Origin of the sequence: Sphingomonas sp. NFR04 (assembly GCF_900114095.1) — a bacterium.
Lineage (GTDB): Bacteria > Pseudomonadota > Alphaproteobacteria > Sphingomonadales > Sphingomonadaceae > Sphingomonas.
Genome location: NZ_FORV01000006.1, coordinates 224,413 through 273,287, shown reverse-complemented (window position 1 = coordinate 273,287; position 48,875 = coordinate 224,413). Strand labels below are relative to the sequence as shown.

The 48,875-nt window shown below is 66.3% G+C and carries 43 protein-coding genes, 1 tRNA gene and 3 pseudogenes (1 of these 47 running past the window's edge); 21 read left to right on the top strand and 26 right to left on the bottom strand.

Annotated features, from left to right (window positions below; all coding sequences use genetic code 11):
* Nucleotides 1-285: pseudogene (locus tag BM009_RS17690) on the bottom strand (transposase); the annotation flags it as partial.
* Nucleotides 286-345: 60 nt separating this feature from the next.
* Between BM009_RS17690 and BM009_RS17685 the strand changes: the two are divergent.
* On the top strand, nucleotides 346-1,926 hold the full coding sequence (locus BM009_RS17685) for a putative bifunctional diguanylate cyclase/phosphodiesterase (protein ID WP_093298184.1): 1,581 nt from the start codon (nucleotides 346-348) through the stop codon (nucleotides 1,924-1,926).
* A 538-nt stretch (nucleotides 1,927-2,464) separates the two neighbouring features.
* Entirely contained in the window at nucleotides 2,465-2,716 is a 252-nt protein-coding gene (locus tag BM009_RS22355; protein WP_139216671.1) for a hypothetical protein, read from the top strand.
* A gap of 288 nt (nucleotides 2,717-3,004) precedes the next feature.
* Here BM009_RS22355 and BM009_RS17680 read toward each other — a convergent pair whose 3' ends face one another.
* Nucleotides 3,005-3,259, bottom strand: a complete 255-nt coding sequence (locus BM009_RS17680) for a DUF6894 family protein (protein ID WP_093298183.1) — start codon at nucleotides 3,257-3,259, stop codon at nucleotides 3,005-3,007.
* A gap of 33 nt (nucleotides 3,260-3,292) precedes the next feature.
* A complete protein-coding gene (locus tag BM009_RS17675) occupies nucleotides 3,293-4,021 on the bottom strand; it encodes a Crp/Fnr family transcriptional regulator (RefSeq protein WP_093298181.1) in 729 nt (242 codons plus the stop codon).
* Between the two features lie 552 nt (nucleotides 4,022-4,573).
* Between BM009_RS17675 and BM009_RS17670 the strand changes: the two genes are divergently transcribed.
* The 7 genes from BM009_RS17670 to BM009_RS17640 all read left to right on the top strand — a co-directional run bounded on the left by BM009_RS17670 (nucleotide 4,574) and on the right by BM009_RS17640 (nucleotide 11,165).
* A complete protein-coding gene (locus BM009_RS17670) occupies nucleotides 4,574-5,206 on the top strand; it encodes a tyrosine-type recombinase/integrase (RefSeq protein ID WP_093298232.1) in 633 nt (210 codons plus the stop codon).
* Nucleotides 5,207-5,482: 276 nt separating this feature from the next.
* On the top strand, nucleotides 5,483-5,821 hold the full coding sequence (locus tag BM009_RS17665) for a hypothetical protein (protein ID WP_093298180.1): 339 nt from the start codon (nucleotides 5,483-5,485) through the stop codon (nucleotides 5,819-5,821).
* Nucleotides 5,822-5,963: 142 nt separating this feature from the next.
* Entirely contained in the window at nucleotides 5,964-7,109 is a 1,146-nt protein-coding gene (locus BM009_RS17660) for a zinc-dependent alcohol dehydrogenase (RefSeq protein WP_093298230.1), read from the top strand.
* Nucleotides 7,110-7,122: 13 nt separating this feature from the next.
* On the top strand, nucleotides 7,123-7,656 hold the full coding sequence (locus BM009_RS17655) for a hypothetical protein (RefSeq protein ID WP_093298229.1): 534 nt from the start codon (nucleotides 7,123-7,125) through the stop codon (nucleotides 7,654-7,656).
* A gap of 173 nt (nucleotides 7,657-7,829) precedes the next feature.
* Complete coding sequence (locus tag BM009_RS17650) at nucleotides 7,830-8,975, top strand: alpha/beta fold hydrolase (protein WP_093298178.1); 1,146 nt, start codon at nucleotides 7,830-7,832, stop codon at nucleotides 8,973-8,975.
* Between the two features lie 85 nt (nucleotides 8,976-9,060).
* Entirely contained in the window at nucleotides 9,061-9,300 is a 240-nt protein-coding gene (locus BM009_RS17645) for a DUF6894 family protein (RefSeq protein WP_093298177.1), read from the top strand.
* Nucleotides 9,301-9,350: 50 nt separating this feature from the next.
* Nucleotides 9,351-11,165: a M61 family metallopeptidase gene (locus BM009_RS17640; RefSeq protein WP_175488098.1), complete on the top strand. Its 1,815-nt coding sequence runs from the start codon at nucleotides 9,351-9,353 to the stop codon at nucleotides 11,163-11,165.
* Between the two features lie 15 nt (nucleotides 11,166-11,180).
* On the opposite strand, the gene BM009_RS17635 is transcribed toward BM009_RS17640, so the two are convergent.
* Entirely contained in the window at nucleotides 11,181-13,277 is a 2,097-nt protein-coding gene (locus BM009_RS17635) for a hybrid sensor histidine kinase/response regulator (RefSeq protein ID WP_254772343.1), read from the bottom strand.
* 169 nt (nucleotides 13,278-13,446) lie between these two features.
* Between BM009_RS17635 and BM009_RS17630 the strand changes: the two genes are divergently transcribed.
* The gene (locus BM009_RS17630; protein ID WP_139216669.1) at nucleotides 13,447-13,866 is read left to right on the top strand and encodes a hypothetical protein; all 420 of its coding nucleotides are present in this window, start codon (nucleotides 13,447-13,449) and stop codon (nucleotides 13,864-13,866) included.
* 424 nt (nucleotides 13,867-14,290) lie between these two features.
* Here the strand turns inward: BM009_RS17630 and BM009_RS17625 are convergent.
* Nucleotides 14,291-15,507, bottom strand: a pseudogene (locus tag BM009_RS17625) (tyrosine-type recombinase/integrase).
* A gap of 151 nt (nucleotides 15,508-15,658) precedes the next feature.
* A tRNA-Thr gene (locus BM009_RS17620) sits at nucleotides 15,659-15,734 on the bottom strand.
* 203 nt (nucleotides 15,735-15,937) lie between these two features.
* On the opposite strand from BM009_RS17620, the gene BM009_RS17615 reads away from it, so the two are divergent.
* Entirely contained in the window at nucleotides 15,938-17,206 is a 1,269-nt protein-coding gene (locus BM009_RS17615) for a PAS domain-containing protein (RefSeq protein WP_093298171.1), read from the top strand.
* Nucleotides 17,207-17,309: 103 nt separating this feature from the next.
* Nucleotides 17,310-21,932 carry an NAD-glutamate dehydrogenase gene (locus BM009_RS17610; RefSeq protein ID WP_093298170.1) on the top strand — a complete coding sequence of 1,541 codons (4,623 nt, stop codon included), beginning with the start codon at nucleotides 17,310-17,312 and terminating at the stop codon, nucleotides 21,930-21,932.
* A 202-nt stretch (nucleotides 21,933-22,134) separates the two neighbouring features.
* On the opposite strand, the gene BM009_RS17605 is transcribed toward BM009_RS17610, so the two are convergent.
* The gene (locus tag BM009_RS17605; RefSeq protein WP_093298169.1) at nucleotides 22,135-22,575 is read right to left on the bottom strand and encodes an NUDIX hydrolase; all 441 of its coding nucleotides are present in this window, start codon (nucleotides 22,573-22,575) and stop codon (nucleotides 22,135-22,137) included.
* Nucleotides 22,572-22,856 carry a BolA family protein gene (locus BM009_RS17600; protein WP_093298168.1) on the bottom strand — a complete coding sequence of 95 codons (285 nt, stop codon included), beginning with the start codon at nucleotides 22,854-22,856 and terminating at the stop codon, nucleotides 22,572-22,574. The genes BM009_RS17605 and BM009_RS17600 overlap by 4 nt, the downstream gene beginning before the upstream one ends.
* 89 nt (nucleotides 22,857-22,945) lie before the next feature.
* Here BM009_RS17600 and BM009_RS17595 point away from each other — a divergent pair, with 89 nt between their 5' ends.
* Both BM009_RS17595 and BM009_RS17590 read left to right on the top strand, forming a co-directional pair.
* Nucleotides 22,946-23,503 (top strand): J domain-containing protein, encoded by a 558-nt coding sequence (locus BM009_RS17595; protein ID WP_093298166.1) that lies wholly within the window; start codon nucleotides 22,946-22,948, stop codon nucleotides 23,501-23,503.
* 239 nt (nucleotides 23,504-23,742) lie between these two features.
* Nucleotides 23,743-24,024: pseudogene (locus tag BM009_RS17590) on the top strand (endonuclease domain-containing protein); the annotation flags it as partial.
* A gap of 71 nt (nucleotides 24,025-24,095) precedes the next feature.
* Here the strand turns inward: BM009_RS17590 and BM009_RS17585 are convergent.
* The 6 genes from BM009_RS17585 to BM009_RS17560 are packed head-to-tail and all read right to left on the bottom strand — an operon-like array spanning nucleotide 24,096 to nucleotide 27,119.
* Nucleotides 24,096-24,875, bottom strand: coding sequence for a VOC family protein (locus BM009_RS17585; protein WP_093298165.1), 780 nt, complete (start codon nucleotides 24,873-24,875; stop codon nucleotides 24,096-24,098).
* Between the two features lie 17 nt (nucleotides 24,876-24,892).
* The gene (locus tag BM009_RS17580) at nucleotides 24,893-25,249 is read right to left on the bottom strand and encodes a DUF1428 domain-containing protein (protein WP_093298163.1); all 357 of its coding nucleotides are present in this window, start codon (nucleotides 25,247-25,249) and stop codon (nucleotides 24,893-24,895) included.
* A gap of 12 nt (nucleotides 25,250-25,261) precedes the next feature.
* Nucleotides 25,262-25,933 (bottom strand): glutathione S-transferase family protein, encoded by a 672-nt coding sequence (locus BM009_RS17575; RefSeq protein WP_093298162.1) that lies wholly within the window; start codon nucleotides 25,931-25,933, stop codon nucleotides 25,262-25,264.
* Between the two features lie 18 nt (nucleotides 25,934-25,951).
* Complete coding sequence (locus tag BM009_RS17570) at nucleotides 25,952-26,182, bottom strand: DUF4287 domain-containing protein (RefSeq protein WP_093298160.1); 231 nt, start codon at nucleotides 26,180-26,182, stop codon at nucleotides 25,952-25,954.
* 19 nt (nucleotides 26,183-26,201) lie between these two features.
* Nucleotides 26,202-26,684, bottom strand: a complete 483-nt coding sequence (locus tag BM009_RS17565; protein ID WP_093298159.1) for a VOC family protein — start codon at nucleotides 26,682-26,684, stop codon at nucleotides 26,202-26,204.
* A gap of 3 nt (nucleotides 26,685-26,687) precedes the next feature.
* The gene (locus tag BM009_RS17560) at nucleotides 26,688-27,119 is read right to left on the bottom strand and encodes a VOC family protein (protein ID WP_093298157.1); all 432 of its coding nucleotides are present in this window, start codon (nucleotides 27,117-27,119) and stop codon (nucleotides 26,688-26,690) included.
* A gap of 79 nt (nucleotides 27,120-27,198) precedes the next feature.
* Between BM009_RS17560 and BM009_RS17555 the strand changes: the two genes are divergently transcribed.
* Nucleotides 27,199-27,879, top strand: coding sequence for a winged helix-turn-helix transcriptional regulator (locus BM009_RS17555; RefSeq protein ID WP_093298156.1), 681 nt, complete (start codon nucleotides 27,199-27,201; stop codon nucleotides 27,877-27,879).
* Nucleotides 27,880-27,952: 73 nt separating this feature from the next.
* Nucleotides 27,953-28,957 (top strand): cobaltochelatase subunit CobS, encoded by a 1,005-nt coding sequence (gene cobS, locus BM009_RS17550; protein WP_093298154.1) that lies wholly within the window; start codon nucleotides 27,953-27,955, stop codon nucleotides 28,955-28,957.
* Nucleotides 28,958-29,165: 208 nt separating this feature from the next.
* Here the strand turns inward: cobS and BM009_RS17545 are convergent, their stop codons facing one another.
* The 3 genes from BM009_RS17545 to BM009_RS17535 form a co-directional block, all read right to left on the bottom strand.
* Entirely contained in the window at nucleotides 29,166-29,717 is a 552-nt protein-coding gene (locus tag BM009_RS17545; protein WP_093298153.1) for a putative antibiotic biosynthesis monooxygenase, read from the bottom strand.
* Nucleotides 29,718-29,772: 55 nt separating this feature from the next.
* A complete protein-coding gene (locus tag BM009_RS17540; protein WP_093298151.1) occupies nucleotides 29,773-30,456 on the bottom strand; it encodes a Fe2+-dependent dioxygenase in 684 nt (227 codons plus the stop codon).
* Nucleotides 30,457-30,598: 142 nt separating this feature from the next.
* Nucleotides 30,599-32,995, bottom strand: coding sequence for a TonB-dependent receptor (locus tag BM009_RS17535; protein WP_093298150.1), 2,397 nt, complete (start codon nucleotides 32,993-32,995; stop codon nucleotides 30,599-30,601).
* A 339-nt stretch (nucleotides 32,996-33,334) separates the two neighbouring features.
* Between BM009_RS17535 and BM009_RS17530 the strand changes: the two genes are divergently transcribed.
* Nucleotides 33,335-34,291, top strand: coding sequence for an alpha/beta hydrolase (locus BM009_RS17530; protein ID WP_093298148.1), 957 nt, complete (start codon nucleotides 33,335-33,337; stop codon nucleotides 34,289-34,291).
* Between the two features lie 143 nt (nucleotides 34,292-34,434).
* Here BM009_RS17530 and BM009_RS17525 read toward each other — a convergent pair whose 3' ends face one another.
* The 7 genes from BM009_RS17525 to BM009_RS17495 form a co-directional block, all read right to left on the bottom strand.
* Complete coding sequence (locus BM009_RS17525; RefSeq protein WP_175488097.1) at nucleotides 34,435-34,689, bottom strand: ribbon-helix-helix domain-containing protein; 255 nt, start codon at nucleotides 34,687-34,689, stop codon at nucleotides 34,435-34,437.
* Nucleotides 34,690-34,693: 4 nt separating this feature from the next.
* Nucleotides 34,694-36,523, bottom strand: coding sequence for a cobaltochelatase subunit CobT (gene cobT, locus BM009_RS17520; RefSeq protein WP_093298147.1), 1,830 nt, complete (start codon nucleotides 36,521-36,523; stop codon nucleotides 34,694-34,696).
* Between the two features lie 249 nt (nucleotides 36,524-36,772).
* Nucleotides 36,773-37,651, bottom strand: a complete 879-nt coding sequence (locus BM009_RS17515) for a prohibitin family protein (RefSeq protein ID WP_175488096.1) — start codon at nucleotides 37,649-37,651, stop codon at nucleotides 36,773-36,775.
* A gap of 368 nt (nucleotides 37,652-38,019) precedes the next feature.
* Nucleotides 38,020-38,913 (bottom strand): FAD:protein FMN transferase, encoded by an 894-nt coding sequence (locus tag BM009_RS17510; protein WP_093298146.1) that lies wholly within the window; start codon nucleotides 38,911-38,913, stop codon nucleotides 38,020-38,022.
* Nucleotides 38,914-39,011: 98 nt separating this feature from the next.
* The gene (locus tag BM009_RS17505; protein ID WP_093298144.1) at nucleotides 39,012-39,905 is read right to left on the bottom strand and encodes a DUF4198 domain-containing protein; all 894 of its coding nucleotides are present in this window, start codon (nucleotides 39,903-39,905) and stop codon (nucleotides 39,012-39,014) included.
* A 19-nt stretch (nucleotides 39,906-39,924) separates the two neighbouring features.
* Nucleotides 39,925-40,449 (bottom strand): DUF2271 domain-containing protein, encoded by a 525-nt coding sequence (locus BM009_RS17500; RefSeq protein WP_093298143.1) that lies wholly within the window; start codon nucleotides 40,447-40,449, stop codon nucleotides 39,925-39,927.
* A gap of 10 nt (nucleotides 40,450-40,459) precedes the next feature.
* Nucleotides 40,460-41,104, bottom strand: a complete 645-nt coding sequence (locus BM009_RS17495; RefSeq protein WP_093298141.1) for a PepSY-associated TM helix domain-containing protein — start codon at nucleotides 41,102-41,104, stop codon at nucleotides 40,460-40,462.
* A gap of 192 nt (nucleotides 41,105-41,296) precedes the next feature.
* Here BM009_RS17495 and BM009_RS17490 point away from each other — a divergent pair, with 192 nt between their 5' ends.
* Together BM009_RS17490 and BM009_RS17485 are read left to right on the top strand one after the other, a co-directional pair.
* Entirely contained in the window at nucleotides 41,297-42,196 is a 900-nt protein-coding gene (locus tag BM009_RS17490) for a pirin family protein (RefSeq protein ID WP_093298140.1), read from the top strand.
* Nucleotides 42,197-42,296: 100 nt separating this feature from the next.
* Nucleotides 42,297-43,196, top strand: coding sequence for an alpha/beta fold hydrolase (locus BM009_RS17485; RefSeq protein ID WP_093298139.1), 900 nt, complete (start codon nucleotides 42,297-42,299; stop codon nucleotides 43,194-43,196).
* A gap of 54 nt (nucleotides 43,197-43,250) precedes the next feature.
* Here the strand turns inward: BM009_RS17485 and BM009_RS17480 are convergent, their stop codons facing one another.
* Nucleotides 43,251-46,055, bottom strand: a complete 2,805-nt coding sequence (locus tag BM009_RS17480; protein WP_254772342.1) for a TonB-dependent receptor — start codon at nucleotides 46,053-46,055, stop codon at nucleotides 43,251-43,253.
* 237 nt (nucleotides 46,056-46,292) lie between these two features.
* The gene (locus BM009_RS17475; protein WP_093298224.1) at nucleotides 46,293-47,375 is read right to left on the bottom strand and encodes a DUF2332 domain-containing protein; all 1,083 of its coding nucleotides are present in this window, start codon (nucleotides 47,373-47,375) and stop codon (nucleotides 46,293-46,295) included.
* A 61-nt stretch (nucleotides 47,376-47,436) separates the two neighbouring features.
* On the opposite strand from BM009_RS17475, the gene hisG reads away from it, so the two are divergent.
* Both hisG and hisD read left to right on the top strand, forming a co-directional pair.
* Entirely contained in the window at nucleotides 47,437-48,198 is a 762-nt protein-coding gene (gene hisG / locus BM009_RS17470; protein ID WP_254772341.1) for an ATP phosphoribosyltransferase, read from the top strand.
* A protein-coding gene (gene hisD, locus BM009_RS17465; RefSeq protein ID WP_093298135.1) for a histidinol dehydrogenase crosses the window boundary here: on the top strand, nucleotides 48,195-48,875 show its 5' portion. 606 nt of this gene lie beyond the right edge of the window; only the first 681 of its 1,287 coding nucleotides appear in the window; its start codon is at nucleotides 48,195-48,197; its stop codon lies off the right edge, out of view. The genes hisG and hisD overlap by 4 nt, the downstream gene beginning before the upstream one ends.

Here is a 48,875-nt window from a genome sequence, read left to right as displayed (position 1 = left end):
TTCGGCGAGCGGCAGGCTTCACCAGTTTTTTGCGGCAACTTCCTTCAGCACCGCATTGTCGAGCATCGCATCGGCCAGCAGCCGTTTCAGCCGCGCGTTCTCGTCCTCGAGTACCTTCAACTTGCGCGCCTGCGACACATCCATGCCCCCGTACGTCGCCTTCCACTTGTAGAACGTCGCGCTGCTTACACCGTGCTTCCGGCACACGTCTGCCGTCGACGAACCGGCCTCCTGCTCGCGCAGGATCCCGATGATCTGCTCTTCTGAAAACCTGCTGCGCTTCATCTTCGTCCTCCTTGATCGAGGACTCTACCTCAAACTGGAGGAGTTTCAGGGGAGCACGTCATGCCCACACCGGCTTTGCCGAAAACCGGGATGTACAGCGTGCCCTTGCGCTCCTCGCGGGGCGTCCTGCTCGGTCATCTCAGCTGGCGGCCGGACATGCCCGGCCGCGACATCCTCAGGTCGGTAGCCAAGCGTGGCGGCGCGGCGGCAGCGGCGCTGATCACGTTATTGGCGGCGCTCGTCTTAGTCGTTGGTCGATTGATGTTCAGGGATGCGAGGTCGATCGACACTTTGGAGGCGGCGCGCGTTGAGCTTCAGGCGAAGGAGGCGCGCGCCCAGTATCTTGCCAATCACGACGTGCTTACCTCGCTGCCGAACCGGGCTGCGTTCAATCGCTTCGTCGATGGTGCCGCCGGCAATATTGCTCAGCAGGCGCTCGGTGTGCTGCTCATCGACTTGGATAAGTTTAAGCACGTCAACGACACGCTCGGTCATCTCGCCGGAGACCAGCTGATCCAGAGCGTTGCCGGCCGCCTCTCCGCTCGGCTGCCCACGGGGGGGCTGCTGGCGCGGTTGGGCGGCGACGAATTTGCCGTCTGCCTGACCGAAGACCTCGAAGCGGATTCGCTTCGCGCTCTTGCCGAAACTTGCCTAGCCGAGCTGCGCAAGCCCTTCCCGATCCTCGGATCTGAAGTGCAGATTGGCGGTAGCATCGGCATCGCTGTTGGCACCCCGCGTACCTCCAATCTTACTGAGCTGCTGCGCAAGGCCGACATTGCCATGTACAGCGTAAAGGGCAGCGGTCGCGACGGCTATCGCTTCTTCACCGCGGAGATGGACGAGAGCCTCGCCAATCGGCGCGAGCTTGAAGAGGATTTGCGGAAGGCGCTTAGCGTCCAGCAGCAGCTGTTCGTCGCTTATCAGCCGAAAATGGATGCCAGCGGTGCAATTGTAGTCGGGCTAGAGGCGCTCGTCCGTTGGGATCACCCGGCAAAAGGGCTGCTGACGCCCGATCTCTTCATCCCGATTGCGGAGGAAGCAGGCCTGATCCACGCGCTGGGCAGCTGGGTGCTCGCGGAAGCGTGTCGCGTAGCGAAGATGTGGCCCGGCCTTAAGATGGCCGTCAACGTATCTCCCGTCCAGTTCAAGGCGGAAGGCTTCGCCGCAACCATTCGATCCATCGTCCAGACCTGCGACGTGGATCCGCGGTCTATCGAGCTCGAGGTGACGGAGGGGATCCTTATCGATGATACGGAAGAGGTGCGCGACGCACTGCATGACCTGCGCGACGCGGGCTTCCGGATCGCGCTGGACGATTTCGGCACCGGCTATTCCAGTCTGAGCTACCTAAAACAATTCAAGGTCGACCGGATCAAGATCGACAAGAGCTTCGTCAAGCGCTTAGGACGGGACCAGGAGGCGATTGCAATCGTCCAAGCGGTTATCGCTCTGGGCCACGCGATGAGCCTGTCTGTCACAGCCGAGGGCGTAGAGACCATGGAGCAGGGCTCCCTGCTCCGAACGATAGGCTGCAACGAACTCCAGGGGTATCTCTTCTCTGAAGCTCTCCGCGAAGAGGAGCTATCCATCCAACTCGACCGGATATCAAACGCTGCTGTCAGAGGCCGAAGGGTAGGCTGAGTTGTCGTTTGGCGAGCAGGCGTCATCTGTCTGCGTCCGCTTGTGGGAACAGCGATCGGCCCGCTGAATGTCTGAAACTTTGGCGGGAGCTGCCAGAGCGGGATCACGATTTCAGGGCGCTGCCGCCGACCGAGCGATCAGGCTGCCTATGGCCGCTTTCGGCTCGAGCCGTCATTCCCAGCCGCTGAGCGGAACGGCTTGAGTTGGTCGATGTTCGCCACTTGCGCAGGGATTACCCCGCCGACGGCTTGGCCCTGTTCGGCGGGCGGCGATCGGCCAGTGCAACCCGCCCCGCCAGGGGGCGAGGATACGGCGTCTCTTGGAGAGTTCGCCAGATCTCGCGCTGGCCGTCTCGCCCTAGGAAGCCAATCTATCCCGCTGACAAATAGCCACTTTCGAGCTGATTTGTGTGCGCCTTGATGTCCATCAAGCCCCCCGTCTTAGAAGCAGCGTATACGATCGGTGCCGGCGCTACAATGTGAGCGCGGCGATGGCTGTCGGTCCCAATTAGGCTGTCGCTTGAGCAAGGAGGCAGTGAATGCGAGAACCGCAGTTGAAGTCGGTAGCCGATAGCCGGCGATTGATGCTGACTGGCCTGAGCGAACGCGGGCCTTTACTCCTTTTGCTTCATAGCAGCGCGCGAATGAAGCTTCTGGGCAACCGCATTGCCGAATTCGATCCACTCGCTCCCGAGGTGTTTTCGCGCATCGTTTGTGCCGCTCAGCGGCTCATCGACGCCGAAGGATCGCACCCGTCCGAACTCATCATCACGGCTCTCGATCTCGATTGAGCATCGAGGGGGGTGGCTTGCTGTCTCGCCAGGCAGCATCCGCTATATCTATCTTCCTCAATAAGTCGTCGAAAGCTGCAGTGTCATCGAGTGGGCAAAAGCGCGTGAACGTCTTGCCTAGTCGGTCAAGCTCCGTTGCGGTCAGCAGCCCAACTGCGACGATAGGTTCTTCCGTGGCCATTCTGATCCTGCCTGCGGGCTGCTCCGGTCTGGATCAACCGCCGTAGATCCACTTATCTCCCGTATCGGCAGCGTGAGCGTACTGATTTGATACATTTTTTTTGGAGTCTAAGTGCGGCGATCAGGAACCCGAACGACGACTGCGTCTGCGAAGCTTATCTGGTCGACGACATCGTCGGAATGCTCGGTTATGAGAATGTACCATGTGAGATCCAAATGGCCTCGGCGGATTTCACCGCTCATGACATCCCGCGCGTTGACGATGGCATAGGCCGCAGCCTCCTCCGAGGATCTGAACTCGCGGCCCTCGTAATCCTCGAGAAGACGGCGCCCGTCGTGAAGATGGAAGAAATAGCGACCCATCCGGTCCGATATCCGTTCTGGTGCTGCGTCGGCCTAGGCGGCCGCGTGCAGGTAGGCTGCGTTGAAGGTTGCTGCGCGCTTGAAGCCCGGCCAGTCCAGGACTCGCAGGACGCCAGGTGTTCGCTCAATCAGGCCTTCGTCCGTGAGCTCCCGAAGCATCCGGTTGACGTGTACCGCGGTAAGGCCCGTCGCGTCGCCGATCTGCTCCTGCGTGAAGGGAAGACGCATACTCTCGACAGTACCCAGGCCAGCCGCTTCACTCCGAACGATGAACTCACAAAGCATATGCGCCACCCGGGTCTTGGCGTCGCGCCGACCGACATTGAGGACCCATTCCCGGAAGATTGATGCATCCACAAGGGCGTCTCGCCAAAAAGCCGTTCCAATTGCCGGATGTTCTGAGGCCAAATCGCGGAGCGCCACCATCGGCAACCACACGAGCTTAGCGTCGGTCATCGATTGTACGGAATGGTCCGCGCGCTCGAGGAACAGGTGCTGTAAGTCCAGTATGTCCCCAGCGATGTGGAAAGAGACGATCTGCCGACCCCCGTCCGTTGCGAGTTTGCTGCGTGCGGCATAGCCTTCCACCAGAAGACAGCATTCGCGCGGAACGTCCCCCTCACGAATGATGTAGCGGTTCGCATCTATACGGCCGACTCTGTGCGGAACGGCGAGAAGTGCCCTCTCGTCGGCTTCGCTTAATCGCGCGATCCTTCTTACCTTAGAGAGCAGAGGCTGCAGCGGATGGGTTATAGAATGCATACTCCACTCGCGAGTTGGTGAGCAGGACAATAATTCCTTACATCAAGGTGCGTTCCCTCTGGATATCTGCCAAGTCGTGAACAAGCCTCGATCCGTCGCCAGCTTCTGCCGAAGGGGGGAGGAGTTCGGGGCGGCAGACGGAGTCGCAAGGTAACTTGCGCGACGCGCGGGGACGGCGAGAAAGGTCTATGGAAGCCAGCAGCCGATCAGGATGAGCAAGCCAGCAGAGACTAGCCCACAATTCCAGCTTCACCGCCGTCGTGTAGCCGCCACGATGGTCACGCTGGTGGGTTCACCTCTGAAATCAACCAGCGCTGCGCATCAATATCGGCGTTGAACTCTTGGGCGGAGGCGGGCTGCTCGTGGCGCCAAGTCGGCGAGGGTGAGATCCCGCCGCTTCGAGCGACTGGCCGGTAGCTTTCGGCGTAAGCCGACATGACGGGCGCTAGATCGGGACGGCGTATTGTGGTCGGCAGGTGCCTCGGGGCATGCCTGCTTACAAGGCGCAAAAAGCGTTCTTCCGACGGCCACTCTGGCCATCGGAGAATGATCATGGAGATGCCTGAGACGGAACCCACCGATACAAAGCGCCCAGTCTGGAATGCTGGACGGACCGTCGGCGCGAAGCGCGCGCTGAAACCGAAGCAAATATGGGAGATCCGATTTTATCTCAATCAGCGCCGCCGCTTGCGAGATCGTGCGCTGTTCGACCTGGCGATCGACAGCAAACTCCGGGGCTGCGACCTTGTGCAGATGAGGATTCGCGACCTTGTCAGCGGCGGGCAGATCCGAACGCGTGCGATCGTGGTGCAACAGAAAACCAGTCGGCCGGTCCAATTCAAATTGCTTCCAGACGCCCGGGCGAGCTTGCTGGCATGGCTTGAACGGCGGGGCGGTGCAGTGGACGACTATGTCTTTCCCAGCAGGATTGATCATAATGGCCATCTCAGCACCCGCCAGTATGCGCGGCTTGTCGATGAATGGGTGACCGGCGTCGGGCTGATGCGAAGCGAGTATGGAACGCACTCGCTTCGCCGAACGAAGGCTTCGATCATCTACCGAGCTACCGGCAACCTGCGCGCTGTTCAGATCCTCCTCGGTCATAGCAAGATCGAGAACACAGTGCGCTATCTCGGCATCGACGTGGAAGATGCGCTTGCCCTTGCTGAAAACACTGAGATCTAACCGGAAGGCTCCTCGCCTCCAGCGAGGGGCCTTTTCACCGTCATGTGGGACTTAGTGGGCATTCCAAATTTCCGTGCTTAACAACGGGTTTTGCCAAGAGCCGACGTTCAACGTTCGCCCGATCACGCGCGTTCCTGAATCAGGCGAAGATCTCTGTCAGTAGGGCCGAAGGTTGGGGGGACCATATCGCCATCGCGAGCTTTTCTGGAGCACTGAGCCACGTTTTCCTCGGCTCCTCTTTCGAACTTGTGCGTTCCATTGCCGAGAGGAAACCCCATGACCGATCGTTCTGGCACGCCTGCAGCTACTCCGTTCAACGATCTGGAGGGCTATTCCGGGCAGGATTACAACAGGGACAAAGAAGCGGAGCTCGCCCGTGTCGATCCCGCCGGCCGTGTCCATTCCGACGGCGAGAGCTTGCTCCCCGCCGATCTGGGCGATCGCGACATCGGGCCGGAGAACGGTCGCAGGGCATCGTTCGACCCGGCAACTGGCGCGCTCCATGGTTCCGGTTCGCGCGAAGGCGAGGAGTTCGATGAAGGCCCGAAGGGCGGCTCCGGGTACAAGAAGACCGGCGCAGACGGCGAGAATCTCGGCCACGACGTAAAACCCTGAGGAAGGCTGCAGGGGCAGGCGCTCATGCTTAGTGGTGTAGTTGCCTGAAACAACAACGTTCGCGGCAATAAGACTACACATAGATCAATGTTCGGAACAACCCGCCAATGCTGCTGTTGGCTTGCGCAATGGAGGAATGCGCATGCTGGCAATGGACTATCGCGGACCCTATCGCGTCCGCCTTTCCGAGAAACCGATGCCTCGCATCCAGCATCCGCGCGATGCTGTTGTTAAGGTGACTCGCTCCTGCATCTGCGGATCAGATCTTCACCTGTACCACGGCATGGTGCCCGACACCCGTGTCGGCATGACGTTTGGCCACGAATTCTGTGGCATCGTCGAGGAAGTCGGGCCGGAGGTGACAAACCTGAAGCCGGGCGATCACGTGCTCGTGCCGTTCAATATCGCCTGCGGCCACTGCCATTTCTGCAAGCAGGTCCTGTTCGGCAACTGCCACGAATCCAATGCGCAGGCCACTGCAGTTGGCGGCATCTTCGGCTATTCGCACACCGCCGGCGGTTATGATGGCGGCCAGGCGGAATATGTCCGCGTGCCCTATGCCGATATCGGCCCGATGATCCTGCCCGACTGGATGGATCCGGACGACGCGGTGCTGCTCACGGACGTGGTCCCGACCGGCTATCAGGCCGCCGAGATGGGCGGCATTCAGAAGGGGGACACGGTGGCGATCTTCGGCGCCGGGCCGGTTGGGCTGATGGCCGCGCGCGCCGCCTGGCTGTTCGGTGCCGGCCGGGTGATCGTATTCGATCATATCGATTACCGCCTCGAATTCGCCCGCAGCTTCGGCCCGGCGGAGGTCTACAACTTCAAGGAAGTCGACGACGTCGTTGTCTTCCTCAAGAAGACCACCGACGGGCTCGGCGTCGATGTCGCGATCGACGCGGTCGGCGGCGATGCGAAGGGCAATTTTCTGCAGACGCTATTCGGCACCAAGCTGAAACTGGAGGCGGGATCGGCCATTGCGCTCCACTGGGCGATCAATTCGGTGAAGAAGGGCGGCGTGGTGTCCGTTGTCGGCGTCTATGGGCCGACCGGCAACATGGTGCCGATGGGTAATGTCGTAAACAAGGGCATCACGATCCGCGCCAACCAGGCTTCGGTCAAGCGGCTGCTGCCGCGGTTGATCGAGCATATCCGCGCCGGCCATATCAACCCCAAGGCGATGATCACCCACAAGGTGCCGCTGGCCGACGTGGCCGACGCCTATCATCTTTTCGCCGCCAAGCTGGATGGCTGCATCAAGCCGGTGCTGGTGCCCCATGGCTGAGCAGGAGACCCGCATGAACCTCGTCCGCAAGACTGAGAGCCCGGCGCTGTTCGACACCTCGACGATCCCCGGCTGGGGGGTGGATGCCGATCCGCGCAACGACCCCACCTATCCGATGCGCGACCAGACGCAGGATCATGGGCTTACCCGCCAATGGGACCGCCCGCCGATCCAGCGAACCGACGTGGAGATCCTCCAGTCGATCGAGCATGTCCGTCGGCCTGCGGTAGTCGGCACCTCAACCCCGCCGAGCGGGTTGAGCGGCGTGCTGCGCCGCCTCGCCTTCCGCTGGAGCGAATCCAACTGGCTGCACTGGCTGCTGCTGTTGGGTGCCGACCGCATCAACGTGGTCGAGGGCGTGGTCGACGACCTGGCGCATGCCAAGCTGCCGAACATCCCCGGCGAGATGGGCATCCGCGCCGAGCTTGCGCACAACAAGCGGGGTTTCGCCACCAAGGTCGCCGTCGTCGCCGGTCTGACCCTTACCGTCGCCTTGCTTGCCCGCCGGGGTTCCGCGCAGCGGATCGAGGATGCAGGCGAGCGCTGACGCGGTGGAAGTGTGGCAGTACTGGCCATCCTGAGATTGGGCGGGGCCGAACGCCCCCGCCCAGTCGCGCGGTCGGGGCGACACCAAGCTGCACTATCCCAAGTTACTGTTATCGCTGGGAACGGGCAACGGTCGCGATCCGTTCGCGACCGTCAGACTCCCCGGGAGAGATCATGGGCTCGCTATCCGTTCTACGCGCATTCTTCGCCATTCTGTCGCTCTGCCTCCTGGCCGCTTCCGCCTATCTGCTCTGGAGCTGGTATGACGGCGAATGGGTGCGCGATGCAGAGGGCGTGCTCCGCCGCGTTCGCGAGGATTGGCGCCTCTGGACCGGGGGCAGCTTGCTCGCCTGGTCTTTCCTGGGCCGGTCGGTGGTGCTGTTGCTCGTGGCGCGCGGGGACACGGACCCCATGCGCCTGGAACGCGGAAACGGCACCTTTGTCGATAGCCCGACCGGTGCGCGCCTGTACGTTGAGATCCACGGGTCGGACGATCTCCCGCCGCTTATCCTCACCCATGGCTGGTCGCTCGACAGCCGCATCTGGCATTATGCCAAGCGGGAGCTGGCGCGTCATTTCCAGCTGATCGTCTGGGATTTGCCCGGCTTGGGCCAGTCGAAACGCGCCCGCGCCAAGGTCGACATGCGCGGCTTTGCGCAGGATCTCGCCGCAATCCTGCAGCTTGCCGGCGGACGCCCCGCATTGCTCGCAGGGCACAGCATCGGCGGGATGATCCTTCAGACGCTGGTCCGGGATCAGCCAGAACTGTTCGGCCGAGAGGTGCGCGGTGTCGTCCTTCTCGACACCACCTACACGAATCCGCTCAAGACCATGATCCTGAGCGGCCTAGCGCAGGCACTGCGCTGGCCGGTGATCGAGCCGCTGATGCGCCTGACCATCCTACTGCAACCGCTGGCCTGGCTCGCCGCATGGCAGAGCTACCTCAGCGGCACCTCGCACCTCTCGACGCGGCTCGGCTTCGGCCGGTCGGTCACGCGAACCCAGCTGGACCGCACCGCGCGCCTGATGACGATGCAGAATCCCGCGGTGACCGCGCACGGCGATCTGGCGATGTTCCGATGGAGCGCCGAAGAGGCGCTGCGCGCGTGCCCGGTTCCGATCCTGGTGCTTGGCGGCAGCAAGGATATCGTGACGAAGGCCGAAGCCTCCGAACACCTCGCCCATATCGCACCACGCGCCCAACTGCAGATCATGGAGGGCGCCAATCACATGGGGCCGATCGAGCAGGCTGCGGCCTATCACAGCGCGATCATCGACTTCGCACAGGCGGTGCAGTTTCGCAGGCCAACGCCGCTGTGATGGCGCTTGCCGTCTTGAGATGCGCGAATTCGCTAAATCAGATCAATTGGGCGCAACGACATGAAATGTTTAGCATTTCATCCTCATGCCCAGCTATCATTTCTGCTTCCGAACCCCCAACAACATCGCGCATCTGAGCGAGCAGCGTGACCTGCCGGATCTGCGTCAGGCGCTCATCGCGGCGCACCAGGTGGGGCGCATGCTGCTGCACAAGCATGTCCGCCGCGCCCCCAGTGCCCTGCACGGTAGCCTGGACATCGAGGATGAGGACCGCCAGCCCGTGGCCCGCATCCTGCTCGCCGATCTCGCCCGGCAAATCTCGTAAACCCGATGTGCGGCCTGCCACAGCCGGTGCCGGAACCGGCGCCCGTCGCCATGCCGGAAGACGTGCCCTACCCAGGCACCATCATCCTCGATGTCGACGCGCGCGATGTCGAGCGACGGATCTTCCGGGTGCGCGAGACGATCCCGGTGGCGCAGGCCGGCGAACTGACCTTGCTCTTTCCGCAATGGCTGCCCGGCTATCACGCGCCCCAGGCGCCGATCGAACTCTTCGCCGGACTGGTCCTCGAAGCGGGCGGCCAGGATCTGCGCTGGAGGCGCCATCCGGTGAACGTGCAGGCCTTCCTTGTCGACGTGCCGGATGGCGTTGACGCCATCGAGGCACGCTTCCAGTTCCTGTCGCCGACCGATCCCGCGCAAGGGCGCGTGGTGGTCGGCCCCGACCTGCTGATGCTGCAGTGGAACACGGTGCTGCTCTATCCGGCCGGGTATTTCGCACGACGGATCGAAGTGGACGCTGCCCTGCGCCTGCCCGAAGGCTGGCAGCACGGCTGCGCGATGGAGGCCGCGAACGACGGCGACCGCCTCCGCTTCCCGCCCGTGCCGCTGGATGTATTGGTCGATTCGCCGGTGATCGCCGGCCGTAACTTCCGCCGGATAGCGCTGGACGATCAGGCGCAAGTGCATCTGGCGATGGCCGCCGACGCGCCAGACCAGCTCGATGCCACACCGGAGCAGATCGCTCTCCACCGCGCGCTCATCGAGGAAGCGGACCTGCTGTTCGGCACCCGCCCCTTCGATCGTTACGAGGTGCTGTTCGCGCTGAGCGACACGATCGACAGCATCGGCGTCGAGCATCACCGCTCGTGCGAAGCCGCGACACTGCCGGGCTATTTCACGGATTGGGACGAAAGCTTCTCGCGCCGCGACACGATTCCGCACGAATTCGTCCATAGCTGGAACGGCAAGCACCGTCGCGGCGCGGATTCGTGGACGCCCAGCTTCGACCGGCCAATCGGCAACAGCCTGATGTGGGTCTATGAGGGGCAGACGCAATATTGGGATCGGGTGCTGTGCGCGCGCTCGGGCCTCTGGGCGCCGGAACATGCGCTGGGCGCGCTGGCGCTCACAGCCGCCACCCACGAAGTGCGCGCCGGCAGCCGCTGGCGGCCGATGAGCGACACTACCCGCGATCCCATCATCGCCGCGCGGGCGCCGCTTCCCTGGCCCAGCTGGCAGCGCAGCGAGGATTACTATTCCGAAGGCGCGCTGGTCTGGCTGGACGTCGACACCCGGATCCGGGAGCTGAGCGGCGAGGCGCGCTCGCTTGACGATTTCGCCCGCGCTTTCTTCGGCGCCGAGGCGGCAGGCGATTGGGGCACGCGCACCTATGTGTTCGAGGACGTCGTCGCTGCGCTGGAGCAACTCGCGCCGTTCGACTGGCACGGCTTCTTCGCCGCCCGCATCGAGGGCAAGCATGAAGGCGCGCCGCTGGCAGGGATCGAGCGTGGCGGGTACCGGCTTGTCTACCGCGACGAACCCACCACCTATTGGGCCAATACCGAGAAGGTTGCGGGCAATCTCAACCTCACCTTCTCGCTGGGGCTGACGGTGGCGGCGGACGGCGCCGTGGGTGAAGTGCTGTGGGAAGGGCCTGCCTTCACGGCGGGGCTCACCGCAGGCTCGACGCTGCTGGCAGTCCAGGGAAAGCCCTTTTCGCTCGAGGTGCTGCGCGATGCCGTGCGTGCGTGCCGTGGCCCGCTCCAGGTGCAGCTGCGCACCGGCAAGCGCGAGCGGTCCCTCGTCATCGCGAACTGCTCCGGGCACCGCTACCCGCACCTGGAACGGGTGGCCGGAGCAACCCGCCGGCTGGACGACATCCTGCGGCCCCGGCGCGCTACCGCGTAATCGCTGCCGCGAGCGTCAATCCTGCCGCAACAGGCGGGAGAGCGTCGCCGACAGCGCATCGATCGAATAGGGCTTGTGCACCAGCGGAAAGCCGTGCGTACCCTCGGCGGCGAGCACATCGCTATAACCGCTCGCCAGCACGATCGGCAGCTCGGGATGGGCGTCCCGAAGCCGGTGCGCCAAATCGATGCCGTTCATGCCGGGCATCACCACGTCCGAAAATACGAGGTCGAACTTGCCGGGTTCCTCCGCGAACAGGTCCAGCGCCGTCTGGCCGTTGGTTGCCCAGATCGTGGAGAAGCCGAGATCTTCCAGCAGCGTACGGGCAAACTGGCCGACCGATTCATTGTCTTCCACCAGCAGGATGCAACCATGCCCCCTGGGGATCGGTGCCGGCGGCTCGGGCACCTGCCTGGCCAATGTTTCGGTCGAAGCCGCGCGCGGCAGGAACAAAGTGAACGTCGTGCCGCGACCGTGCTCGGACGTGAGCCCGACGTCGCCGCCGGACTGTTTGGCAAAGCCAATCACCTGGCTGAGGCCCAGACCGGTCCCCTTGCCGACGGCCTTGGTCGTGAAGAAGGGCTCGAAGATGCGGTCGCGCTGCTCCGGAGGAATTCCGGCGCCGGTGTCGGTCACCGAAACGGCGACATAGGCACCGGCGGCGGCTACATGGCCCCGCCGCGCCGGCAGCTCATCGACGCCGTCGACGACCAGTGTTAGCGCGCCCTCGCCGTCCATCGCGTCGCGCGCATTCACCACCAGGTTGAGGATCGCGGTGTCGAACTGGTTCGGATCCACCTCGACCGGCGCGGGCATGCTCCGGATCTCCACAATCACCTTTATGCGCGATCCGAGCGTCGACTTGAGGATGGCCATGGTTTCGTTCAGCCGTACGCCGGCGTCGAACAGTTCCGGCTGCAGCGGCTGGCGCCGGGCGAAGGCCAGCAGCTGGCGCGTCAGCCCGGCCGCACGGTCCACGGTGTCGGAGATCGCATCCATGTAGCGGGCGCGCTGCGCAGGCGAGATGTTGGGGCGGCGCAACAGATCGATGGACGAGCGGATAATCGTCAGCAGGTTGTTGAAGTCGTGCGCGATTCCGCCGGTGAGCTGGCCGACCGCCTCCATCTTCTGCGCCTGGCGCAGCGCCTCTTCGGTCTTCTGGCGCTCGATTACCTCGCGCTGCAGCCGTTCGATCGCGGTCGCAAGATCGGCGTGCGACTGGGTGGCGCGATGTTCCAGCGTCTGGTTCAGACCCTCCAGTGCCGTCCGTGCGCGCGCCTCATTATCAACATCGAGGCAGGTCCCAAGCCAGCGGAGGATCCGTCCTTCCGAGTCCCGCTCGGGTACGGCCCGGCAGGCAAAGGCGCGATATTCCCCGTCGTGCCGACGAAAGCGATAGCGGGCCTCGTAGCCGTCCCCGTTACGCACCGCTTGCTCCCATATCTCCGCCGCGCGCTCGCGATCCTCGGGATGGAGCGCCTCCAGCCACCGATCGCCGGCGAGCTCGGGGCCAGCACGGCCGGTGAAGTGCTGGAACTGCTCGTTGGTCTCGACATTGCTGCCGTCGGCATCGGTGACGAAGACGAAGCCCGGCAAGGCGGCCGTCATGGCGCTGAACCGGCGATCTGCCTGTCGCTCCACCGTACGATCCCGCAACATCTTCACGAAGCCTTGTACCTGCTGAGGACCGCCCAGCAGCGGCATCAGCAATCCCGAAGCCCAGAAGCGCGTTCCATCCTTGCGCAAATGCCAGCGCTCGTTGATCGACCTGCCCTCAGCAAGGGCGCGCCGCATCTCGTTCTCCGGCACCTGCGCCGCGCGATCCTCGGCGGTAAACACCAGCCGCGAGTTCATGCCGAGCGCTTCTGCCGGCGTCCAGCCCATCAGCTTTTCAGCGCCAGGGTTCCAGCTGGTCAACATGCCGGCCGGATCCGTGGTGTAGATTGCGAAGTCCGTCGCGCTCTCGAGAATAAGCTCGGCGAAGGCGGGATCCAGCGGAGCAATGCGAGCGTCGTTCATGGCGGCCTGTAGAAAGTTTGGACGAAGAACGACCGACCGAGCAAACTGTTCTGTCGCTTCGCTTGACGTCAGGTGCGCGGCCGGATGCGGCATCGCCCGGAGTGCAGCCGCCAGGAGGCGGGCGTCATCTCCGGGCATCTAACGGAGGAAGATCGGGAGCGTTGCAAAAACTCCAGCACGTTCGTTTAGATGCAGATCAATCCTTTTCCTGGGAGCTTGCGACTGCCGGGAAGGTTCTGGTTGCAACATGAAGGAAGCTAGCATGTGGGCGCCCGAGCCATTCTTTCAACACGCCACGATCTTGCTCGCTAGCCAGCACAGCTTTTGCTCCGCATATCTTGCCCAGGCGCTTTCGATGTTCGGCCTGCGGACGATAGGCCCGTTCGATTCCGAGACAGAATTGCAGGCGCTGCTTGATGCTGCGCCGCCTGCACCTGCGGCGATCATTGTCGCCGCTGACTGGCTCCGGGACGGAGCGGGCACGCTTCATGCATCGCTGGAGCAGTTCAACGTACCCTTTATCCTGGTAGAGAACGCGCCTTGGCGAAGCGTGAGTTCCCCTCTGCAGCCGGCGTTCATCTGGCCTTACGCGGCGTTCCAGATCGTTGAAGCTCTACAGGAAGCCGTCGCGAGATCGATGGGCTTGATCAGCCCAGCGCAGATCGAGCGACAGGGCAGCTGACGGTTCGATAGGCAAGGTTGATTAACTTCAACCACGCAAAACCGGGCGTAGCACATCAGCGAATTTTACCTTTAGCCGAACGGCAGCTTGCAAGTGCTACGCGGGTAAGTTGAACGATCAGAACACGGACGCATAGCTGATCGTCCACTCGACCGCCTAATCGGCAGCTTCCGTCCACGGCGGACCTTCAAGGTGGCAGATGGGAACGTCCGATTGTGGTCGACTACTGCCGATCGATCGTGGGACATCTCCGGCGTTCGTAGTTGCCAAACCCGATCGCGTTTGTGCTTCGAACCCGATTTACGAAAAGGGGATGGGGCCTGACCCCTGGGTCTCCATTTTTGCGGCAGTGCGGTAAGTAATTATTTTGACAAACGTATTTCGGTCGGTTGGTTTACCTTCACCGCAGGCGATTGGGGCAACTCTACCCGCGCTTTCGGAATTTCGCCTTGATCACCGCACCGCCAACGCGAAGCTGGTCAAGGTAGTCAGACCACCACTGCGCCATGCGGACCCGCTCATCCCAGTGAGCGCCTCGGTGATAGGCTGCCCGGACCCGATCCCGTTCGCCATGGGCCAACGCACGCTCGATCGCATCGGGGTGCCAAAGGCCGGATTCATTGAGCAGCGTGCTCGCCATGGCCCGGAAGCCGTGGCTGGTCATTTCGTCATGTTCAAAGCCCAGGCGCCGAAGTGCGACATTCAATGTGTTGTCGGAGATCGGACGCAACGTCGTATGCAGTGCGGGGAACAGGAACTCACTCGACCGCGCCAGCGATCGCAGATCCTGAAGCAGATACAGCACCTGCCGGGACAGTGGCACAGCGTGCGGCTGCTTCATCTTCATGCGCTCTGCGGGCACGCGCCACACCTTCTCGGCAAGTCGATCTCGCTCCATTTCGCCTGCCGGAGCTCACCCGGCCGTAGGAACACGTGCGGTGCGATCCGCAGCGCGTAGAGCGTTTCAGTGCGCCCCTTATAGTCTTCGATGGCGCGAAGCAGTTCTCCAACCTTCTTCGGCTGAACGATCGCCGCATGATGCTTCACGCGCGGAACGGTAAGCGCACCCCGGAGAATGTCTGCCGGGTTCTTTTCGGTGCGCAGGGTCGCGAAGCCATAGCGAAACACGCGGCCTGCAAACGAGCGCAGCCGCACCGCCGTCTCGTGATGCCCGCGGCGTTCAACGCGCTTCAGGACATCCAGTAGCTCGTGCGGCGTGATGGCCGCGATGGGCCGGCGGGAGATTCCACCGAGCAGTTCGAGAAACCAGCGCGCCTTCTTGAGGGTCGCCGCCGATTTTCCCTCGCGCTCCATCTTCTCAATATATTCATTGGCGACCAGTTCGAAGGTGGTCTTCGCTGCCAGTTCTGCCTCGAGTTGCTTCTGTCGCTTCTGCTCGACCGGGTCGAAGCCGTCGACGAGTTCGGCGCGCGCCTCATCTCGTTTGTGGCGCGCCTGCTGGAGAGTCACCTCGGGGAAGCTGCCAAGCGAAAGCTTCCGCTCAACACCGAACACCTTGTAGCGAAACCGCCACAGCAGCGCGCCAGAGGGCTGGACGAGAAGATACAAGCCATCGCCGTCCGGAACCTTGAACGGACGTGCCGCCGGCTTCAGCGCGCGAACCTCGACGTTCGTAAGCATGGTGGGCCACGCCTTCCTGCGATCTCCGTGGCCCACTGATTCGTGGCCACTTCGGGTGGGCCACGGTGGAACAAAATGGGAAACTACGGGACCCGCAGGAGACATTTTACCGCAGTTTTCCGCGGTTTTCTACAATGTTCTCAATATGTACTGGTGCCGCTTACAGGACTCGAACCTGTGACCCCCGCATTACGAATGCGATGCTCTACCAGCTGAGCTAAAGCGGCGCCCGGTGCCGGGCGCTGGCTTGCCCGGAGGAGGGCGCGCTTACCAGCCGTTCCCGGCGCATGCAAGCACCTCCTTGCACAGCCGCCAACTTTCTTCGGCCCGCGGCTTTTCCTGATCCGCCTTTTACGCAGCATTTACCATGGACCCTGCACAAGGCCCCGGATCAGCGTTTTCGGGCCCTCGCCCGCAGTGGAGCATCCGCATGAACATGGCTCGCGGCATCAATCGTCCGACGGACCCCGAGCCCGTGCCCGCGGCGGACGAGGCGATCGACGAACGCCCGGTGGCGATCGGCGGTGACGAGCGGCGGATGCATGTGCGCGCCTACAACCATTGGGTCTCGCTGCTGCGCGGCCGCCCCTACCCCGCGATTCACGACCTCGATCCCGAGAACATCGCCGATTTCGGCCCGAACAGCGTGCTGCTCGATTTCACTGCCGGCATCGAGAACCCCGCGATCCGCTATCTCGGCACCGCGCTGCGCGAGGAATGCGGGATCGAGGGACCGATCGCGCATGTCGGTGAAGTGCCGAGCCGCTCGCTGCTGTCGCGGCTGACCGACCATTATCTCCAGATCATCGCCAACCGCGCGCCGATCGGCTTCGAGGCCGAGTTCGTCGGCCAGCGCGGCCACCAGATGTTCTACCGCGGCATCCTGATGCCGTTCGCCTCGAACCCCGAGACGATCGACTTCATCTACGGCGTGATCAACTGGAAGGAAGTCGTCGACGCCGAGATGCAGGCGCGACTCGATGCCGAGATCGAGGCCTCGCGCCGCGCGGTGCCGCACCCTGCGCCGACCCAGTCGGTATGGGCGGATGGCCCCAGCGCCGGCCTGGATTCGCCCGCCGCGGCCGAGCTGCCGCGCACCGAAGTCGCCTCGCCGCTGGCCGATCAGCTGATGCTCGCGCGCGAGTCGGCCGCGGCCGCCCGCGCCTCGGAGCTGCGCGGCCGCGCGGTGCTCTACCGCGCGCTTGATCGCGCCTATGGCTTCGCGATTGCGGCCGAGAAGGACGCCGAGGGCTATGCCGCGCTGCTCGCCGAGGCGGGCATCGGCGCCCAGGCGCGCGCGCCGATGACGCCGGTGGCCAAGCTCGTCTTCGGCGCCGATTACGACAAGACGCGGCTGGCCGAATTCGCCGCCGTGCTCACCCATGCCCGGCGGCTGGCGGTGCCGGCGGACGGGCTCGACGCCTTCCTCGAAATCACGCCCGGCGGGATCAAGGGCGTCGTCGCGGCGGAGCGTGAGCTGCGTGCGTCGGTCGCCGGCGAGCGCCGCCCAGCCGCCTTCGCCCGCGCGGTCGAGGCGCTGCGCCAGCGTCCGCCGCTCGCTCGTGTGGCGATGACGCCGGGTGAAGCGGAGTTCGTGCTGCTGCTGGCGCGTGCGGGTGCGCAGGGCCTGGATATCATCGCCAAGCTGGAAGACGACGCGCAGCTGACCGACCGTGCCGTGCGTCGCGCCGCGGCCTGAGTCCCGCTGCCTGAGTCCAACCGCGGCGGAGGGCGCTTCTGCGCCTTTCCTCCCGGTTTTTCCAGACTTGAGGTGGCCTTCGCCCGGGAGCATAGCCGCATCCATGAAGAACCTAGAAAAAAAGATCATGCAGGCTTTTGAGGATCGGATCTTCGAAGGAGCCCTGCCCGGAGAGCTGGAAGGACTGGACGACGCCGAGCGCACCGAAGTGGCGCGGTTCGTCGCGGAAACGGCGGCGGAACGCCCGCCGCAGACGGTGCGGCTCAATCTCGAAACCTATCAGGACGATGCCAGCCGCAAGATGCGGCTCGCCGTGATCAACGACGACATGCCGTTCCTGGTCGATTCGATCGCGGCGGCGATCGCCTCGTTCGACCTGAGCATCTTCCGCATCATCCACCCGATCCTGCCGGTGGAGCGCGACGCCAAGGGCGTGGTGACCGACATCGGCGAGAAGGCGAAGGATTCGCAGCCCGAATCGATGATCTACATCGAGATGGAGCGCGCCGACGCCCGCACCCGCCGCGCGCTGACCAGCGAGATCGAGCGGGTGCTCGAGCATGTCCGCGACGTCGTTTCCGACTGGCGCCCGCTCCAGCAGGCGCTGTCGATCGACGGCGCCCGCGTCCCCTCGCGCGAAGGCGAGGCGCTGCTCCGCTGGTTCGCCGACGATGCGATGACGCTGCTCGGCCACGAGAAATGGTCGGTCAGCGGCGAGAGCAGCGACCAGATCGGCCTCGCCCGCTACACCCATGAGGTGCCGCTGCTCGCCGACACCTCCCGCAAGCTCGCGATCGACTATTTCGAGATGGGCGGCGAGATTCCCCTGCTGCTGAAGTCCAACGCCACCTCCACCGTGCACCGCCGCGTGCCGCTCGACATCGTCGTGACGCCGCTGATGACCGGCCAGGATGTCACCGGCCTGTCGATCCATTACGGCCTGTGGACGAGCCAGGCGCTCAACACGCCCCCGGCGATGGTGCCGATGCTGCGCGGCCGGCTGGAGATGCTCGAATCGAAGTTCGGCTTCGATCCCTCGGGCCATACCGGCAAGGCGATGACGCATGCGCTCACCGGCCTGCCGCACGACCTGACCACCGCCTTCGACCTGGAGGCACTGGAGAGCCTGGTGCTCACCGCGATGTCGGTCGCGGACCGGCCGCGCTCGAAGCTGGTGCTGGTGCGCAGCACGCTGGGCCGGCATCTGTTTGCCTTTGTCTGGCTGCCGCGCGAGCAGGTCGCCGCCGGCCACCGCGAGACGATCGGCAACATGCTCACCGAGGCGGCGCACGCCAAGATGATCAACTGGTCGATCGCGCTGGAGGACGGCGTGCTGGCGCAGTTGCGCTACACGCTCGACCTGCGCGGCGACACGACGATGCCGGACGAGGACGAGCTCGACGCGCGCATCGCCCGGATGGTGCGCGGCTGGGGCCCGGCGGTGGAAGCGTGCCTGAACGACATCGCCGGCAGCGGCGCCGCCCGCCTGTCGCTGCGCCTCGCCAACGCCTTTCCCGACGTCTACCGCCTCACCCACACGCCCGAGGAAGCCGCGCAGGACATGGTGCGGATCGGCGGGCTCGAGGACGAGCATGCCCGTTCGGTGCGGATCGTGCCGCTGCAGGGCGAGCCCGGCAAATACCGGATCAAGCTGTACCGCCTGGGCGGCGCGCTGGCGCTGTCCGACGCGGTGCCGGCATTCGAGAATTTCGGCTTCCGCGTGCTCGAGGAAGTGCCGACCGAGCTGACCAACGGCGCCTTCATCCACGACTTCAAGGTCGAGCCGGCGACGCCCAGCACGATGCTGGACCGCAATCCCGCGATCGTCGAGGCTGCCGTGGCGGCGGTGCTCGAAGGCCGTGCCGAGAACGACCTGTTCAACCGCCTTATCGTGGAAGCAGGTCTTAGCCCCGCCGCGGTGGTGCTGTTGCGTGCCTGGTTCCGCTATCTGCGCCAGACCGGCATGCTCTACGGCCTCGGCACCGTGGTCGACGCGCTCCGCCGTGCCCCGCTCGTCGCACTCGCGCTCGTCGACCGCTTCGAGGCGGCGCACAATTCTGCACGCAGCGGCGAGGCCGATGCGGTTGCGCTGGCGGAGAAGGCGATCGACGCGGGCCTGGCGCAGGTCAATGCGATCGACGACGACCGCATCCTGCGCCTGTTCAAGGGCGTCGTGCTGGCAACGCTCCGCACCAACGCGTTCGCGCCCGCCGGTGTAGAGGCGTTGGCGTTCAAGCTCGATTCGGCCAAGGTGCCCGGCCTCCCCGCCCCGCTCCCCTGGCGCGAGATCTGGGTGTACAGCCCACGTGTCGAGGGCATCCACCTGCGCGCCGGCCCGGTCGCCCGCGGCGGCCTGCGCTGGTCCGATCGCCGTGACGACTTCCGCACCGAGATCCTCGGCCTGATGAAGGCGCAGCGCGTGAAGAACGCGGTGATCGTGCCGACCGGCGCCAAGGGCGGCTTCTATCCGAAGCACCTCCCCTCGCCCGCCGTCGATCGCGACGCCTGGCTGGCGGAAGGCACGGAGAGCTACCGCATCTTCATCCGCGCGCTGCTGTCGATCACCGACAACATCGTCTCCGGTGAGGTGGTGCATCCCGAGGGCGTGACCATCCTCGACGGCAACGATCCCTATTTCGTCGTCGCGGCGGACAAGGGCACCGCCACCTTCTCGGACGTCGCCAATGCGCTGGCGATCGAGCGCAATTTCTGGCTGGGCGACGCGTTCGCCTCGGGTGGCAGCGTCGGCTACGATCACAAGGCGATGGGCATCACCGCCAAGGGCGCCTGGGTCTCGGTCCGCCGCCACTTCCTGGAGATGGGCACCGACATCCAGTCCGAGCCGGTAACCGTCGCGGGCGTGGGCGACATGTCCGGCGACGTGTTCGGCAACGGCATGCTGCTGTCCAAGTCGATCAAGCTGGTCGCGGCGTTCGACCATCGCCACATCTTTCTCGATCCGAACCCGGATGCGTCGAAGAGCTGGGAGGAGCGCGCGCGCATGTTCGCGCTGCCGCGCTCGAGCTGGGCGGATTACAACCCCGACCTGATTTCCGAGGGCGGCGGCGTGTTCCCACGCACCGAAAAGTCGATCCCGCTCAGCCCGCAGGTCAAGGCGCTGCTCGACCTCGACGTCGACAGCATCGATCCCAATGGCCTCATGATCGCGATCCTCAAGGCACGCGTCGGGCTGCTGTGGTTCGGCGGCATCGGCACCTATCTGAAGGCGGCGAGCGAGAGCAACGGCGAGGTGGGCGATCCCGCCAACGACCGCATCCGCATCAATGCCGAGCAGGTCCGCGCGCAGGTGGTCGGCGAAGGCGCCAATCTCGGCGTTACCCAGGCGGCGCGCATCGCCTTCGCCCGCAATGGCGGCCGGCTCAACACCGACTTCATCGACAATTCGGCGGGCGTCGATTGCTCGGACAATGAGGTCAACATCAAGATCGCGCTCAACCGCGAGATGATCGAGGGCCGGCTCGGCTTCGAGGACCGCAACGCGCTGCTCGTGTCCATGACCGACGACGTCGCGCACCTCGTGCTGGAGGACAATCGCCTGCAGACACTGGCGCTCTCCTTCATGGAGAATGACGGCGCGCTCGACCTGCCCAGCTATGTGCGGGTGATCGAGATCCTGGAGGCGAGCGGCCGGCTCGACCGCGGCGTCGAGGGTCTCGGTTCCAACGAGGACCTGCTGCGCCGCGCACAGGATGGCCGCGGGCTGACCCGGCCGGAACTGGCGGTGCTGCTCGCCTCGGCGAAGCTGGCGCTGCAGGACGCGATCGAGAAGGGCGACCTCGGCCATGATCCGGCGCTGGTCGGCGATCTCCACGCCGCCTTCCCCAAGGCGATGCAGGAGCGCTTCGGCAAGGCGATCGACGAGCATCGCCTCCGCAACGAAATCGTCGCGACCAAGCTCGCCAATCGCGTGGTGAACCGCCTCGGCGTGCTCCACCCGTTCGAGCTGGCCGAGGAAGAAGGCGCGTCGATGCGCGACATCGCCGCGATGTTCGTCGTGGCCGAACGGCTGCTCGGCCTGCCGGCGCTGTGGGAAGCGGTGGAAACCGCCGAGATCGGCGAAGGCGCCCGTATCGCACTGCTCGACGAGCTGGCGGTGGCGGTACGCGGCCAGATCGCCGATCTGCTGCGCATCACCCGGCCGGGCGCCAGCCCCGCCGAGGTGATCGCGCGGCTGCAGCCCGGCATCGAGGCGCTCGGCCGCGAGACCAAGAGCCTGATGCTCACCGAAGTGCGCGCCCAGGCCGACCGCATCTGCGGCAAGCTCACCGCGGCAGGCGCACCGATCGAGCTCGTCGACCGCGTGGTCCATGTGTTCGAGCTGGACGGTTGCATCGGTCTCGCCGATCTCGGCCAGCGCAGCGGCGTCGACGAAGTGGTGCTCACCCGCGCCTTCACCTCGCTGGGCCAGGCACTGGGCCTCGACTGGGCCCAGTCGACCGCAGCGCGGATCACCACCGGCGATGTGTGGGAACGCCTGCTGATCGCCGGCCTCGCCCGCGACTTCCAGCAGCTGCGGCTGGATTTCCTCGGCCGCGTCGACGGACAGGATCCGCAAGCGGCGGTGGATGCCTGGCTCGCCGAGCACCGCGCTCGGGTCGACCAGTTCAGCGCGCTGGTGCGGCGTGCCCGCCAGTCGGCGGTGCCGAACGCGGCGATGCTGGCGCAGATCGCGGGCCAGGCCCGCGTGCTGCTCGGGCGGGAGTAAGGCTGTAAAATCCTCCACTACCTCAAATCCCCCTCCCGCTTGCGGGAGGGGTTAGGGGGAGGGTGAGTAAGGGTAGCGGGCGATCCGCCGAAGAGGAGCTGACGCAGCGCGGCCCTCTCCTTCGCCCGCGGCCCTCGCTTCCAGCACACACCCTCCCCCTGCCCCTCCCGCAGTCGGGAGGGGCGAATAGAAGAAGAAGGCGCTAGCCTTCGAGCGCCGCAAGCATCTCGAGCAGGTCCTCCGGGAAGATCGGCTCGTCATGCGCGGCGACCTCGTCCCGCGTGAACCAGCGCCAGCCGCGCATCACGCGCTGCTCCAGCGCCGTGTGGCCCCCGGTCTCGATCGCCTCCACCTCGGTGCGAACCAGGAAATAGCGCTCGTCCGCCCACACAGGCACGCCTTCGATCGTCACGAACTCGACGACCCGCTGCGCCACCTCCGGGCCGGGATCGGCGCGGATGCCGGTCTCTTCCCACAGCTCGCGCCGCGCGGCCGCTTCATAGCTCTCGCCCGTATCGACCGCGCCGCCCGGGGTGCACCAGAAGGGCGGCCGGTCGCCGGGATCGAAGCGGAACAGCAGCACCCGCCCTGCGCCATCCAGCAGCAGGATCCGCGCCGCCGGGCGCGCGATGCGCGTGCTCATTCGCCGGGCGCGGTCGCCTTGATCGCCAGCGCGTGGATACGCGTGGCGAGCAGGTCGGCGAGGGCGTGATTGACCTTGCGCTGGCGAGCGACGCGGTTGAGCCCGGCAAACTCCGGGCTCTCGATGGTGACGGTGAAGTGGCTTTCGCCCGTGCCGTCATCGCCCAGATGCCCGCGATGCTGGGCGCTGTCGTTGCTGACATGGAGCTGGGAGGGGGCGAGCGCGGTGCGCAGGCGATCGGCGATAAGATCGGCCAGGGGGCCGGTAGCGAGGTCGGTCATCGCGCCTATATAGGCGGTTTGTTCGAGGGAGTCGCGTGGCTAGCCGTCCGCCGAAAAAGGATCGTCCGAATGCCCGTTTCCATGGTCGCATGGAAGCGGAGGGAAGATTGTGCGCAGAGCCGGGCTGCACCGCCGCCGGCGAGTTCCGCGCGCCGCCGCTGGAAGGCGCGCGCAGCGGCTTCGACGGCCCGCCGCAATTCCGCTGGCTGTGCCTCGACCATGTCCGCGCGTTCAACTCGGGCTACAACTTCTTCTCGGGCATGAGCCCCGACGAGATCCACGAGGCGCAGCGCCCGATCGCCGGCTGGGAACGCGAGACGCGCGCGTTCAGCGCCAACCCCGACGTGCCGCCGCGCTGGGCTGATTTCGCCGATCCGCTCGACGCGATCGGCGCGCGCTTCCGCGATCGGATGAAGGATCGCGGCGAGCGCAAGGACGGGCGGCCGCTCTCCGGCGCGGACCGCGATGCGCTGAAGGTGCTGGACCTGGAGATCGACTGCGATCGCACGGCGCTGCGCAAGCGCTATTCGGAGCTGGTGCGGAAATACCATCCGGACCGCAATGGCGGCGACCGCAGCCATGAGGCGCGGCTGCAGCGGGTGATCACGGCGTATCAGCAGTTGAAGGGGTCGGCCGCCTTCGCTTGAGTTTCGAGGCGCGGGGAAGCCCCCTCCACCACGCCGCTGGCGCGGCGCGGTCCCCCTCCCCCGCTTTGCGGTGGAGGAAACACTTCCCTTGAGCCGTTTCCTCCCTCGGAGCGCAGCTCCGGGGGAGGGGGACCGCCGCCGAGAGCGGTGGTGGAGGGGGCCAGCCGCGAACTTTGTTCTTTATTCGTTCCGAAAAATGCGGCATCCTCCACCCCATCTAAACGGATGGAGTCGCCGAAATGCGCCTTCGTGGAACCCCGCGGACCCGCAGCCTCGCCCGCAAGCTCCGCCGCGAGATGTCGCCCGCTGAGCGCCGCCTCTGGCGCCACCTCCGCGGCGACCCCGAAGGCCTCCACTTCCGCCGACGGCACCAGGCCGGCCCCTATGTCCTCGATTTCTACTGCGCCCGCGCCCGCCTCGCGATCGAACTGGACGGCGCCGGCCACGCCCATGGCGACCGGCCGGAACACGATGCCCGCCGTGACGCCTGGCTCGCGGCCAACGGCATCACCACGCTCCGCATCCCCGCCGACGCCCTGCTCCACAATCTCGACGGCGCCCTCCGCCACATCCTGGAAACGGCACGCAGCCGCTATGCTTCGACCCCGCTCACCAGCCCGAACAACGCCCCGTCCGCATCCAGCCCCTGCACGACGCGCTCGCCGCCCGGTACGTCCATCGGCCCGTTGACCACCGTCCCGCCCGCCGCCTCGATCCGGCCCTTGGCCGCATCGACATCGTCCACCCGGATGTAAAAGCCCCAACCGGTCGGGCCCTCCGCCATACGCGGCATGATCGCGCCGATCGGCTCGCCGCCATCATGGCCGATGAAACTGTACTCGCCCAGCGCGCCCATCGGCATGCCGCCCATACGGGTAAGGCCGAACTGGCGATGGTAGAAGCCCAGCGCCGCCTCGGCATCGGGCGCATGCAGCTCGTTCCAGCCGACATGGCCGAGCCCGCGCCGCTGGTAGACGGTACTGGTCGCACCCTCGGTCGCGCCGCGCATCACGTAGAAGGGAATGCCCTGCGGATCGGTGACCATCGCAATCCGGCCGACCCCGGCCGCATCCCGGGCCGGCACCAGCACCTTGCCGCCCTCCGCGACGATCGCCGCCACGCTCGCATCGACATCGTCGACCCCGAAATAGGCGAGCCAGCCGGGGCTCGCCCCCGCCGATAGCATCGCCGGGTCGAGCTGCAGCATGCCGCCGGCATTGCCGTCCGGCGCCACGATCATGCGATAATCAAGCCCGCCGGGCGGCGCCGCGCCGACCTCCCAGCCGACCACCGCGCCGTAAAAGGCCGCAGCCTTGTCCGCATCGCGCGTCATCAGTTCGTACCAGATGATTTCCCCCTGCCGATTGGTCATGTTGCTCTCCCCTGCCGTCAGCCGTCGCCGCGATCGACGATCGGCTCGAATCCGCCCCAGAACATGCGCTTGCCGTCGAACGGCATCGTCCGCCCCTGCATTTCGGGCGCTTCCATCAGCTTGCCCCAGCCGGCATCCCGCGTCGGCTTGTCGGGCCACAGCACCCAGGCGAAGACCACCGCCTCGCCCTCCTCGGCCAGCGTCGCGCGGTAGAAATCGGTGGCGGTGCCGTGCGGCACGTCCTCGCTCCACGTCTCCATCACCCGCGTCGCGCCGAACTTGAGGAACAGCTCGGCCGTCACTTCCGACAGCGCGCGATATTCTTCCTTCTTCGCCTCGGGCACCGGGATCACATATCCGTCGAGATAGGCCATGGTCGTGCTCCCTCAGGCTGGTACGGGCATCTCGGCCCGCAGGTCCTCGAGCTGCGCCGCGATCGCTGCACCGAAAGCCGGGCGTGCGAGACAGCGCCGCTGATAGGCCGCCAGCGCCGGATGCGCGGCCAGCATGTCCGTATGGTCGAGCATCCGCAGTGCCGAGGCCATCAGCAAGTCCCCAGCGGTGAAGCGGCCCTCCAGATAGTCGCGGTCGCCCAGGGCCGCGGCAAGGTGGCCGAGCCGCTTGTCGACATCCGCGACCAGGCTGGGCCGGCGCAGCCGCGCCCATTCTTCGCCTTGCGCGAACCTGTCGACCGTGGCGAGCTCCATCAGCATCGGCTCGACGCTGTTGAGTGCCGCGACCGTCCAGCTGAGCGCCCGCGCCCGGCCAACCGGATCGCGCGGCAGCAGCTCTTCGGAGCGCTCGGCGATGTGCAGCACGATCGCGCCCGATTCGAACATCCGCACATCCCCCTCGCGATAGGCGGGCACTTGGCCGAAGGGCTGTTCGGCGAAATAGGCCGCCGGCCGGTCCACCGTGCTGATCGGATCGGTGCGATAGCCGATCCCGGCCTCCTCCAGCGCCCAACGGACGCGGAAGTCGCGGACATAGCCACGCGCAAAGTCCGGCACCCAGTCCAGGGTGACGATCTCGATCGGGCTTTCGGAAACCACAGGCATGCTATCCTCTCCTCCGGTTCAGGCATCGCCTTCGCGCTTGGCACCCTTGAGCAACGCGACGATCGCCATCGCGTGGCCGTGCCCCAGTCCGAACTGTTCCTTGAGATCGGCGACGATCGCCCCAGCCTTCACGCCTGCGCGCAAGCCGGAAGCATCGGCCCAGCCCTTCTCGGCGGCGTAGCTGCGGAAATCGTCAGGGCTGCGGCCGGTCTTGGCCTGGATATTGTCGAGATAGGCCTGGAACGACATGGTCGATCTCCTCTTTGGCTCAAGCCGGCTCGGCGGCCGCCTCGAGGGCGGCGATGTCGATCTTGCGCATCGTCATCATTGCCTGCATCGCGCGGGCGGCGCGTGCCCGGTCGGAATCGGCCATCAGCTCGCCCAGCCGGCGCGGCACGATCTGCCAGCGCAGCCCCCAGCGATCCTCGCACCAGCTGCAGTCGCGCTCGGCCCCGCCATGGGCGGTGATCGCATCCCACAGCCGATCGGTTTCGGCCTGGTCCTCGGTGTGGATCTGGAACGAGACGGAATCATTGAACCGCGCCTGCGGGCCGCCATTGAGCGCGATGTAGCGCAGGCCCGCCAGCGTGAACTCCACCACCAGCACCGCGTCCGCCTCTCCGGCGGGATAGGCTGCGGGCGCGCGGACCACCTTGTCGATCCGGCTATCCGGCAGCAGCGAAACGTAGAAGCGCGCTGCCTCCTCGGCGGCGCCGTCGAACCACAGGCAGGGGACGATCTTCTGCGCCATGGCTCAGGCCGGCTCCGCCTGCGCCATCGCTTCGGCGGCGGCGGCCATGTCCATGTGGAACGGCTCGAAGATATGGCCGTCGGGATCGGTGAAGGTGCGGCCGTACATGAACCCCATGTCCTGCACCGGCCGGATGTCGCCCGAGCCACCCGCTGCCGCCGCTTTCTCGACCAGCGCATCGACCGCGGTGCGATCGTCGAGCGGCAGTGCGATCAGCACCTCGGTCGTCGTGGTCGCATCGGCAACCGCGCGCGGCGTGAAGGTCTGGAAGAAGTCGCGGTGGAGCAGCATGAAGGTGAGCGATTCCGACAGCACCATCGCGCTCGCGGTCGGCCCGCTGAACTGCACGTTCCTGGTGCAGCCGATCGCTTCGTAGAAGGCGGTCGCGAGCGGCACATCGGCCACCGGCAGGTTCACGAACACGGCGTTCGGCATCGCTGTCTCTCCCCTTTGTGCAGCGCCTTCGAGTCGCGCGCTGCTTGATTCGTGCCGCGCCTGATCCTAAAACACAACCGTGAAGTTAGAAAATATAACCAACCCCAAGCGCCGCTATGAGGATGCCTGCGGCACCGCGCTCGCGCTGGAGTTCGTCGGCGAGCGCTGGGCGCTGCTGATCATCCGCGAATTGCTGCTCGGCCCGCGCCGCTTCGGCGAGATTCGCGCCGGGCTGCCGGGGCTCAGCGCCAATGTGCTCACCCAACGGCTGCAGGGGCTGGAGGCAGACGGGATCGTCGTGCGCGAGAAGCTGCCGCCGCCGGCGAGCGTGCAGGTCTATGCGCTCACCCCCTGGGGATATGAGGCCGAGCCGGTGGTGATGGCGATGGGCCGCTGGGCGCTACGCTCGCCGCGGCACGATCCCTCGCTCCCTTTCTCGCGCGTCTCGCTGATGCTGGCGCTGCGCATGCTGCTGCTGCCGGACAAGGCCGCGGGCTGGGCGGGCCGCATCGGCTTTCGACTGGGCGAGGAGACCTATCGTGTCACCGTGCACGATGGTGCGCTGGCGATCGACCGTGGCACGCTCGCCGACACCGAAGCGGTGTTCGTCGGCGAACCCAATGACTTCCTGCCGGTATTGTTCGGGGTCATGCCGCTGCCCATGGCACTCGCCGAGGGCAGGTTCGTTGTCGAAGGCGACCAAGGCCGCGCAGCCGCCTTCGCCACGCTGTTCCTGCTGCCGCCCAAGATCGGCGCCTGAACCCTCCCCTTTGGACATGCGGTTGCAGTGCGGCAAACAAGCCACTAGGTCCGGTGCGACTGAAGGATTTGATATGGCCGACATCCCCAACACCCAGCCCGACAGCCGGGAAACCACGATCCTCGACGCGCCCGACAAGATGGTGAAGGTGCGCGACCTGTTCGGGATCGACATCGACATGGAAGTCCCCGCGTTCAGCGAAGCGGACGAGCGCGTGCCCGATCTGGACCCCGCCTATGTGTTCGATCCGGACACCACCCTCGCGGTGCTGGCCGGCTTTGCGCACAATCGCCGCGTGATGATCCAGGGCTATCACGGCACCGGCAAATCCTCGCACATCGAGCAGGTGGCGGCGCGGCTCAACTGGCCGTGCATCCGCATCAACCTCGACGCGCATATCAGCCGCATCGACCTGATCGGCCGCGACGCGATCGTGCTCAAGGACGGCCAGCAGATTACCGAATTTCGCGAAGGCCTGCTGCCCTGGGCGCTGCAGACCCCGACAGCCCTGGTGTTCGACGAATATGATGCGGGTCGCCCGGACGTGATGTTCGTCATCCAGCGCGTGCTGGAGACCGAGGGCAAGCTGACCCTGCTCGACCAGAACCGGGTGATCCGCCCGAGCCCCTGGTTCCGCCTGTTCGCCACCGCCAACACGGTGGGCCTGGGCGACACCAGCGGCCTGTATCACGGCACGCAGCAGATCAACCAGGGCCAGATGGACCGCTGGAACATCGTCGTCACGCTCAACTATCTGCCCGCCGCCACCGAGGCGCGGATCGTGCTCGCCAAGTCCGGCGAATATGACAAGCCGGGCGGCAAGGAGACGGTGGAGAACATGGTCCGCGTGGCCGAGCTGACCCGCCGCGGCTTCATCAACGGCGACATCTCGACGGTGATGAGCCCGCGCACCGTGATCACCTGGGCGCAGAACGCGCTGATCTTCGGCGACATCGGCTTCGCCTTCCGCCTGTCGTTCCTCAACAAGTGCGACGATGCGGAACGGGCGCAGGTGGCCGAATATTACCAGCGCGTGTTCGGCAAGGACCTGCCGGAGAGCGTGGTCGGCCGGGCCTAAGCTGGCCTATCCTCCCCCGCCAGGGGGAGGTGGCGCGCAAAGCGCGACGGAGGGGGAGGATGCCAGACCCTCTCGAACCGTCGTGCGTCCTCCCCCTCCGCCCCGCTGACGCGGGTCACCTCCCCCTGGCGGGGGAGGATCAGGGCCTGCTCTCCAGCCGCCAGCGCAGCGCGCGGACAAACACGCGCACCCGCGGGGGCGTCAGCGCTCAGGTCTGCAAGCGGCCTGAGCTGTCCTGCAACAGCCAGAAGCGGGTGTAGCGCTGCAGGCGGGGCAAGATGATCCATTGCAGCGTCGCGGTGAGCAGCAGCGACGAGGGCAGCAGCTGGAGCGGTAGCGGCACGTCCTTCAACACGGTCCGCACGCCGAGGCTGACGAGCAGCAGTACCGGGAATACCGTCAGCCAGGTGGTGACGAAGCGCTTCCACTTGCTCGCGCTGGCGTCGCTCGGCAGGTCGAAGGCGATGCGGTCGCCGGTCTGGATCTGGCGGAGCGCCGTGGACCAGCCGTCCGCGACGGCGACATGCGCGCGCACCGCGTCGCTGTCATGCCATGCCTCGGCGCTTGCGCGATCGTCGAAGCGGAACAGTAGGTGCTGGAAGCCGGCGGTCTGCCCGAGCCGGATCGCCGCGCGATAGCCCGGCGCGGCCTCGGCAAGGTCGCCCAGCGCCGCCGCCCAGCGCTCGAAATCCTGCTCGTGCCCGGCACGGATCGCGCGACTGGTGACGACGGTGGCGGTTTGGGGAGGATCGGCCGGCATGGCGGGAGAACGTCCGCGCCGCCCTGTCGTTGCCGGCTGGCCGAACGTGCCGCCCTTACGCGTCCGCCCAGCGGCGCAGCAGATTGTGGTACACCCCCGTCAGCGCCACCACCTCGGCATGGCCCTGCCCGACTTCGCCGACCAGGCCCTGGATCGAGCGGTCGAGGTCGAACAGGATCCGCCGCGCGCCGTCGTCCCGCACCATCGATTGCAGCCAGAAGAAGCTGGCGACCCGGGCGCCGCTGGTCACCGGGGTCACCCGGTGCAGGCTCGACGACGGATAGAGGATCGCATGGCCCGCCGGCAGCTTGACCGATTGCGCACCGAACAGCCCCTCGATCAGCAGCTCGCCGCCGTCATAGGCGTGCGGATCTTCCAGGAACACGGTCATCGACAGGTCCGAGCGCACGCGGAACTCGCTGCCGCGCTGGATGCGCACGGCATTGTCGACGTGCAACCCGAAATTCTGGCCGCCGGCATAGCGGTTGAACAGGGGCGGGAAGATCTTGAGCGGCAGCGCCGCGGCGATGAACAGGGGCGAGCGTGCCAGCGCGTCGAGGATGATCGCCCCCGCCTCGCGCGCCGCCGGGTGCGTCTCGGGCAGCTGCTCGTTGCGCTTGGCGAGCGCTGCCTGCGGACCCGAGGTGACGTTGCCGTCGACCCATTCCGCCGCATCCACCAACGCACGCACGCGGGCAAGCTCGGCGGGCGACAGCAGGTCGGGGATCGGGATCAGCATGCACACACTCCTGCGCGGGGAAGGGTCCTGTCCTGTGATCGCTCGCCGCCCTGCGGGACATGCGCCAGATCAAGGGCGGAGAAAAGAAGCGCCCCTCCCGGCAGGGAAGCCGGAAGGGGCCGAGGGGTCGCGGCCTTCGCGATCAGAAGCGATAGTTGAGGCTCAGCACCGCCGAGCGGCCGTCGCCCGGGGTCGCCCAGCCATTGTTGCGGATCCGGGTGTAGTAGAGCGAGTCGGTCGCGTTCTTCACGTTCACCTGCGCCGACAGCGCGCGGGTGATCTCGTAGGAGAGGAACGCGTTATGGACCCAGTAATCGGGGCTGTGGAACACCTGGGTCGCACCCGCCGCCGGCAGGTTGAGCGCCGCCTTGCCCTGATAGGTAACGCCGTAGCCGAGCGTCAGCCCGAACGGCAGGCGATAGGTGGTGAACAGGCTGCCAGAATGGTCCGGCGTGTACTGCAGCGCGGCGTTCCTGGCATAGTCGATCGTTCCGGCCGGGCTGTTCTTCGCGATGCCGCGCAGCACCTTGCCGTCGAGATAGGTGTAGTTGGCGGTGACCGACCAGGCCTTGGTGATCTGGCCCACGGCACCCAGGCTCACGCCGTCGACTCGCGACTTGCCGTCGAGCTGCTGCTCGGGGACGAGCGGGTCGCCGGTAGCCACCTTGTAATTGGTGCGCTCGTTGCGGAACACGGCCGCGGTGAGCAGCAGCCGCCCGCCGAACACTTCGGCCTTGCCGCCCACTTCATAGTTGCGCGCGGTTTCCGGATCGACGTTGCAGGTCAGCGCGGTGCACGAACCGTTGACCGAGGTCTTCGATGGAGTCTTGGAGTTGCCGTACGCGACATAGAGGCTGATCGCCTTGACCGGCTTGTAGACGAGGCCCGCGCGGTAGGAGAACAGCTTGTCGCTGTTGTAGAAGACCGTGCCCGGCGTCACCTGGCCCAGCGTCGCGGCCGTGGTGGAGACGGTGTCGGCGCGGTAGCTGCCGTCGTTGGATTCCCAGCGCAGGCCGCCGTTGATCTCGACATGCTCGCCCAGCTTCATCGTGTCGAACAGATAGACGGCATAGTTGGTCAGCTCGCCGGTCTGCCGTGCGCTTTCGATGAAGTGGATCGGGCCGGTATAGACATTGCTGCCATAGGTCCGCGCGATCCCGCTCGCTGCCGCCGGACCTGCCACCACCGCGTTCGGATTGGTGATGCTGATCAGCGGGTAATAGAGGAACGGGCTGGTGCCGTCGGCATTGCGCAGCACGTTGCCGGCGGAGAGCGCGAACTTCTCCCAGCTGGCCGAGGCGCCCAGTGTTACCGAATGCTCGATGAAGCCGGTGTTGAACCGCGCCATCAGGTCGACCTGGTCATAGGCGAGCTGGTTGCGGGTGTTGCGGGTGTTCCCGCGTGGGCCCGAGGCATAATAATAGCCGGCCGGAACGGTGAGCGTACCGGTGGTCGCGCCGGTGAAGGCGACGGTGCACGGCGCGCCGGTGGGCGTCAGGCCGTTCGCCAGGCACCAGGTGCCCTGGGGCGGATCGACGATGCTGTGCTGGGTCACATCCTGCCAGCGCGTGACGTTGCGGATCGTCACCCGGTCGTTGAAATGATGCTCGAAGGTCGCGGTCGCCTGGTCGACATTGCTCTGCTGCGTGTCGACGTTGCGGAAGCCGTAATAGCTGGCGCGGCTGACGCCCGGCAGCGAACCGCCCGCGACCGAGAAATAGGGCACGCCATATTGCGGCGTGTTGTCGTCTTCCTGGTGGAGATATTGCAGGGTCAGCCGGGTCGGGCTGTCGATGCCGATCGTCACCGCGGGCGCCACGCCCCAGCGCTTCATCGTCTCGACATCGCGGCCGGGCACGTCGTTGTCGTGCTTCATCGCATTGAGGCGGAAGGCGATCAGATCGTTGACGCGCACATTGGCATCGACCGTGCCGCGGTAATAATTGTCGGTGCCGACGCCGCCCGAGGCGAGGATGCGGGTATTCGCCTGCGGCTTCTTGGTGACCATGTTGATCGAGCCGCCGACCGAGCCCGCGCCGTTCTGCACCGAGTTCGGCCCGTTGACGACTTCGAGCTGCTCGAGGTTGAACGGATCGGTGCGGGTGTATTGCGCGCTGTCGCGGATGCCGTCGACGGTGATGTCGGTATTGGCCGAATAGCCGCGCAGATTGATCGAGTCGCCATAACCGCCGCCGCCTTCGCCCGCACCGAAGGTGATGCCGGGAACGGTCGCCAGCATGTCGCGCAAAGTCAGCAGATTCTGCTGCTCGATCACCTCGTTGGTGAGGATGGTGATGGTCTGCGGGGTGTCGCGGACCGGACGCGTCGCCTTGGGCGACTGCTGGTGCGGCGAATAGGGCTGGCCGTTGACGATGATGGTGTCGCGATCCTGCGCGGTGTCGTCCGCAACGGCGCTGGTGGCGGCGCCGTCCTTCGCGTGCTTGTCGTCGGCCTGGGCGGGTGCCGAGACGAGGAAGCCCACACAGGCGAGTGCAACGAATGCCGGCGCATTGGCCAGCGTCGCAGAAGTGCGATTCACGTAATTCCCCTTTAATCGTCGTTACGGAGGCGCTTATTGCGACCTATTCGCATTGTCAATGCGATTGCGAGCGAGTTGCATAAACGCCGTTCAGCACCGACATCCGGGGCGGGGTCCGTCGGAGGAGTTCCTGCGCAGGAGCATCTAGCCCGAGTAATGGCGGCACCTAGCGCGACGGCGTGGGTCACCCGAACGGCTTCGGTGCCCGCCTTCTCCCTATTTATCGGATTTATTCTGCCGAAAATGGCGAATCGAGGTGCCGAGAAGGCGTATTTAATTGTTGGACAAACGCAGCTCGGCTGCCGATACTATGCCAAAGCAAATAATGGGGAGGATTGGATGCGTTCACACCAGCTGAAACGTCGGCCCGCAACTGCGCTGCGGGTCGGGCTCGCCATGGCGGCGCTGCTCGCGGCGCCCCTGCCGGCGCTCGCGCAGAACGACAAGATGGCGGTGATTGCCACGCCGGCGCAGCCCAGCGCGATCGAGCTCGGCACCGGCCCGCTGCCCGGCGCCACCGCGACCGAAAGCTGGCACAGCCAATACGGCAGCGTGTTCGCCCGCAACGTGACGGTGGCGACGCTCACCCCGTTCCTGCCCGACCCGGCCAAGGCGAACGGCACCGCGGTGATCGTCGCGCCCGGGGGCGGCTTCACTTCGCTGTCGATGCAGAATGAAGGCTGGGACGTCGCCAAGGCGCTCGCCGCGCACGGCGTCGCCGCCCTCGTGCTGAAGTACCGGCTCAACCAGACGCCGCAGGATCTCGCCGCCTATGAGGCTGCGATGAAGGCACGCTTCGCCGGCGGTGGCGGCGGCCCGCCGCGCGGCGCCGATCCCAAGGCGATGATGGCGGGAATCGCGACCCAGGTGACCGATGCCCGCGCCGCCTTCGCGCTGGTGCGCAAGCGCGCGGCCGAATGGCACGTCCAGCCGGACAAGGTCGGCATGGTCGGCTTCTCGGCGGGCGCGATGCTCACGCTGGCGACCGCGCTCGATGGGCAGGATGCCAAGCCCGCCTTTATCGGCACGATCTACGGCCCGCTGACGACCTTCCAGGTCCCCGCCGATGCGCCGCCGCTGTTCGTCGCGCTCGCCGCCGACGATCCGCTGTTCGGCAATACCGGCTTCGGGCTGATCGACAGCTGGCGCGGCGCCAAGCGGCCGGTGGAGTTCCATCTGTTCGAACAGGGCGGCCACGGCTTCGGCATGTACCCGAAGAAGACCACGAGCACCGGCTGGTTCAACGAATTCGTCCGCTGGATGACGATGCACGACTGGGTCAAGCCGGGGGCTTGATCTCCCCGTATCCTCCCCCGCCAGGGCGAGGTGGCAGGCCGCAGGCCTGACGGAGGGGGAGGACGCACGACGACCAGAGGTTCTGGCATCCTCCCCCTCCGACCCGCTGCGCGGGCCACCTCCCCCTGGCGGGGGAGGATAAGCTACCTTCGCGTTGTCGCCATCAGCCAGGTCCGGATGGCGCTCGCCAGGTTCGGCGGATCCTCCGCGCTGATCCGGGCATGGTCGATCGCCGCGACCAGCGCGCTCAGCGGCAGCGTGGCGTTCACCGCCGCAGCCTCCAGCGCCGCCCAGAAGATCGGCTCGAGGCTGATCGAGGTCGGGTGGCCGGCGATGGTGATCGAGCGCTTTACCGGCCCGTGAAAGCCCCCCGGCGGGGCCGTGATCTCCAGCCCCACCGCGTCACTCGGTGTCGAACAGGGCGGCCAGCTGCTCGACCATCGTGCCGGCCAGCTGCTCGGCATCCATGATCGTCACCGCGCGGCTGTAATAGCGCGTCACGTCGTGCCCGATGCCGATCGCCGCCAGCTCCACCGGCGAGCGCGCTTCGATCCAGCCGATCACCTGGCGCAGGTGCCGCTCCAGATAGGAGCCGGAGTTCACCGACAGCGTCGAATCGTCCACCGGCGCGCCGTCCGAGATCACCATCAGGATCTTGCGGTCCTCCGGCCGGGCGATCAGCCGCGAATGCGCCCAAAGCAGCGCCTCGCCGTCGATATTCTCCTTGAGCAGCCCCTCGCGCATCATCAGCCCGAGAGACTTCTTGGCGCGGCGCCACGGCTCGTCGGCCTGCTTGTAGATGATGTGGCGCAGGTCGTTGAGCCGGCCGGGCTGCGCGATGCGCCCCTCGCCCAGCCACTTCTCGCGCGACTGGCCGCCCTTCCACGCACGGGTGGTGAAGCCGAGCACTTCGGTCTTCACGCCGACGCGCTCCAGCGTACGCGCCAGAATGTCCGCGCTGATCGCCGCGATCGAGATGGGCCGACCGCGCATCGAGCCCGAATTGTCGATCAGCAGCGTGACGACGGTGTCCTTGAACTCGGTGTCGCGCTCGATCTTGTAGCTGAGCGACTGCATTGGGTTGACCACCACCCGCGCCAGCCGCGCCGCATCGAGCAGACCCTCGTCCTGGTCGAAGTCCCAGCTGCGGCTCTGCTGCGCCATCAGGCGCCGCTGGAGCCGGTTGGCGAGCTTGGTCACCGCGCCCTGCAGATGCACCAGCTGCTGGTCGAGGTACGAGCGCAGCCGCTCCAACTCGTCGGTGTCGCACAGGTCGGTGGCGGCGACGACTTCGTCGAACTGGGTGGTGTAGGGACGATATTCGAAGCTGGGCGGCAGGTCGCTCCACGGGCGGTTGGGGCGGACGGGCATCATGCCCTCGTCGCCATCGTCGCCAGGCTCGCCGTCGCCATCGTCCATGCCGTCGGACTCTTGGTCCTGGTCGCCTTCCTCGCCCTGTTCTGACTCGCGCTGTTCGCCGCGCGCCTCGGTCTGGCCCTCGCCCTGCTGCTGCTGGGCCTCGCCTTCCTCTTCGCCCTGTTCCTGCTGCTCTTCCTGGCCCTCGTCCTCGCCGCCGCTCTCATCGGCTTCGTCGGGGACCATCTCGCCTTCGGTCAGCTCTAGGTCCTGGAGCAGCTTGGCGGCGAGCGCCGCGAAAGCGTTCTGGTCGTCGATCGCCATCGCCATCGCGTCGAGATCGGAGCCCGCCTTCTCCTCGATCCAGTCGCGCACCAGCGCCAGCCCCAGCGCGGCGCTGGACGGCGATTCGCGGCCGGTCAGCCGCTCGCGCACCATCAGCCCGAGCGCGGTCGACAGCGGCACCTCGTCGCGGGTGCGGGCGCGGCCGATCGGGTCCGAACGCAGCCGCATCGCCAGCGCCTGCTCCAGATTGTCGGTGATGCCTGCATAGCCGCGCGAGCCCAGCGCCTCGACACGGGCGGCCTCGATCGCGTCGTAGACCGCACGCGCGACCGGCTCGCGCGGGGCAGTGCGGCCGTGCAGGGTCGCGTCATGATGGCGCATGCGCAGCGCGAAGCTGTCGGCAAAGCCGCGCGCCTCGGCGATCTGTTCGGGCGGCAGGGTGCGCGACGGCATCGGCACCTTGATCGTCTTGCCGCTCTGGAACGGCGCATCGGCGGTGAAGCCGAATTCGAGTTCGTCGGCACCCGAAAGCGCGCGCGCGGTGCCCGCGAGCACGTCGCGAAGCCGGTCGAGAGGATTGTCCTGCGCCATCCCTCCCACATGCGCCCGGCGGGACAGAAGTCAAGGAAGGCGCGGGGGAATGGCCGAGGGGGAAGGTGCGCATCGCATTCCCACCCGCTCGTCATCCCCGCGAAGGCGGGGATCCATTGGGGTCGCCGTTGCGGCTCCTGCTGCGAACGCACTGGCAAATGGATCCCCGCCTCCGCGGGGATGACGATGGAAGCTTGGAGAAGGTGAAAGATGATAGGGCGCCGACATGTCTGCCGGCGCCCTTCAGCATCACTTCACGCCCAGGAAGGGCATCGGTCCGCTGCCGCCCATATAGGTGGGCAGCTGGCCGTTCCATTTCTCGACCGCGCGCAGGTTGACGATCTCCGGGTTGGTGCGGATCGCCTCCGCCTCGACCTGGATCGCCTTGGCGTCGCCCGCGGCCTTGGCGATACGCGCTTCGGCATCGGCCTTGGCGGTCTCGACATTCGCCTTTGCCGCCAGTGCCTGCTGCTCGTTCGCGATCTTGGCGTTGATCTGGTTGAGCACTGCCTCGGGCACGACGATGTTGCCCGCCCAGTAGATCTGCTCCACCTGCAGCCCCACCGGCGCGAAAAAGGCCTGTACCCGCTTGGTGGCCGTCGCGATCAGCTCGGCCTTGTGGGTGCCGTAGATCTCTTCGACGCCCAGCTGCGCCGCGCGCTCGACGATCGCGTTGCGGATCGCATTGCGCAGCGGCCCGGCGATGATCTCGTCCATGTCGGTGCGGTAGCGCTGGAACAGGATCGACGCGCGCGCCGGATCGACATGGTAGGACACGCCCACGTCTGCCCGCAGCGACAGCCCGTTCTTGTCCTGGAAGCTGAAGGCCTCGTCGATCGGGCTCTGCTCGGTGTGCGACGCCGTCCAGGTATAGGTACGGGTGAACACCGGATACTGGTAGATGTGCGTGCCGGGCAGCGCGATGTACCAGCCGACCGGCAGCGACTCGGGCCGGACGCCGCCGGCGATGTTGTTGACGCGGATGCCCACCTGCCCCGGCTCGACCCGTGCGAAGCTGCTCAGGCCGAAGATGGCTGCCGCCACCGCAATCGTGATCCACAGCCAGCTGCGCCCCAGCAGCCGGAACATGCCGAAGCCACCACCGAAATTCCCCGGTTGATATGCCATTTCTCAAGTCCATGAAGATGGAGGAGAAGCGTCCTCCCGCGCCACGTTCGGGCGGGGGCGACCCCAATGTCGCCCCCGCGCGGATGCACGCGGCCGAACTGATCGGACCGTTGGTCGATGGTCAGGTGGAGGTCGGGCGGGATGCGCGGCCGAAAGGCTTCGGTTGCGCAGGCAGGACGACACAGCAACAGCCAAATCGCGGAACAGATGCCGGGAAGACCGGCAATCCCACAATCCTACAGCTCAAGCCAAAACGTCGTTGATCCCTGCTCCTTGTGCAGCACCGAATGTAGGCGCGAATCTACGCCTTTTGTTGCGGTGCGCAAGCGAATCCGGAAGGCACATTTCCGATATTCGGCGGGATCGGCTCAGCCGAGCATCGCCTGCAAACTGGCGGAGATCCGCTCGGAAAAGGCCTGCCCCTCGCGCGTCACCATGTGCGCGGCCAGCCCCTGCTGCTCGGCGAGCGCCATGCCCGCGGGCCCCAGCACGGTCAGGGCCGTCGCCCAGGCATCCGCCAGCATCGCCTCGCGGTGCAGCACCGAGACCGAGACCACCTGGTTGTCGATCGGCCAGCCGGTGCGCGGATCGATGCTGTGCGCGTAGCGGCGCCCGTCGCGTTCGAAGAAGCGGCGATAGTCGCCCGAGGTCGCGACCGACAGACCGTGCAGCGCCACGCGGAGCGGCGCAAGCGTGCTGTCCGGCACCGGCTCCAGCTCGACCCACCAGGGCTGGCCGTCGGGCTTGATCCCCTCGCCGCGCAGCTCGCCGCCGATCTCGATCAGGAAATCCTCGATGCCCAGCGCGAGCAGCCGCTCGGCCACGGCGTCCACCGCATAGCCCTTGGCGATGCCGGAAAGGTCGATCTGCACCGCCTCGCGCCGGCGGATGCGGCGCTGTTCGGAATCGAACTCCAGGTGCCGCGCGCCGGACATGACCTTGGCCTCGCCGATCGCATAGGCGCTGGGCACGTCGTCGCGCGGGCCGGCGGGGCCGAAGCCCCACAGGTCGGCGAGTACCCCCGCAGCCGGATCGAACGCACCGCCGCTCGCCGCATGGACCGACAGCGCCGCGTCGAGTACACGTACCGCCTCGGGCGAGAGCGGCTGCCAATAGCCTAGCATCCCGCGGTTGAACCGGCCGATACGCGAGCCCGGCTCCCAATGGCTGAACTCGGCGATCATCCGCGCCAGCACCGCCTCGACGGTGTCGCGAATATCCTCGGGCGGGTCGACGACGACCAGCCGCCAGGTGGTGCCCATCGTCGCGCCGCCAAAGGTGGCGACGGGCGCAGCCGATCGCCGCCGGTGGAACGCCGCCGGCGACAGGCTCTCGGGAACAGCAATACGAGCGTCGGCGATCAGGGTGCCAGTACCTCCAGCGTGGTCGTGTAGCTGACGCGGCGGCCGGAGGGAACGCCCCGCATGCCCTGCGGTCCACCCTCGGGACGCGGCGCCCCTGCCCCGGCCTGCGCCTGCGGACGCGGCCCCTCGCCTTCACCCTCGGGCCGCGGCGCATTGGGCGTCACGTTGATCCAGTACATGCCCGCTTCCGGCCAGCGAATCGTCACCTTGCCCGAAGCATCGGTGCGCTGCTCCATCTGCTTGGGCGCCGCGCGGTAGCGGCCGCCGCCGAGGATGGTGGTGACGTACAGGCCCGAGGCCGGCTTGCCGTCGAGCAGGAACTGGAAGGTCGCGGGCTCATTGGCGACAAGGTCGTTCGGGTGGGTCACCGGCACCAGCTCGATGCCCTCGTCGGTCGGCTTGAACACGGTATTGGTCGGCGCGCCCTGCGTCACGAAGATCTCGTTGCGGGCGAGCATTTCGCTGGTCTGCACGTCGGTGGCGCCCGCCGGGATCGCGGTGGCGAGCTGCGCCTTGGTGGTGCCGCGCGGCAGCATCTTGGTCTCGCCGTTGAGCGTGTAGCGGCCGAACACGCCCTGGTTCACCACAGCGATGCGATAGGTGCCCTGCTGGGTGAGGTGCACGTCGAAGGTCGCGCGGAACTGGCCGACATTGTGATGCTCGGCCTTGCCCTCGGTGCCGTCGGGCTGGGTGATCGTGGGGAGCGCGCCCATCGGGCGATGGTCGAAATAGAACAGGTCGTTCGACACCGCGGCGTCGACGGTCACCCAGTTATCGGTGCCCGAGACCACCGTCGACGACGGCAACAGCCACATGCGGTGGGCGATCGCGGCCGGCGCGGCAAGCGCGGTGACGGCGGCGAGGGCGAAGAGCGGCTTGCGGAACTTCATGATGCTGGATCCCCCCAGTTTAGCGCTTGAGCGTGAACGAAACGGCGCCGAGCTCGCTGGCACCCTTGGCAGTGGCGGTGGCGCTGCTGCCGTTCCAGGCGAAGGGCAGGCGCACGACTTCACGCCCGCCGACTTCGCGCGCGGCTTCCACCACCAGCGTATACTGGCCCGGCGTGAGCGCGGGCATGCCGCCCTTGCCGGCGACGAGGCGCTGTTTCTGCACCCCCGGCGCGCGGGTGGCGCCGCTGATGCCGTCGGCGGGGAAGCTCATCGTGCGGCCCGAGGCGCGCCACCATTGGCGCACCTCGTGCAGCCACTTGGTGCCCTCGCCGCCGCGCTTGTCGACATCGTACCAGACGGAGAGCGTACGGGGCGCCTGCCCCTCCTTCTCCAGCCACACCGCGACATAGGGCTTGTGATATTCGGCCACACGGATGCGCGGCAACTCGATCGACAGGTCCATCGTCTGCGCCGCCGCCGCGTTCGGCAGCAGGGCGCCGGCGCCGAGCGCGGCGGTGGTGAGTCCGGTCAGGCGAAACTGCATGAAACCCCCTTTAGTGAACCAGGAACAGCGCGATCAGCGCAGGAACGGCGAGGCCAGCGGCGACCAGCGGCCAGGTGCTCTTGCGATGCTTGGAATGCATCCACAGCAGCACCAGCCCGGTGAGCGTGAACACCAGGCATGCGAAGGCGAAAACGTCGATGAACCATTTCCACGCGGTGCCGGCATTGCGGCCCTTATGGAGATCGTTGAGATAGGCGATCCAGCCGCGCGAACTGGTCTCGCTCGTCACCTTGCCGGTCTCGCGCTCGATCGCGATCCAGCCGTCGCCGCCGGGGCGGGGCTGGGCGAGGTAGATCTCGTCGGCCGACCATTCGGCGATGCCCTCCGCCGGCGTCTTCAGATTGTTGCGCAGCCAGCCCGCGACCGGCGCGGGCAGCTTCTGCTTGGCATCGGGCTTGTCGTCGGGCTTGACCAGCGGCAGCAGCGCGGGCGGCAGCTGCGCGGCGCGATCCACCGTCCTGGGCGCACCTTCGATGTCCGCCGCATGATTGAGCGTGAAGCCGGTGACCGCGAACAGCAGCAGCCCGATGAGGCTGATCGCCGAGCTCATCCAGTGCCAGGTATGGAGCTGCTTGAGCCAGAAGCTCTTGCGGCTGCGCTTGCGCGGCGCGACGGGAGGAGACGGGGCGTGCATCGGGTTGTCGGGAATCTCGGCTAGGGTCGGACCGATGCGATAACGCGAACGATTCGCATTTACAACGATCGAGTTGTAACAAGCTGTACCGGCCACATCGGAAACACTGTGTTCCCGATCCTATCCGCTGGTTTGTCTGGGCGTGCCGGGCCTGAGCGGCTATCCCGGCATCAGCAAACACGGAGACCAACGATGCGCGACGACCTGGTGATCCAGACGATCGAGCCGACCACGCACGACCTGGGCGGCTTCAAGGTGCATCGCACCCTCCCCTCGCGGCCGCGCACCATGGTGGGGCCATTCATCTTCTTCGACCAGATGGGCCCGGCGATCCTCGACGTCGGCACCGGCATCGACGTGCGCCCGCACCCGCACATCAACCTCAGCACCGTCACCTATCTGTTCGCAGGCGCGCTCGACCATCGCGACTCGCTCGGCACCTACGCCACGATCGAGCCGGGCGCGGTGAACCTGATGACCGCCGGCCACGGCATCGTCCATTCGGAACGCTCGCCCTCGGCCGAGCGCGAGAAAGGCCCCGAGCTCTCCGGTATCCAGACCTGGCTCGCGCTGCCCGAAGCGGTGGAGGAAATGGACCCCGCCTTCGAGCATGTCGCCGCCGCCGATCTGCCGGTCATCGAGGCGCATGGCGCCCGCGCCCGGGTGATCATGGGGGAGCTGTGGGGCGCCGCCGCGCCGACCACCACCTATGCCCAGACCATCTATGGCGATATCGTCCTCGACGGCGGCGCGAGCATCCCCATCGACGCGGTGGCGGACGAGCGCGCACTCTATGTCGCGATGGGCGACGCCAGCCTCGACGGCATGCCGCTGCTGCCGATGACGCTCTATCTGCTCCGCCCCGGCATCCGCGCGACGCTGCGCTCCGAACGCGGTGCGCGGGTGATGTTCTGCGGCGGCGAGGCGTTCAAGACGCCGCGCCATGTCTGGTGGAATTTCGTCAGCTCGAACCGCGATCGGATCAACCAGGCGAAGGAAGACTGGAAGGCCGGCGCCTTCCCCAAGGTGCCGAATGACGACAAGGAATTCATCCCCATCCCCGAGGTTCCTAAGACGGTAAGTTACCCCTAGTTTTCCTTTACTTGCGGCTTTCGCCCAACCGGCGCATCTAGAGCCAGGGCAGAGACTGGACGGCACGGAGGCGGTGCCGGACAGGAACAGGGAGAGCCGTGTGACTGCAATTCGACAGACTAGCCTGCCGCTAGCGACGGGCGTGACGCTCAACGTCGCGCTCGCGGGAGATCCTGCCAACCCGCCCGTGATCCTGCTCCATGGCTTCCCGGAATCGCACCGCACCTGGCGGCACCAGATTCCGGCGCTCGCCGACCGCTATTTCGTGATCGCGCCGGACCAGCGCGGCTATGCCGGCTCGTCCAAGCCCGAGGGTGTCGAAGCCTATGCAGCGGACAGGATCGCCGCCGACGTGTTCGCGCTCGCCGATTCGCTGGGCGTCGACCGTTTCACGCTGGTAGGGCATGACTGGGGCGGCGCGATCGCCTGGATGGCGGCGCTGCGCGAACCCAAGCGGGTCGCCCGGCTGGTGATCATCAACGCGCCGCACCCCCAGGTCTTCCAGCGCAAGCTGTTCGACGATCCCGGCCAGCGCCGCGCCAGCCAATATATCCGCTTCTTCCGCGAGACCGAGCTCGATCGCGCGCCGGACAAGACGGGGCTCGAGCAGTTCCTGCTGTCGCTGTTCGGCGAACATCTCCAGGTAACGGTGCCGCCCGAGGAGCGGGCAATCTATCTCGAGCAATGGAGCCAGCCCGGCGCGCTCACCGCGATGCTCAACTGGTATCGCGCGACCCAGATCGTGGTGCCGGCGATGGACGAGGATCCCCCGCGGCCGAGCTGGATCGACGGCCCCTTCCCGCTCCAGCCCCAGCCGACCCTGGTGATCTGGGGCATGCGCGATCGCGGGCTGCTGCCGTGCCTGCTCGACGGGCTGGAGACGCTGATCCCCGACTATCGCGTCGTGCAGATCCGCGACGGCGGCCATTTCGCGCCCTGGGAAAAACCCGAGGAGGTGACCGCCGCGCTGCTCGAATGGCTCGCCGCCCGACCGCTCTAAAAAAATCGCCCGGCCGAAGCCGGGCGCAGGGGGAAGGAACCGGAAGTCCGGGTCTCAGAAGCGGAAGCGCACGCCGGCGCTGTAGTAGCGCCCCTCGTAGCGTGTATCGATCGGATAATATTGCGTTTCGTTGAAGTAGCGATAGTTGCTGAACGGCTGCGCGAGGATGTTGTTCACCTCCGCCGTCAGCGTGATATTCTCGAACGGCGTGTACGAGGCCGAGAAGTCCAGGCGCGAGATCGGCCGCACGCTCTGACCCGTATATTGCTGATCGTTCGAGTTTCGGCTGTAGAAGTCGATGTACGAGCTACGGTAATTATACGACAGGCGTAGCGAGATCTTGTCGCGCTCGTAGAAGCCGCTGAGGTTGTACGACCATTTCGACAGGCCGGTGAGCGGCACCATCGGCTGGGCCGTCCCCAGCGCCGCCGGCAGCTGGTTCTTGGCGTCGACATAGGTGAGGTTGGCCTGTGTGCCGAACCCGCTCAGCCAGCCCGGCAGGAAGTCGAAGAAGCTCTGCGCCGACAGCTCGAAGCCCTTGATCTTGCCGGTGCCGGCATTTTCCGGACGGCTGATCTGGATCAGGCCATAGACCGGATCGTTGACGTCGCGGGTGTAGTTGTTGATGAACCCCTTGAGATCGCGGTAGAAAACCGCGCCGCTCACCGCGCCGTTGCGACCGAAATAATATTCGATCGTGGCGTCGTAGTTCTTCGACGTCAGCGGCTCGAGCTCGGGGTTGCCGCCCGAACCGAAGAACGCATAGCGCGAATTGTTGCCGCCGGAGCTGGTATCGGTATTGCGGGTCAGGCTGAACGCCGGGTTGAGCTGGCCGAAGCCGGGCCGGGTGCGCGTCATGGTGAAGCCCAGGCGCGCCTGCAGCCCCTGCGCCAGCTTCGCCCGCAGCCCGAAGCTCGGCAGCACGTCGACATAATTCTGCCGGTTGGTATCGGTCACCGCCGAGACGGTGCCGTCGGTCGCCACCACCCGCGACGTGCCGACATAGCGGCCATCGGTATTGACGATCCGGACGCCGACGGTGCCGTCGATCGGGATGCCCACGTCGAACGCATAGCCGGCCGAGGCATAGGCGGCGTAGCTCGATTCCTTGGCATAGAAGCCGCCATAGGGATCCATCGGGATGGCCTGGGTGCTGAACTGCGCCAGCGCGTCCTTATATCCCTGGTCGTTGGGATTGGCGGCGACGATCTTCTGGAGCGACGCGTAGGAGAGCTGGCGCAGCGCATCGGCATTGCTCTGGATCGCGTCGTAGGACGGCATCAGCCAGTTGCGGAACGGCGGGCCGTCGCCGCGGAAGCCATCCTGCACCTGCTCCAGATTGCCCGTCGGCAGGCTGGCGAGCGCGATGCCCAGCGTGGAGGTGTTGGCATAGCGATTGCCCTGGCGCTTCTTGGCATCGCGATCCGTGGCGCGCAGGCCGAACTTGATCTTCGGCAGCCAGCCGATCTCGGTATCCAGCGCGACATCGCCGCGCCACTGGATGCCCGCGCCGGTGACGTAATATTCGCGCTCATAATAGCCGCGCCACGCATAATTGGCGGGGTTGGTCATGTCGTAGTTGCCGAGATCGAACCACGACGATTTGTTCTTCTCGAAGATCACGTTGACCGGGGGCGATCCGGTGGTCTGCGCATCGAGGCTGCGCTCGTTCGCACCATATTCGGAGAAGGTGTAGGCGAAGTCGCTCGAGATCACCGCGCGGCCGGTGTTCCAGATGAAGCCGGCGGCAGCCTGGTAGGTGTTGGTGAAATCGCGGGTGGTGGATCGGAACATCTCCGCCGGATAGCCGCCGGTCTTGCTGACGCTGACCAGCTTGTTGGGCTCGCCGGGGACGCGAACGATGTTGAACAGGTTCGGCGGCACCTCGACGCCGTCTGCATTCTTCGGCGCCGCGCGCAGCAGCGACACGTCGAAGCTCTCGGTCGAGCCCTGGTTGCGGAACGCCTGCCACAGGCCGTCGGCATAGATTTCGAGATTGTGCGCCGGCTTCCACTGGAGCGAGCCGTTGACCGAGGGCCGTTCGCGCAGCCCGCGCGGATAATAGAGGCCGACGCTGTACGGCAGGCGGAAGTCCGCCGCCTCGCCCGCGGGCAGCGTCGCCTTGCTGTTCGCCACCGGATCGACCCCGCCGTTGGTGTAGCGGATCGCGTTGTTGTAATAGAAGCGGTTGTACGCGACGTTGATCAGCGCACCCATCTCGCCGATCGGCGTGTTCCAGCGATCGCTGATCAGCAGATTGCCGTTGGGGTTCGTCTTCTTCGACTGGTCGTTGTACGAGGCGCGGATCGCCCCGGCGATCTCCAGCCCCTTGAAGTCGAACGGGCGGCGCGAGCGGACGTTGACCAGCCCGGCCAGGCCCGGCTCGATCAGATCGGCGGTGGCCGACTTGTACACTTCCAGCGCCGCGAGCGCGCCCGCCGGGAAGTCCTGCACCGCCACGGTGCGGTTCTCGGCGGTGAAGATCTCGCGTCCGTTGAACGACGTGCCGACGTCCGGCAGGCCGCGGATCAGGATGCCCGAGGCCTCGTCGGCATAGCGGCCGACCTGCACGCCCGGCAGGCGCGCGAGACTCTCCGCGGCATTATTGTCCGGCAACTTGCCGATGTCCTCGGCGACGATGGCATCGAGGATCGAGTCCGAGTTGCGCTTGAACTCGCGCGCCGAGGCGAGGCTGGCGCGGATGCCGGTGACGAGGATCTCCTCTTCGGTCGCACTGCTCTGCGCGCTCGGCGTTTGCGGCGTTTCGCCAGCACTTGCGTCGGATTGTGCCCAAGCCGGTGCGGCGCCGGCGAGCGCGATCAGGGCCACGCCCATCAACAGAATCGGTTTGCGAGTCACGTCGTCCTCCCCTTTTGACGTCCTCCGGCGCCGGCTTTCCCGGTCGCTGCGGCGGACACAGACCACCGCGGCAGGCGCGGTCTCGGCCTTTTAAGGCTGACAAAATGGGAAAGCTGTCAATGATGCGGGGATGAAATTTCCCTTGCAGCGACGAAAGGCGTGCAGCCGCAAGCAGTTGCGACCGCACCGGCGGCGCAGGCATGCAACGGGGGGCGAAAGGGACGGTTTGCGCCTCCGTCAGGCGGTGCGCATCACATAGGGCTTGGTGTCGTAGGGCGGCGCCAGTCCCTCCACCCAGGCGCCGTGGGCATGGCTCCGCGCGACCAGCTCCATCGGCGTATCGCCCGGCCAGCCGCGCACGCGCACCTCTTGCGCCGCGAGGTCGCGATTGGGCTCCATCATCACCCAGCCGAGCGGGCGCTCGGGCGTCGCGGCGGCACCTGCCTTGTCCATCATCGCGGATATCCGCGCCTGCGCCTCGGGCCGCAGATATTGCCAGACGACCGAATGCAGCAGCACCCGCGTCACACCCGCCGGCTGCGGCTCGGCGAGCCGCGCTTCGAGCCATTCGGCGGCGTCGCCGCGCTCCAGCTGCACCGGATCGGCACGCAGCATTGCGATCGCAGTGTCCAGCCGCGCCTGCCGCTCGACCGCATCGACCCAGACATAGGCCTGGAGCCGATCGGCATCGCGCGCGTCGGTAAGGTCGAGCGGGGCGATATCGACCCCGCGCGCGGCGACAATCTCCACCGCTGCCGCGGGCGGCGGACTGCCCCGCCATTCGGGTTGCAGCACCAGCGACGACTCGGCCGGCCCGACCGTCACGCCACCCAGATCGAAGCGGTAGCGGCCGAGCATCAGGTTCAGCCCGGCGCTCGATCCGATCTCGAGCAGCTCGAAACGCGGGCCGTAGCGCGCCGCCAGGTGGAGTAGCCCGGTCATCAGCCCGTTCGAGCGCGCCGCTTCGTTGGTCTGGGGCGGGCCGTACAGCCACGGCATCAGCGGCAGGTCATAGGCCGAGAGCACCGCGTCGAGCGCCGCGCCGATCCGGCCGAGATCGGTCTCCTCGCCGGTGAAGATGCGCCGCAGCTCGGGCACGCCGCGCCGGTGGAGCGCATGCAGCCCGCCGACCAGCCGCAGCACCAGCGCATCTGCCACCGGCTCGCCCGGCCAGTCGAGCACCCGCCGCCCGGTTTCGCTGGCGCGGGTGATTCCCTGCCCCAGCGCGGTACAGATGCGCCCGGTGATCGGCGCATCCATCGCCGCGCAATATCCCGCCTGCACGGCAAAACTCTTGCGGTTCTCGGCTTCGCTTGCCATGCGCATCTCCCTTTGGCGCCTGTTGCGCCCATGGCGCCCCCCAAGTAAAGCCCCCGCACCCATGACCGAGCCGTTGATCCTTGCCGTGCCGAAAGGCCGGATTCTCGAAGAGGCGCTGCCCTTGCTGGCGGCGGTCGGCATCGTGCCCGAAGCGGCCTTTTCCGATAAGAATTCGCGCGCGCTGCGCTTCGCGACCAACAACCCCGCGATCGACCTGATCCGCGTGCGCGCCTTCGACGTCGCGACCTTCGTCGCGCATGGTGCCGCGCATCTGGGCATCGTCGGGTCGGACGTGCTGGCCGAGTTCGACTATTCGGAGCTCTACGCGCCGGTGGACCTCGGCATCGGCCATTGCCGCATCTCGGTCGCAGAACCCGTGGCGCTCGCCGCGCAGGACGATCCGCGCGGCTGGAGCCATGTCCGCGTCGCGACCAAATACCCCCACATCACCCGTGCCCATTTCGAGTCGCGCGGCGTGCAGGCCGAATGCGTAAAGCTCAACGGCGCGATGGAGCTGGCGCCGGTACTGGGCCTTGCCCCGCGCATCGTCGATCTCGTCTCCTCGGGCCGCACGCTCCAGGAAAACGGTCTGGTCGAGGTGGAAGTGATCGCCGAGGTGACCAGCCGCTTGATCGTCAACCGCGCCGCGTTCAAGACGCGCGCCAGCGAAGTCGTGCCGCTGGTGGATGGATTTAGAAAGGCAATCCAAAGCCCCTCCCCTTCAGGGGAGGGGTTGGGGGTGGGGCCTGACCTGGGAGCGAATCCGGTGCTGGGGGCGAAGTCCCCCACCCCAACCCCTCCCCTGAAGGGGAGGGGCTTATGATTCGCCTGGACTCGAGCGCGCCCGATTTTGCCGAGGCATTCACCGCGCTGGTGAACGCCCGCCGCGAGGCGGACGACGATGTCGCGCGCAATGTCACCCACATCATCAAGCGCGTCCGCGACGAAGGCGATGTCGCGCTGCGCGACCTGACGCGCCTGTTCGACAAGCACGACCTCGACCGCTCCGGCTGGACGATCGACCGCGCCGACTGCCTCGTCGCCTATGAGGGGCTCACCCCGGAGCTGCGCGACGCGCTGGAGCTGGCTGCCGAGCGGATCGCGGTCTACCATTCCAAGCAGCGGCCCGAGGACCGCGACGAGACCGACGCGCAGGGCATCCGCCTCGGCGCGCGCTGGACGCCGGTCGATGCGGCGGGCGTGTACGTGCCCGGTGGCCGCGCCGCCTATCCCAGCTCGGTGCTGATGAACGCCATCCCCGCCAAGGCGGCAGGCGTGCGCCGCCTCGTGATGGTCACCCCGACGCCGAACGGCGAAGTGAACCCGCTGGTCCTCGCCGCCGCGCATGTCGCGGGCGTCGATGAGCTGTACCGCGTCGGCGGTGCGCAGGCGGTGGCCGCGCTCGCCTATGGCACCGAGACGATTGCGCCGGTCGACGTCGTCACTGGCCCGGGCAATGCCTGGGTGGCCGAGGCCAAGCGCCAGCTCTACGGCGTGGTC

What these genes read in the sequence shown, in the direction of transcription:
- BM009_RS17685 (WP_093298184.1), top strand. Translation starts at nt 346, where the DNA reads ATGCCCACACCGGCTTTGCCGAAAACCGGGATGTACAGCGTGCCCTTG.
- BM009_RS22355 (WP_139216671.1), top strand. Translation starts at nt 2,465, where the DNA reads ATGCGAGAACCGCAGTTGAAGTCGGTAGCCGATAGCCGGCGATTGATG.
- BM009_RS17680 (WP_093298183.1), bottom strand. Translation starts at nt 3,259, where the DNA reads ATGGGTCGCTATTTCTTCCATCTTCACGACGGGCGCCGTCTTCTCGAG.
- BM009_RS17675 (WP_093298181.1), bottom strand. Translation starts at nt 4,021, where the DNA reads ATGCATTCTATAACCCATCCGCTGCAGCCTCTGCTCTCTAAGGTAAGA.
- BM009_RS17670 (WP_093298232.1), top strand. Translation starts at nt 4,574, where the DNA reads ATGGAGATGCCTGAGACGGAACCCACCGATACAAAGCGCCCAGTCTGG.
- BM009_RS17665 (WP_093298180.1), top strand. Translation starts at nt 5,483, where the DNA reads ATGACCGATCGTTCTGGCACGCCTGCAGCTACTCCGTTCAACGATCTG.
- BM009_RS17660 (WP_093298230.1), top strand. Translation starts at nt 5,964, where the DNA reads ATGCTGGCAATGGACTATCGCGGACCCTATCGCGTCCGCCTTTCCGAG.
- BM009_RS17655 (WP_093298229.1), top strand. Translation starts at nt 7,123, where the DNA reads ATGAACCTCGTCCGCAAGACTGAGAGCCCGGCGCTGTTCGACACCTCG.
- BM009_RS17650 (WP_093298178.1), top strand. Translation starts at nt 7,830, where the DNA reads ATGGGCTCGCTATCCGTTCTACGCGCATTCTTCGCCATTCTGTCGCTC.
- BM009_RS17645 (WP_093298177.1), top strand. Translation starts at nt 9,061, where the DNA reads ATGCCCAGCTATCATTTCTGCTTCCGAACCCCCAACAACATCGCGCAT.
- BM009_RS17640 (WP_175488098.1), top strand. Translation starts at nt 9,351, where the DNA reads ATGCCGGAAGACGTGCCCTACCCAGGCACCATCATCCTCGATGTCGAC.
- BM009_RS17635 (WP_254772343.1), bottom strand. Translation starts at nt 13,277, where the DNA reads ATGCCGCATCCGGCCGCGCACCTGACGTCAAGCGAAGCGACAGAACAG.
- BM009_RS17630 (WP_139216669.1), top strand. Translation starts at nt 13,447, where the DNA reads ATGTGGGCGCCCGAGCCATTCTTTCAACACGCCACGATCTTGCTCGCT.
- BM009_RS17615 (WP_093298171.1), top strand. Translation starts at nt 15,938, where the DNA reads ATGAACATGGCTCGCGGCATCAATCGTCCGACGGACCCCGAGCCCGTG.
- BM009_RS17610 (WP_093298170.1), top strand. Translation starts at nt 17,310, where the DNA reads ATGAAGAACCTAGAAAAAAAGATCATGCAGGCTTTTGAGGATCGGATC.
- BM009_RS17605 (WP_093298169.1), bottom strand. Translation starts at nt 22,575, where the DNA reads ATGAGCACGCGCATCGCGCGCCCGGCGGCGCGGATCCTGCTGCTGGAT.
- BM009_RS17600 (WP_093298168.1), bottom strand. Translation starts at nt 22,856, where the DNA reads ATGACCGACCTCGCTACCGGCCCCCTGGCCGATCTTATCGCCGATCGC.
- BM009_RS17595 (WP_093298166.1), top strand. Translation starts at nt 22,946, where the DNA reads ATGGAAGCGGAGGGAAGATTGTGCGCAGAGCCGGGCTGCACCGCCGCC.
- BM009_RS17585 (WP_093298165.1), bottom strand. Translation starts at nt 24,875, where the DNA reads ATGACCAATCGGCAGGGGGAAATCATCTGGTACGAACTGATGACGCGC.
- BM009_RS17580 (WP_093298163.1), bottom strand. Translation starts at nt 25,249, where the DNA reads ATGGCCTATCTCGACGGATATGTGATCCCGGTGCCCGAGGCGAAGAAG.
- BM009_RS17575 (WP_093298162.1), bottom strand. Translation starts at nt 25,933, where the DNA reads ATGCCTGTGGTTTCCGAAAGCCCGATCGAGATCGTCACCCTGGACTGG.
- BM009_RS17570 (WP_093298160.1), bottom strand. Translation starts at nt 26,182, where the DNA reads ATGTCGTTCCAGGCCTATCTCGACAATATCCAGGCCAAGACCGGCCGC.
- BM009_RS17565 (WP_093298159.1), bottom strand. Translation starts at nt 26,684, where the DNA reads ATGGCGCAGAAGATCGTCCCCTGCCTGTGGTTCGACGGCGCCGCCGAG.
- BM009_RS17560 (WP_093298157.1), bottom strand. Translation starts at nt 27,119, where the DNA reads ATGCCGAACGCCGTGTTCGTGAACCTGCCGGTGGCCGATGTGCCGCTC.
- cobS (WP_093298154.1), top strand. Translation starts at nt 27,953, where the DNA reads ATGGCCGACATCCCCAACACCCAGCCCGACAGCCGGGAAACCACGATC.
- BM009_RS17545 (WP_093298153.1), bottom strand. Translation starts at nt 29,717, where the DNA reads ATGCCGGCCGATCCTCCCCAAACCGCCACCGTCGTCACCAGTCGCGCG.
- BM009_RS17540 (WP_093298151.1), bottom strand. Translation starts at nt 30,456, where the DNA reads ATGCTGATCCCGATCCCCGACCTGCTGTCGCCCGCCGAGCTTGCCCGC.
- BM009_RS17530 (WP_093298148.1), top strand. Translation starts at nt 33,335, where the DNA reads ATGCGTTCACACCAGCTGAAACGTCGGCCCGCAACTGCGCTGCGGGTC.
- cobT (WP_093298147.1), bottom strand. Translation starts at nt 36,523, where the DNA reads ATGGCGCAGGACAATCCTCTCGACCGGCTTCGCGACGTGCTCGCGGGC.
- BM009_RS17515 (WP_175488096.1), bottom strand. Translation starts at nt 37,651, where the DNA reads ATGGCATATCAACCGGGGAATTTCGGTGGTGGCTTCGGCATGTTCCGG.
- BM009_RS17510 (WP_093298146.1), bottom strand. Translation starts at nt 38,913, where the DNA reads ATGGGCACCACCTGGCGGCTGGTCGTCGTCGACCCGCCCGAGGATATT.
- BM009_RS17505 (WP_093298144.1), bottom strand. Translation starts at nt 39,905, where the DNA reads ATGAAGTTCCGCAAGCCGCTCTTCGCCCTCGCCGCCGTCACCGCGCTT.
- BM009_RS17500 (WP_093298143.1), bottom strand. Translation starts at nt 40,449, where the DNA reads ATGCAGTTTCGCCTGACCGGACTCACCACCGCCGCGCTCGGCGCCGGC.
- BM009_RS17495 (WP_093298141.1), bottom strand. Translation starts at nt 41,104, where the DNA reads ATGCACGCCCCGTCTCCTCCCGTCGCGCCGCGCAAGCGCAGCCGCAAG.
- BM009_RS17490 (WP_093298140.1), top strand. Translation starts at nt 41,297, where the DNA reads ATGCGCGACGACCTGGTGATCCAGACGATCGAGCCGACCACGCACGAC.
- BM009_RS17475 (WP_093298224.1), bottom strand. Translation starts at nt 47,375, where the DNA reads ATGGCAAGCGAAGCCGAGAACCGCAAGAGTTTTGCCGTGCAGGCGGGA.
- hisG (WP_254772341.1), top strand. Translation starts at nt 47,437, where the DNA reads ATGACCGAGCCGTTGATCCTTGCCGTGCCGAAAGGCCGGATTCTCGAA.